Here is a 57671-nt window from a genome sequence, read left to right on the forward strand (position 1 = left end):
GACCAGAGTTACTTACACTCCGCCCTCTAATCGCCTTGCTTCACACTCTTACCATTTTCCTCCTTATTCAACGTCACCCCACCATCACTCACATCCGCAATCACATCAAATTTTGGATCATTTTCTAGCGGTCCCAAATTCAGCAACGTATTTTCACCATCGTGTGCGATTCGATTGACACGGGTGCTCACAAACATCCTAATGATGTCCACGTTGGCTAACCGTTCCTTCGCCATTTCTGCTGCCTTATTTAAAGTATAGCCATTATCCAGCATCATTTTCAGATACAGAATCGTTGAAATATTTTCGAGATTGTACCGTTTATTTTGACCCTTGCCATGGCTGACCGATTCGATCAACCCGCGCTTTTCCCAATACCGAATCTGGGTCGTACTGGCTTCAGTCACCCGGCTTGTTTCGCCGATTCCCATTGAAATATCAAGATTGCGCATCCGTTTCAAAAAACCGGGGTTATTTTCTTCACCAAACGCCAATTAAGTCACTCCTGTCTCTTTTTCTACAACGAGCATTATAGCATTCTGTTACACGCTGCGCCTATTTGAATACAATCCTTTACTGACAATTTAGTCTTTTTTACACAGTCTGTCAGGTTTTAGGCGTACACTTGACTTAATTTCAGAGAAGCGAGGTTTTGAACATGACAAGACATTCATTTGAAAAGAAACTCGTCCTGCTGGGTGCCGGTATCGTCGCTGCACACTTGATGTCGCGGCCAGTAAAGGCACTCGTGCTGGGGAACGCCCCACAATACCGGCCGGATAAGGTTAAACTAAATCCAGCCTCACCATTATTTGGCAAACGGGTCGGCTACCTTGGCTCGTCCATCACCTATGGCGCAGCAGCGCATGGCGTCTCTTTCGTCGATTATCTGCGGGCGCAGGATGGTGTGATCACCACAAAATCAGCCATCAGCGGCACCACCCTGGCTGGAAACAGCCCTAAAACCTATGTCAGTCGCCTCATTACAGACTTTCCTTTAACGACCGCCTACGACGCGTTTGTCATCCAATTATCAACCAACGACAGTCGCCAAAATTTGGGGTTGGGCATTCTCACCCCCGATGACCAGCGAACTGGCTTTAATCGTAGTACAACCCTTGGCGCAATTGAATTCATCTGCAGCTACATTCAGGACCACTTTGATGCACCGATTATTTTCTATACGTGTCTGCGAAAGACTGATGCAGATTACTCGGCGCTCGTGACCCAACTGTATCATCTACAAGCTAAGTGGCACTTCACCATTCTCGACCTCTGGGCTGATCCAGTGGTAAAGACCCTGACGGCAGCGAGTCCCCTGGCAATGGCGGATGACGCACATCCAACTCAACTGGGCTATCAAACCATTTGGACCCCACTCTTCGAACAGGTATTGACGCGTGTCCTAGCGCCCACAGACTAATTATCAGTCTGCGATGGTTGCTCACACGTAGTATAGCTTCTTTTAAATTGAATTGGAATAATTTATGCCTTTCATAAGCTGTGAAAAGTGTTTCTAAGCATTTCTTTTTTACAATACGTTTTAAACAGTATTTGCTGCTTTTTGTTCATATATCCTGTTTAATCTAAAATAACTTGAAAATTGGTATGTAAATTGGGCTATTTTGTCTTGTTTTTTTCAGAAAAGACTATACATTTTAATTTACTCTGCTATAATAGGCACATCATAATGCTTACCGATTATAGGGGGATTTAAAAATGACTTTAAAAGAGACCTTAACTTACGACGAACAAGTAGCAGTTGCTAAAAATTTGATCAACTAACCCGTTAGTGCTGACGATGCTGCCGCCCACTACGCCACGCTTCAAGCATTGAAGCAAGAATTAGACCAACAAGTTAGCAGTTTAGACATTCGCTTACACCCAGTATCATCAAAGAACCTTGTCAATGCACCCCACTACGAACAATTTGGTGAAGTGCACGAGGACGCTACCGATGACGATCACAGCAACGTCATGATGGGCTTCTTAACAAAATAATGAGTGATACGCAAAAACAGCCAAGAATCCAAATCGTGATTCTTAGCTGTTTTTTGTGCTTTAGTTGTGGGTGACCTATCCTGAAGGATCATGGATTGTCCAGTTTTATACGTCTCGCCCATATGCAGCAACTTTTTTAAAAAATGAGTGTTTTGGGTTTACTTACAGTCGCTCTAACAAACTATACTACCTCTCGTAATCAAAATTCAGGAGGTTTTTAATTATGACAAATGTATGGTTTATTACAGGAAGCGCCCGCGGTTCAGGTCGGGCCATCGCTGAGAAAGCACTGGCAACCGGTGCTAAAGTTGTTGCAACGGCACGGCATACTGATGCCCTAGCTGATCTAGTTAGCCAGTATGGTGACAACCTGTTGCCTTTGCAATTAGACGTGACCGATGAAGATGCTGTTAACAAAGCAATCAAGACTGCTCAGACACACTTTGGCAGCGTTGATGTCCTGGTGAACAACGCTGGTTACGCCCAAATGGCCGCCACCGAGGAAATGAGTACGGCGGACTTCAAAGCCCAGATGGATACTGATTTTTACGGCACCCTATTTACGATTCGTGCCGTACTGCCGATCATGCGGCTACAAAAAGCTGGCCGAATCATTAACATTAGTTCAATTGGTGGCCGGGTCGGCGGTCCTGGCTTGAGCGCTTACCAAAGTGCCAAGTTCGCGGTCAACGGCTTGACTGAAGTCGTTGCCTCGGAAGTGACCCCATTTAACATTCAGGTCACGACTGTTGAACCAGGCGGGATGCGGACTGATTGGGGTGGCAAGTCCATGTCAGCCGTTCAATCAGACGTTTACGCTGAAACAGTTGGCCAGTGGATCAAGCTCGTGCACGACGGCTGGGACGCTGAAAACGACCCAGATCATCCCCGTTATGTGAGTTAACCGGCCAAAGTTGCTGATGCCATTTACACTCTGAGTGAAATGCCAAAAGCACCGACTCACCTCCTCATTGGTAAGGATGCACAAGCCTCTGCCAAACAGCACGCTGAAGCCCTCGCCAAGAGTGATGCCGAAAATGCAGCCCTAACCGAATCAACAGGTAACATGTAAGCACAAAAAAGAAGTCGTCCTATACCCAATTCTGGTATGGAGCGGCTTCTTTTTGCTGTTCAGAAGCGGCTTTAAGTTTCGCCTTCGTCGCAGTGTAGTTATCAATTTTCCATTGAATCAATTGTTTTTTATCGTTTAAAGCAGCAATCTGAGCATCGATCTCCGTCTGCTGATCCGCCAACATCCCCAAACGCTCGTCCAGCGTGTCAGTGCCTTCTTCAGTCAGCGCAATATAGTGCTTAATTTCCTTGATTGACATCCCAATACTGCGAAAAGCCATAATGTAGCGCAACCAGCCCTGCGCATCCTCCGTGAAGACACGCCGGCCGCTGTCGTTTCGAATCACGCCGGGAATCAAGTGAATGTTGTCATAGTAGCGCAACGTATAAGCTGAAATATCAAACTGTTTACAAACGTCCGTCATCGTTAATTCAGGCATCGTTTCACCTCCAATTGTGCTAAGGGTAACACGCAATGGGGTCGAACGCTAGTCCTACCAATTAAATTCTTCATAGTAGTATTTGCTGGCGGCGATCCGCCGCTGCCGCAGCGCCCGAACCCAACTTTGTCCCAGCGCATATGGACCAGAGATCAAAAATGTTGTCCGGTGACCGGTAAATTTCTGAAGCTCCGTTGCCGGTGTAAACCGTCCCGTTTGGACATGAACGGTTAGTGTTGCCCGCGTCGCTGCCCAGTGTTCCAGTTGCGTGACGTAGATCTGATCCGCAGCGGTGTGCACCGTGTAGAACAACGTGATCAGTCGTTCTGGGTGCGCATCGATAATGGCGAGCATGGGCACGATACCAGTTCCACCAGTTGCGAGCACCAGCTGATCGCCATCATTTTGCGTAATAAGCGTGTTGAACCGGCCGTATCCGCCATCAAATTGGATCAATTCCCCCAGTTCAAGTGACTGGATCTGACGTGTGAAATCACCGTCACCGCGAATCGCTAATGTGATGACACCGTCTTCGCCAACCTTGTTGACCACTGAAAACGGGTGTAATTCGCGCAGGCCACGGACGTTAGGGACCTTAATAAAGACATAGTCGCCAGGCTGGATCTTGCGCCATTTCAAATGGCCAACCTTGATTTTAAACTTATAGAAATTATCCTTTAAGGCGCGTTTTTCCACCAAGTGCCCCACTGGTAAAAAGCGGTAATCACGCAATTTCTTAACCAGGTAAGCGACCAGCGTAAAGCCGCTATACAGGTAAAACAATGCCATGTAGCGTGAATACTTGTGATATAGCCGATCAATTCTACGTGAATAAACACAAGCACCACGGCCACGATGTTCAATCGGTGAATCCAAATCGTGAGTTCGTGGTGAAAAACGTGTTCAAGCACCTTCTTCAGCTGAGCGATCACCTTTAAATGTGCAGTGAACCACCCCGCCATAAAGACCAATGAATAGACCATTACACCAATAAAGAGGTCAAACGCCCAGTTACCAGTTAACTGAATCAACCGTGCGAGTGCAAATTTGTCTTATGGATAAAGGCAAGTCCAATCGCAAACAGGCTCAACACCCCGTGAATAAAGTAGATGTTTGGCAACCCGATCAATCGGTCCAGCCACTTTGGGCGAGTACTCAGATAGATTGCCGTCAGGAACCAGACATAGGCGACTGACCCCAGTTGAATGGCCAACGCGTCAGCAGCATTTCTACCGGGTAAGCCCGCAGCCAATGCTTGAATTAGCGGTAACGGGATTACAAAAAGAACGACGACCCAGACGAGGCCAAAAATATAGGGAAATTTCTTTAGCATGGTTATCGCCTTCCTTCTATCATAAGTGTGCCATGACGCGGCACCGTTTTGCTTGTACCTGTCATGATTGAGGAGCGGTCAGCGCTAAAAACGAGTGTCTTGTTTGTCCTGCCTGTTGCCCTTATCCGTGTCATACATACCATCTCTCTTCACTTAGCGACTAAGAGTCATCGCTTCGGTTTTGTTTTGAATACATCCAGCATAACCATTCAAAATTGTCGGTGAAAGAGATGGTAAATAAATTTAATCTGAGAAATTTTAATTGAAGTTGCGGCGTTGTTTGCGCACGTTAAAAATGGGCCTTTCCATTGTTAGGTGATAGTCCGTTGCATTCCGCAATTTGGCACTCCGTGTGGTGGCTCGCGACTGAGCTAACTCGATTTCTGCTGTGCAGCTCTCGAGTGGATCTCAGTCGTCTCGCACATTAGTAACCGACCAGCTTAGCTGACCTATTGTGGAAACGTGTTCCGCAAGCCTGGAACGCTACTGTGTAAGGGACTATTGACTCAAATCCAAGCCCGGGATTTCAGCCAATAGTCCCTTACACTCCGCATTCTGACCGGCTTGCTACACACTCTGGCATCTTCGACACCACAGCTCCGTGCCAAATTGCTGCATTCCACTGACATCGAGCCAACTTTCTATCACTAGTTAAGCATCACAATTGCGTTAAAACTGGTTCGCAGAGAATCCGCCTCGAGTGCAAATAAGGCGATTAACAGCAATGCTTCTCATGAAGTGTCAATCCCCAGTAACGTTTAGGACAACTTATGACGACTTCCTAGCTATGTCGACCACTGCCAGAATTGTAGCGTAGTGGAGCCGTTCGGCATTGCAGGCTCTGTGGTTGTCGGTGATCGTTAGCGGCGGGTCTTTAGTCGGTTACGATCACGGGAGACGTAGAAGATCCTTGAATTTCTGACAAGAAATTCAAGAATTCCGAAGCGTCATTAAAGCGCTACTTTGAATCACTTAACAGTGGAAAGAGCCTAAAAAATCCCCAACGCGTATTTTAGATGACAATTATTTGAATTCTGAGTTTTTTTCATTTTCAAAGGCGATGGTATTAGGGTTTTCACCTTCGCCACCGTTTCAGCATGAAAAATGTTCATTTACGGCTTAGACAACCGCCCTTTTTGGCTGCTTCCCACTGTTCTAGAATAAATGCATTATCAGCGCCGGTACTGTTTCAGTGCCAGCGAGCGACCCATTTAATCGAAATGACACTCTATAAAGAAGGCGCATTCCTCATGAAAAAAATTCGTAAAGCCATTATTCCAGCTGCCGGTCTTGGCACCCGATTTTTACCGGCTACAAAAGCATTAGCAAAAGAAATGTTACCCATCGTCGACAAACCAACCATTCAATTTATTGTTGAAGAAGCTCGGCAAGCGGGGATAGAAGACATTGTCATCGTCATTGGCAAAAATAAACGGTCGATTGAAGACCACTTTGACGCCAATCCAGAGCTTGAAGATGCCCTGTCTGCCAGTCACAAGGATGAGATGCTCGATCTCGTTCGGCAAACAACGGACATGAACCTCTACTTCATCCGCCAATCCCATCCACGTGGTCTGGGCGATGCCGTGCTGACCGCTAAGGATTTCATCGGTAATGAACCCTTTATGGTCATGCTGGGCGATGATTTGAATGAGGGGCAAACGTCACTCACGCAACAACTCATTAAGAGTTATCAAAAAACTGGCGCCTCGACCCTTGGCGTCATGCAGGTTCCTCACGAAGAGACCGCAAAATATGGCGTGATCGATCCGCTCACTAAAGTGGCATCCGATCTTTACCAAGTCAAACGCTTCGTTGAAAAGCCGCAACCCGAAAATGCCCCGTCGGATCTCGCCATTATTGGGCGCTACCTCTTCACACCGGAAATTTTTACCGCGTTAGAACGCACCCCAATTGGCAAGGGAAACGAACTGCAACTCACCGATGCGATCGACCGGTTGAACCAGACTCAGCGCGTGTTTGCCCACCGGTTTGAAGGGCAACGTTACGACGTGGGCAATAAGTTAGGCTGGCTGGAAACCAATATTGCTTATGGATTGCGGCATCCTGAAACACGCGATGGACTCCGCGCCTACCTCAAAACACTGACGCAGCTACTGGATGCAGAAGACGCTGCACGGCCTGACAAACACTCCACCCAGAATTAAAACGCCCAAAACTCAGTGTCAGCGTGCACCATTAATCTCAAAAAGGGACTTTACACTCCGTTAAACGGTTGGGCCCCTTCAAAACCCATTAAGGAGGTGGTGCCACGCCTGGAACCACTTGAAATCATGCTGATCGGCAGGTTTGGCATATAATTGCTAACCACAAACCACCACCCGCATACTGGTCACCGTCGCCGGCTCACTGATGTATGAGCCGAAATCCCAGTGCGTCCATCACTGGGAGCGATGATCACCTGGTTTTCCAAACACCGGTTAGTAACGCCGAACTAATCCGTGACCAGCCACCGGTTATCGACTAGCGGATGTCTCACACGTTTCCCAATTAAACGTGCATCGTCACATTGAGGTGGCCACTCATACAAACAACCTCGCACCACGAAATCGTTGACTACCATCCCATCTTGTTGATAACCTGTGACGCGTTCCGACATATTTTTTGCTCACTTTCCCCGTGTCGAAGCGCTGTTGGTTCCAATTGGTTTCACGGCACTCAAGAAGGTTCCGTTTAATAACACTTGTCAAAACAGCAAAAACCGCTGAGACTAAACGCTCAACGGTTTTTACTGCTCTTTATTTTTATGCTTAAAGCTGTTTCAATGCATCCTTAACCGCGTTCTTAATTGCCCGACTGGACGAGGATGCCCCAGAAACTGCATCCACATCCGCCGTATTCTCAGTCACGATCCGCTGTGGTAACGTACTGAGCGCTTCGGCTGCCACATCGTCACTTTCGTGTTCGCGCGCGATCTCAACGTTGGTGATCGTCCCCGCTTTGGCTGTAACGCGCACGACCACCTGCCCGCCGATACCTTCATTACTCTGACCAAGGTATTGATCTGGGCCAAGGGTGATGCTTGCAAGATCATCACTGGTGGTAATGTCGTTATGGCCGTACTTTGGCAGGGCCGCTTGTAAGGCCACTTTTTCTGTGGTTTTAGCGGTTGCAGCGTTCGTACCGGCAATCTTACCAAAGATCAAACATTCGGCGAGGTTCCCACCCGCTTGATACATATTGGCGTTGATACCGCCCAATTCACCGGCGCTATAGAGGTGCGGAATTGGCGTCCCATCCGCTGCCAGTACTTCTGCGCGCGCATTACGTTGTGGCCCACCTTGTGTATTAAGCACATCATGGTTAACAGCCACTGCATAGTACGGACCGTCTTCCGCAAATGCCCGCATGGTGTCACCCAAACGGCCAAACTTAAAGTCTTCACCTGCAGCGGCGAAGTGATTAAATTGCGCAACCGTTCGTGCCAGAATTGCTGGATCGGCACCGATCTTCGCTGCCAGTTCGGCAATCGTTGGCGCTGAAATCACCTGGTCGTACCAGTCCGTATAGGGGCTTTCATCGTCATGAAGAAGGGCTTCCCACTGTTTAGCATCAAACACAAGGTGTGGATGTTCGTTAGGCCGAACCACGTGCCATTGTCCCTGTTCGTAGACGTGGCCATGCCGATTTTGCTCATCTTCCTTTGTATATCGACTGCCGTCATCCCCAGCCAAGAAAATTGCCCCTGTAAACAGCTTGGTGTAAGTCGGATTAATATAGTGCCGCGTTCGCCTTCAGGGACGGCAAACACCATCCCGTTTAGAATTCCCAGCGCTTCGTAGTTACTCATATGCCAGAATTTGGCGCCAATCTCTTCACCCATCCGAATCCCGTCGCCCTGATTATAGAGGGATCCCAACGGTGTCAGATGAGTGGCACCAAGAAAGTTTTGAACCATATCGCGATTGTTTTCAAACCCGCCAACGGTCAAAACGACCCCGTTGACTGCCCGAATATTTAGCAGTTCGCCGTTTCGTTCAATCTGCGCACCCAGGATCATTTTTGTTTGTGGGTCCTGGATCAAATGCCGTGCTGGTGATGATAACCAAATATCAATACTATCTTTGCGGTCAAGCACTTTTTGCCGCAATAGTTTCCATAGTGAGGCATCGAAAATTCCTTTGTGGACTAAGGTAAAATCAACGGTTTCGTGACCCTTAAATTCTGGGTATTCTGGCAACGTATAGTTGACCAAATGAAGATCTTTTTTCGCAGACACTGGCGTGACACCCAGATCTTGCCTGAGGTATTCTGGCAATTTTGTCATTCCGTGAACGTAGGTTTCCAACATGGCTTCATCGTAATCTTTTGGTGCGTAAAGTGACTTGTAGTAGGCCAGCAATTGGTCATAGTCGGCTCCCGAATTCAACAATTGTGCCGCGTAACGGGTATTACCGCCTTCATGCCCCAATGGCGCAGCATCTACGAGAAGTACCTTTGCGCCAGCATCGGCTGCGAACCGGGCTGCTGTCGCACCAGCACCGCCAAACCCAATAACAAGATTATCGTAAACGGCATCCCATTTTATCGTATCGACGAGATCACCGCCCTGCTGGGTCATTGTTTTGACAAATGAGGTGAAGCTGTTCATGCAAGTCTTCATCCAGTCGACACAACTTGAATCTTTCAAATCGCCGTTTTGGTCAAACGCTTCATGACCATTGGACAACAGGAATTGATGACCAGGCATGACATAGGCATCCACCCCAGGCGCGTCGAGCACTTGTCGCAGGTTCACTTGGGCAAGGTCAGTCCCTTGTTTACCAAGTGAAACACCGACGATCATGACTGGTTTTTGAGCTAACGGATGGACGCTGTAAGACAACCATTCCAACGCACTCTTCAGGGCAGCAGTGACACCGTGATCGTATTCGGGCGCCGAGATAATCACCCCATCGGCTTCACTGATCGTTTTGGCCATATTTAAAACGGCGGCTGGCGTTTCGGTTGTCGATTCGTTAAATAACGGTAGGTCTTTTATTTCTAAAATATCAATGTCGATCTCAGCTGCAAAGTAGCGTTGCATATAGGTTAGTAAAGTTCGATTGTAGGATGTATCGGCATTGGTGCCGACAATGGCTGCAAGTTTCATCGGATTACCCTCTTTGTAATTATTTTCACTAGTCATTATCTAACCGAATGAAAGACTTGTAAAATACCATTTTAAAGATAATAATATTACTGATAAGTAATGGAATATACAAAAAAATTCAGAACTTAACTGTAATAAAAGTGAGGAATGCGTATGAACATCAACCTATTGCCTTTTTTACAAACGATCCAAGAAACGGGTAGTATTTCACAAGCAGCTCGGCAACTATACGTCACACAACCCTACGTCAGCCGACTAATCAAGGAGGCAGAAACCGAGTATCACGTCGCGTTATTGAACCGTGATCAGCACCCATTGACGCTCACCAATGCTGGTCGAACATTGCTGGACTATCTGCGTCAGCAACAACAGCTTCAAGAAAACATGCGTCATGAACTCGCCGATTTTGCTGATAAAAAAGTCGACGCATTAACCATCTGCACCAACTCCTCATTCGGTCACGACTGGTATGCGCAAATTCTCCAACACTTTATCCAAAAACAACCTCACGTCATTTTAAAAACCATTGAGTTGCCCTATCAAGAAGCGGAAAAACAATTTCGGGCGGGGTTGGTCGATCTCGTGATGGATAAACCAATCATTGACCGCAATGTCACCTACCAACACATTCTGGACTTTCCTATCCTGTTGCTTATTCCAGCGAGTTCGCCACTGTATCTGCCGGATATGACTTGGCGTGACTTTCAGACACTCGACTGGAAGGATCTGAATAACCAACCATTCATCAGTGTCAATTCAGGATCCTCGTTTCAACAGATGATCAACGCTAAACTACTGTCCTTAAATCTCACCACCCGGCGCTTTCTAGAGGTGACGAATCTGCAGACAGCAACATTATTGGCATTGAAACAAATCGGACTAACCTTTGCACCGGACCTGGTCATGCAAACATTACCGATGGCGGTTGATACACCTGTAAACATCATCCCTCTACCAAAGGATGTGCTGACTTTTGATTTTGGTATTAACGTGCCTGATCGATTAGTGGGCAGTCCTTTAGTGACTGATTTGATTGCATCGATTAAAACGACCATCGGAATTTAAAAATAATCATTTGACTCATTTGCGTAGTTATAGTTCGCGAGTGAAAAGGCTTGGATTGACCATCCGCTTTTTAATCGTGACGAACACGTATTGCACGTGTTATACTATAACTAAGGAGTGGCGACCATGCCGATGACGCAGAAACAAATGATTAAGCTATTGATGACACACGGATGGCAAAAAACAGTGGGCGGCAAGGGCTCACATGTTAAGATGCAAAAGTCTGGTCAGCGACCGATTATCGTGCCCCATGGTGAGTTAAACAAATATACCGAACATGGCATCAAAAAAGAAGCTGGTTTGTTATAAGCCGATTTTATCGAAAGGACTGATCACATGTTAATGACCTACCCCGCACTATTCTATTTTGACCCAGATGAAAGTGTCCCTTACTTTGTCCACTTCCCCGATTTTCCTAATTCGGCGACACAGGGTAAAACCATCTCTGATGCCATGATGATGGCATCAGACTATCTCGGCATCACCGCTGCGGATATGTTGCAACAAACACACCCTCTGCCAGCACCAACAGACATCAATCAACTCTCACTGATCAACAATAATCCGTTTAAAGATGACCCAGATTTTAAGAACCATTATGATATGACAAAATCATTTATTTCAATGGTAACTGTTGATTTATCTTCTTATTTAGCTGCCGACAAACCCATAAAAAAAACACTCACGATTCCAAACTGGGCTGACAAACTCGGTAAGAAACTTAAACTCAACTTTTCTCAAACATTGACCGATGCGATTACTGATATTTCATTGAAGTCAGGCAATCGATAACAGAAAAAACACCCCTTAGTCTGATGACTTTGGGGTGTTTTTTAATGATGTCATGTTTAATTGGCTTTACGATTTTATCGCCTATTTTGAGTTCAATGTTGGATAACGGTAGGATACAGGCAGGATAACCGCAAGGTACCTCATTATGAATGCCTATTTACCGCCATTATCTTCCTCATCTGTCTGCAAAACAGCCATGAACGCTTCCTGAGGGACGTCCACTGTTCCAACCGACTTCATCCGTTCCTTACCACGTCTCTGCTTGTCCAACAGCTTAGCACGCCGGTCCGGATCACCCGTATGAATCTTAGCAGTAACGTCCTTCCGGTAGGCTCGAATATTAGTCCGAACAATAATTTTCGCGCCAATCGCGGCTTGAATTGGAATCTCGAAGTTTTGTCGAGGAATGATACCCTTTAACTTGGTGACGATGTCACGCCCCCGCTTTTCAGCAAAAGTTCGGTGAGAAATAAAACTCAGCGCATCGACCTTGTCGCCATTTAACAGGATGTCAATTTTAACCAAGTCACTTTGTTGGTAGTCGTCTAGTTCGTAATCAAGAGAGGCGTACCCCTTAGTGCTAGATTTAAGCTTATCAAAGAAATCAAAGATAATTTCTGATAGCGGCATCTCGTATTCAACGTTGACCCGATAATCATCCAAGTATTCCATGGTGATAAACTGACCCCGGCGCCGCTGACACAGTTCCATGACTGGACCAACATAGTCGTTTGGCGTCATAATCGTTGCTTTAACGTATGGTTCTTCAATGTTCCTAATTTCCGAAACTTCTGGCATCTCAGATGGGTTTTCAACTTCTTTTTGCGTCCCATCCGTCAGGTTCGCATGGTAGGTAACCGATGGCGCCGTTGTGATCAGATCAAGATTAAACTCACGCTCCAACCGTTCCTGAACCACGTCCATGTGCAGCATGCCCAAGAAACCGGCCCGGAAACCAAATCCCAACGCCTGTGACGTTTCAGGTTCAAACTCCAGGGCAGCATCGTTCAACTTTAATTTTTCCAAGGCTTCCCGCAGGTCGCCGTACTTGGCATTATCCGTTGGGTAGAGTCCGGCATAAACCATGGGCGCCATTTCACGGTAACCTGGCAGAGCTTCCTTAGCAGGATCAGCCGCGCCGGTCACCGTATCACCAACACGGGTGTCGGTAATGTCCTTGATGCTGGCTGTAATGTACCCAACTTCGCCGGCCATCAGCATATCACGTTTGATGGGATCTGGTGAGTTCACGCCAACTTCAGTGACTTCATATTCAGACCCACTGTTCATCAATTTAATTTTATCGCCAGGTTTGACGGTGCCTTCAAACACCCGGACACTCAGCACAACACCACGATAGTCATCATAGATTGAGTCAAAAACCAACGCCCGCAACGGCGCGGTCAAATCGCCATCTGGGGCCGGCACCTTGTGCACGATCTGTTCCAGTAATTCTTGAATACCGATACCCTGCTTCGCACTTGCTAACACAGCATCCGACGCATCGATACCGATCACGTCTTCAACTTCTTTGCGCACCCGCTCCGGGTCGGCTGATGGCAAATCAATTTTATTGATCACGGGGAGAATTTCCAGGTCGTCATCCAGCGCCAAATAAACGTTCGCTAGTGTCTGGGCTTCAACCCCCTGGGCAGCATCGACAACCAAAACGGCACCTTCGCACGCCGCCAAACTCCGTGAAACTTCATAGGAAAAATCCACGTGCCCTGGGGTGTCGATCAAATGAAATTCATAGGTGTGGCCGTCCTCGGCCTTATACTGCAATTCCACGGCGTTCAGCTTGATCGTGATGCCACGTTCCCGTTCAAGATCCATGTTATCCAGCAATTGATCTTGCATGTCGCGCTTCGCAACAGTATCCGTCAGTTCCAAAATCCGGTCCGCAAGCGTTGATTTACCATGATCAATGTGCGCCACGATGGAAAAGTTCCGGATGTACTGTTGGTGCTCCTTCATTTGTTCAAGATCCATATTCGTTAAGTCCCTACTTTCTCAGTTAAGCTCGTTTCGTTAATCAGTCTATTATACCAAGTTACTAGGGCGTTAGACAAATGTTTTCCACTTGTTGTGTTTAATGTGTTTTTGGGTGGTTTGCGACCTGAACGAACCGATTTCATGATGGACGCTCTTGCCATTCTGCATTGTTCTTACGCCCTTTTCCTGTATCAATAAAGAGACCTCAGGCTAAAGTCCTAACGTGGATTTTGGTCTGGGGTCTCTTGTTGTGAGCTAGTTATTTTGGATCGTACGTCGAATTTTGGCTCGATTAGTCAAGACTTTTGATAGCTTTATTGGCTACCGTGCGGAAGCGCGTTTCGGAAAACTGAGGGCTCCTGCCTAAGCAACTCTGACAAAAATGCCAAAATCCAGGCATTTCTGTGGTTCTCTGTCCTCGAGCCTAAACGCGTTTCGGAAAACAGAAAGCTGCATGTAAGCCAACTCTGACAGAAATGCCAGGTTCGGGCATTTCTGTCAGAGTTGGCTTACACTCCGCTTCCTACCGTTTTCCTTCACGCTCTCTAATTATCAAACGCATCCCGCATCTTATCAAAGAAGCTGCCCTTCTTACCCGATACGGGCTTGTCGCCGCTAGCTTCACCGAAGGCCTGCAACGCGACCTTTTGGTTCTTGTTGAGGTTCTTTGGCGTTACGATACGGACGGTCACCCGCTCGTCACCGTTGCCGTTTCCGCGAAGACGTGGGGCACCCTTGCCCTTTAAGCGGAAGATCGAACCCGTTTGTGTTCCGGCTGGCACCTTCATTTTGACGTCGCCATGAACAGTCTGAACATTGATTTCGTCACCTAAAGCAGCCTGAACGAAGCTAATATCCTTGTTCAGGTAAATATCGGCGCCGTCACGTGTGTAGACCTTGCTTGGGGCCACTTCAAAGACAATGAACAAATCACCGTAAGGGCCGCCGTTTGAACCGGCTTCCCCTTGGCCTTGTAACCGCATTTGTTGGCCATCGTCAACGCCGGCTGGGACGTTGACTTCAACTTCGTGACGTTCTTCTTCACGACCAGAACCGCCACAGGTTGGGCATTTTTCTTTGATTTCTTTACCAGTCCCATGACATACGGGGCAGACCTGTTGACTGCGCATCCGGCCAAGTGGTGTATTTGTTTCACTGACCACGTAGCCTGAACCACCACAGTTATGACACGTTTCTGGGTGTGTACCAGGCTTTGCGCCGGTCCCGCCACAGGTGTGACATTGCGCCTCACGACTGTACTTGATCTTGGTCTTCTTGCCAAAGATGGCCTCTTCAAATTTAAGGTTCATCTGGTACTGCAGATCACGACCGGCTTGAGGCGCGTTCGGGTTTTGCGAACGACCGCCACCGCCGCCACCAAAGAATTGGCTGAAGATGTCTTCGAAACCGCCACCGGCACCGCCGCCGAAACCGCCGAAATCACCAAAGCCGCCGCCAGCACCACCAGCACCGCCGCCAAACCCGCTTGGGCCGTCAGCAGAACCGTATTGGTCATAGTTGGCTTTCTTCTGGTCGTTACTTAAGACTTCATAGGCCTCTGTAATTTTCTTAAACTTCTCTTCAGCACCAGGTTCCTTATTGATATCTGGATGGTACTTCTTTGAGAGTTTCCGGTAGGCTTTCTTGATCTCATCTTGGGAAGCATCCCTGCTGACCCCAAGCGTTTCATAATAATCCTTGTCAGCCATTAATTATCCTCCAATTACGCGTTTCATTTTTAAGGTATTGTTGTTCCCGTCCACGTTATTTCATAACACCTCAATATACCATATTCTGAGGGTGAGGCCAACTGGAACAACATCATTTGCAATGAAACAAAAAGCCAAAGCCCACTTTCGAGCCTTGGCTTTTTGCCAGCTTGTTTAAACGAGCCTACTTCTTGTCGTCATCATTAACTTATGAGAAGTCACCGTCAAAGGTCTTGCCATCACCCTTGTCATCTGACTTGGATGAATCAGCATCTGAGCCGGCGTTAGCGCCATCAGCACCTGCAGCTGCGCCATCAGCAGAACCCTGTTCTTGTTGGGCTTGTTGATACAGCTTGACTGAAAGGTCTTGAACGATCTTGTTCAAATCATCCTTCTTCATCTTCATTTCTTCGACGTTGTTATCTTCTTGGGCCTTCTTCAGGGCGTCACGAGCGTCCTTAGCCTTTTGAATTTCGTCGTCTGAAACTTTGCCCTTCACTTCGTCCAAGGTCTTATCAACCGTGAACAAGAGTTGGTCGACTTCGTTCTTTAAGTCAGCCTCTTCCTTACGAGCTTTATCAGCTTCTTCGTTTTCTTGAGCTTCCTTCATCATCTTATCGATTTCATCGTCTGATAAGCCGCCTGAACTCTTGATGGTGATCTTTTGTTCCTTACCAGTGCCCTTGTCCTTAGCGGAAACGTTAACGATCCCGTTACGGTCAATATCAAAGGTCACTTCGATTTGAGGCACCCCACGAGGTGCAGCTGGAATGTCAGTTAATTGGAAGTTACCCAGTGTCTTGTTGTCAGCAGCCATTGGCCGTTCACCTTGCAGCACGTGAATATCAACGGCTGGTTGGTTGTCGGCAGCAGTACTGAAGACTTGTGACTTGCTGGTAGGAATCGTGGTGTTCCGGTCGATCAGCTTAGTGAACACACCGCCCATGGTTTCGATACCCAGTGATAATGGGGTAACATCCAAAAGCACAACATCCTTAACGTCACCGGTTAAGACACCACCTTGAACAGCGGCCCCTAAAGCAACGGCTTCATCAGTTGATCGAGTGGCTTGGTTCCTTACCAGTCCACTTCTTAACAGCTTCCTGAACGGCTGGAATCCGAGTTGACCCACCGTTTAAGATGACAACGTCGATGTCGCTGGCTGATAAGTCAGCATCCTTCAAGGCGTTTTCAACTGGGATCCGCGTCTTTTCAACGAGGTCAGCAGTGAGCTCGTTAAACTTAGCACGGGTCAAAGTTTCTTCCAAATGCAATGGGCCGTTGTCGCCAGCAGAGATAAATGGCAGGCTGATTGAAGCTTCAGTAACACCTGACAAGTCCTTCTTAGCCTTTTCAGCAGCTTCTTTTAACCGTTGCATGGCCATCTTGTCCTGTGATAGATCGATGCCGTTTGCTTGTTTGAACTGGGCAATTAACCAGTCCATGATCTTCTTATCGAAGTCATCACCACCAAGGTGCGTATCACCGTTGGTAGAAAGCACATCGAACACACCGTCACCTAAGTCAAGGACGGAAACATCAAAGGTCCCACCACCAAGGTCATAAACCAAGATCTTTTCGTCAGCATCCTGCTTGTCCAAGCCGTATGCTAATGAAGAAGCAGTTGGTTCGTTGATGATCCGCTTAACATCTAAGCCAGCAATCTTACCAGCATCCTTAGTTGCTTGACGTTGTGAATCGTCAAAGTAAGCAGGCACCGTAATGACAGCCTGGGTCACCGTGTCGCCAATGTAGTCTTCAGCAAAGCCCTTGATGTATTGCAGGATGAATGCTGAGATTTCTTGTGGAGTGTAGTCCTTGCCGTCGATGCTGACCTTGTAGCCGGCTTCGCCCATGTGGCTCTTGATTGAAGAAACCGTGTTAGGGTTTGTGATTGCTTGCCGCTTGGCAACTTCACCAACCTGTGGCTTGCCGTCTTTAAAAGCAACAACTGAAGGTGTCGTCCGACCGCCTTCTGGGTTTGGAATGATTTTTGGTTCGTTACCTTCAAGAACAGCAACAGCTGAGTTCGTCGTCCCTAAATCGATACCGATAATTTTATTACTTGCCATTTATGCAATACCTTCTTATTTTAATTTAGTTCAAAATGTTATTGTGATACAACAACCATCGCTGGCCGTAAGACACGGTCCTTAAGCTGATAGCCCTTTTGCAGGACTTGAACAACGTGATCCTTATGATCATCGTCTTCAGCCGGCACCGTTTGAACGGCCTGATGAATGTTTGGATCAAATTTCTCGCCAGCTGCCTTGATCTCGGTGACACCGTTGTTGGTCAATGCATCCAGTAAGTGTTTTTGAACCATTTCAATGCCTTTTTTCAATGATTCGCCCTGTTCGCCGTCAACCTGCGTTTGCAAGGCACGTTCCAGGTTATCCAAGGCCGGTAGCACATCGTGTGCCAACTGCTGCCCATCATACTTGATGAGGGCAGCCTGGTCCTTCTTGTTACGGCTTTGAATATTTTGAATCTCGGCCTGTGAACGTAAATTACGATCGTTTAAATCAGCAACTTGCTTCTGCAGATCGGCAATTTTACGCTGGGCCTCTTGAAGCGGATCGTCAGCCTGAGCATCCTGATCAGTTGCCGCTTGGCCCTGGTCAGCTGCATTTGGTTCAGTTGCGTCAGTCTTTGAATCCTGTTGTGCGTCAGCCGCCGTGGTTTGGTCGGCCTTCGTTGCATCAGTCTCGTCAGCCTGAGCTGAATCTTCTGGCTTGTTTGCTTCATTTTTAGCCACTCATAACACCCCTTTACTACTTATCAAATTGATGACACAAATTACTGATCAAAGTAACGATAATAGTCCGTCAGCCGCTTGGCAAGCTCCTGTCTAAACGTGCCGACTAACCCGATCATCCGTGAGTAAGGCATCCGGGTCGGCCCCAGCAGAGCTATCACACCCTTGCCGTGGTCGCCCACCTCATAGGTTGCTGTGATCAGACTGTAATCTCTCAGGATCGCATTCGTCATCTCACTACCGATCTTCACTTGAATATGATCGCTTGGTCGGCCTAAGACGGTCGCCATGTCATCGGTCCGGTCCATTAACGTGTACAGCGACTTCAACTCGTCAACGTCGCTACTATCCGAGAAGTTAAGCAAATTCAGCCGGCCACCAACGTAGTAACGTTCTTGCGCCGCCTGAGTTAACACATCACCGAATATCTTAAGGAACCCTTCCGGACTCTGGAGGTACTTGGTGACTTCTTGGGGGATCTTGGTCTGTCGTGCCTGCAAGACTTCTCGCAGGGACTTGCCAACCAGCTGGTCGTTGATCAACCGAACCACAGCTTCAAGCTGGTCACCAGTGACGCCGGGTGCGAGGTTAAACGTCTGGGTCTCAGCATCGCCATTATCAGTCACAAGGACCGCCATGACCTGACGTTTACCCAGCGGTACGAGCCGAAAACCGCTTAACTTACTATCCTGCAGCTCTGGTTTCAACGTAAAGGCCGTATACGAGGTCAGGTTTGAAAGGATCTGGGCCGAGGTCTCAATGAGCTCGTCGATCTTTAAAAACTGACCATCCAGTGAAGACTTGATGATATCAATATCATTCGCCTTCACCGGGTCAGGTTGAACCAAATGATCCACGTAGTAGCGATAACCCTTAACAGATGGAATTCGACCGGACGAGGAGTGCGTCTTATTGATCAGACCCAACTCTTCCAGCGCAGCCATCTCGTTTCGCACGGTCGCTGAGCTCACATGCATGGGCAGCTGTGCCGCCAAGGTTTTTGACCCAACTGGGACACCGCTGCTCGTATAGTCGCGAACGATCGCCTTTAAAATCATCTTCTGTCTGTCCGTTAACGTGATCATCACCTCTTTTTAGCACTCATCTAACCTAAGTGCTAAGACACATATATAATGTATCAAATGGCGTTTTTTTAAGTCAAGCATTACACCGTGATTTTTAGCAATTAATTTAGTCGAGTGCTAATTCATGAAAATCATGCGCTAAATACTGACGCGCATGATCAGTATCCGCGGTCATTTGAGTGACCAACGCGTCAACTGATGCAAATTTTTCTTCACCGCGCAACCGGTAGCACCATTCCACCGTCGCCACTTCACCGTAAACCGCTTCGTTAAAGTCGATGATATAGACCTCGACCGTCACGGGACGACCTTCACCAAACGTGACGTTGTGGCCAACAGAAGTAACGGAAGGATACCAGGTGTCGCCGATCTTGATTCGGGTCACGTACACCCCAACTGCGGGCAGCCAATAGTGGACGTCATGACTGACATTCGCGGTTGGAAAACCAATCGTGCGACCGCGCGCTTCACCGTGAACAACGGTGCCAATCGTTTGATAATGGTAGCCCAGCAGCTCATTGACCGTTTTGATGTCGCCATCGGTAATATTGCGCCGAATCCGACTGGAACTGATTTTTTGATGATCAATTTCCTGCTCACCCACGGTCACGATCTCAAATCGCTCCTGTGCATATTCTGGTAAACGCGCCATAGTCGCAATATCCTTTGGTCCATAGGTGTGATCGAACCCCGCAACAACCACCTGCGCGTGAAAGCCCATCAGATACTCGTCCACAAATTCCTGCGGCTTCAGGGCTGAAAACTGACTCGTGAAGTTCACCATGTAAACGATATCCACCCCTAATTTTTCAAATAGGTCCAGCTTACGTTGTCTCGTGGTGAGATACTTGTTTTCATCTGCGCTTAATTTCGCGTATACCAGCTTTGGATGGTGGTCATACGTCAATACGGCTAATGGCAGCCCGCGTTCCTCAGCAATGGTTTTGGCCCGTTTGATCACGGCCTGGTGTCCAAGATGCAGCCCGTCAAAAAACCCATAGCAAGAACAATGGGCTTGTTGATCGGCGTATCCGCTGACATTGGGTGATGAATCTGAATGACTTGCATGCTCGCTCATCTCGACTTTCTCTACTTCGTACTAAACATTTTTAACGGCTTGTACTTATCATCAACTAATTTGTACAACGCCTTAATTTCGTTATCATAACGCAATGCAACAATTGGCGCATCACTATTGACCTCTCGCTGTAACAACCAGACGCCGTTTTGCACGCCCCGCCAAAGCGCGGTCGTTAGTTCAATTTCAGGGTAGTTATCCAATGCCCGGTCTAGTGGCCGTAGAAAACTCAGGTCATCATCTTCAACCGCGGCCTTGACCTGTGCCAGAGAAATCGTCTCCTGCAGCGTAAAGCCCCCGCTTTCGACCCGGGTCAACGATGCCATCACTGACGGCACACCCAATGCTTCACCGGCTTGAACGGCAAGCGTCCGGACATAGGTGCCCTTTGAACATTCCACCTCAAACGTAAAGGTCTGGGTGCCGTTGTTTCATCAAACGTGCTTGGCGCTGTCCGGTCGAACCGGGCCACATGAATGGTGCGGACGGGGCGCTCAACAGTTTCGTGTTTTCGTGCGTATTCGTACAGTTTTCGGCCGTTGACCTTCACTGCTGAATACATTGGTGGCGTCTGTTGTAAATCACCCGTGAGTGTCTGTAAAACAGTATCAATTGCCTCATCCGTAAACGGGGCACTTAGCGGTTGCCGGTCGACTTCATCACCGTCTAGATCCTCAGTCTCAGTGGAAAAGCCAAGCGTAACGCTGCCACGATAAACCTTTCGATGATTCAGCAAATAGTCCACCACTTTAGTGGCACTGCCGACACAAACTGGCAGCACACCATCAACACTTGGGTCAAGCGTGCCCGAATGACCAACCTTTTTTTGGTGTAAGATTTTGCGAAGCTGACTCACACAGTCGTGACTGGTCATGCCGCGCTCTTTATACAGTGGGATAATTCCGTTCATCGCAACTTAATGCTCCATTCTAAAATTCGATTTAACAGTTCATTAAAACAACTGCTGTGCAATAAGCACACATACAGCATTATATCATAATCACTTGCTGATAGCGGTTTGGGGGTTAATTTCTCTTTTTACAATTAGCAATCTACACAGAAGTATGATGCCGTTTCTTTCCACCACTAGATAAACAGTCCGTTGCATTCCGCCATTTGACATTCCGCAGTGGTGGCTCGCGATGAAGCTAATTCGATTTCTGCTGCGCAGCTCTCGAATGGATCTCCATCGTCTCGCACATCAGTAACCGACCAAAGTACGGTCGCTAACTGATGTCGACACCACCGCTCCGTGCCAAATGGCTCCATTCCACTTTCGTTGAACTTACTTATTACTACTGGTTAAGCATCACAATGGCGTTAACCCTAGTTTGCGGAGAATTCGCCCTCGACTGCGAGTCAGATCATTGACAGCAATGCTTCTCACCATGTTCTACTTGCAGGTAACGATTAATTAACGGGTTTCATGACACTACCTATGAAGCCTTACCATCTACGATGAACTATTACAAGTATCGTAGCGTAGTGGAGTCGGTCGGCATTGCAGGCTGTGGTGTCGGTGTTTGTTAGCGACCGTTCCTTGGTCGGTTACAAACACGGGAGACGTAGGAGATCCTTGAATTTCTTTCAGAAATTCAATAGCTCCGGAGCGACCCACCTCAGCCTGCAGGGCCGACCGGCGCAACGCAGCGACATTAAAGCGCTACTTTGAATCACTCAACAGTGGAGAGTCTACAAAAAAACACTCTGTCAATCGCCCACTGAGGACGGTTTACAAAGTGTCTTTTTATCGTAACGTCGTCAAATCATTACAGATTCGGATCGTCGCGGTGGAGCTGATTCAGTAGTTGGTCAATATGACTCCCGTATTGAACGGATTCGTCGCGTTCGAAGAACAGTTCTGGGGTCTTGAAGATGTTTAACCGAGCGCCTAATTCACTACGAATCAGACCGGTAGCCTTCTTCAACCCAGCCTCTGCCTTTTCACCGTCAGATGCCAGATCAGATAAGATACTGTAGTAAATCGTTGCCTGTTGCAGGTCACCCGTCACAACGACGCCCGTGACAGTGATGCCCTGAACGCGAGGATCACGAACACGCTTCAATAAAATATCGTTAACTTCCCGTTGAATCTCTTGTTCAAGTCGACCAATTCGATAATGTGCCATATTCTTTCACCACCCTATTTTAATGTGCAATGCTGTTATTCGATTGGAATTTCCTTCATGACATAAGCTTCGACAACATCACCGACTTTAATGTCGTTGTAGTTTTCGATGGTCAACCCAAGTTCGTGACCCTGCTTAACGTCCTTCACGTCATCCTTAAAGCGTTTCAAACTGCCTAATTTGCCTTCGTAAATGACCACACCGTCACGGATCAAACGCACATCAGCGTCGCTTGAAACATGACCATCAGTGACCATCCCACCAGCAATGGTCCCAATCTTAGAAGCCTTGAAGATCTCACGGACCTCAACTTGGCCGATGATTTCTTCTTCATAGGTTGGTTCCAGCTTACCCTTCATGGCATGTTCAATTTCATCGATGGCATTGTAAATGACCCGGTGTAATCGAATGTCAACTTCGTCTTGGTCCGCTTGGGCCTTTGCCTGTGGCGTTGGTCGAACGTTGAACCCGATGATGATGGCGTTACTTGCTTCAGCCAAGGTCACATCACTTTCGTTAATGGCCCCAACAGAAGTATGGATGATGTTCACCCGAACACCCTCACTTCGATCTTGTTCAAACTGTTAGCCAATGCTTCAACAGACCCTTGAACGTCGGCCTTAATAATAACGTCGACTTCCTTCATTTCCCCTTCTTTCATGGTATCAAAGAGGTTATCAAGGGTCACACGGTTCTTCGACTTCCGTTCTTCCATCAAGCATTCTTAGCCCGTTCTTCACCAGCTGTCCGAGCAGTCTTTTCATCATCAAAGACGACGAAACGATCACCGGCCTCTGGCACATCGCTCAACCCAGTGATTTCAACTGGTGTTGATGGTGCGGCCTTCTTGATGTCCTTACCACGTTCATTTTGCATGGTCCGGACACGCCCAAAGGTGTTCCCAACAACAACTGGGTCACCAACGTGCATGGTCCTTGTTGTACCAGCAAAGTGGCAACGGAACCAAGCCTCTTATCCAACCGCGCTTCGATTACAGAACCGGCAGCGTTTTGTTGTGGGTTGGCTTGTAATTCCATCACTTCAGCCTGCAAGAGGATCATGTCCAGCAAGTCATCGATGTTGGTGCCAAACTTAGCTGAGATCTGAACAAAGATGGTGTCGCCACCCCAGTCTTCAGGAATCAAGCCGTATTCAGTCAACTGTTCGATAACGTGGTTCGGGTTAGCACCCGGCTTATCGATCTTGTTGACGGCCACAATAATTGGTGTTTCAGCAGCCTTCGCATGGTTAATGGCTTCGATCGTTTGCGGCATGACACCGTCATCAGCAGCAACCACCAAAACGGTGATATCAGTGATGTCAGCACCACGCGCCCGCATTTCGGTAAAGGCCGCATGTCCTGGGGTATCCAAGAAGGTAATGGTCTTGCCGTTATGCTTCAGTTGGTAAGCACCAATAGCCTGCGTGATCCCACCAGCTTCACCAGCTGTAATGTGAGAGTGACGCAAGTGATCCAACAGGGTTGTCTTCCCATGGTCAACGTGCCCCATGATCGTCACAACTGGTGGCCGGTTTTCAAGATGGTCAGTGTTTTGTTCTTCTTCTTCAAAGAACTTGTCGATATCAGAAACATCAACTTCGACCTTTTCTTGTGCTTCGATCCCGTATTCAGCAGCTAAAATTTCAATGGTGTCCTTATCAAGTGACTGGTTTTGGTTCACCATCACACCTAACATGAACAACTTCTTAACGATTTCAGCTGGTTCCCGGTGAAGGATCTTCCCAAGGTCTTGGGCGTTCATCCCGATGCTGTAGTTCAGTACTTCAGGTAAAGCTTTATCCTTCCGTTCTGGAGCACCCTTTGGATGGTTCACTTCTTTGATCCGTTGGTTCTTCTTGTTGTACTTTTTGTTATTGTTCCGGCGACGATTATTGTTGTTACGGTTGTTTCGACTGTTGCCGTTACGCCCGCCGCGAGAGTTGTTATTGTTTAAACTGCCGCCAAACCGCCCTGAACCGCTGCGGTTTTCTGATGACCCACCGTTTGACCGGTTGCTGCTACGGTTTTGGCTGTTGTTCGAACGGTTGCCGTTGTTACTATTGTTGCTACGTTGACCGTTGGTACTTCGTTGCCCGCCACCGTTATTGTTCGAGCGTTGGCCATTGTTGTTTGACCGTTGGCTGTTATTTGAACGGTTGCTGCTCGTGGTTGACCGTTGGCCGTTACCGTTGTTTGACCGGGTAGTATTGCTACGACCCTGACTATTGTTTGACCGTTGCGTGCTGGCATGTTGACTGCCGTTGTTGCTCCGTTGGCCATTCGTCGTACTGTGCTGAGTGTTAGAACTGTGATTGTTGTTCTGACGGTTTTGATGGGTTTCATCACGATGTTGACGGTTAGCACTGCTGCCGTTTCCACCGTTGTTTGAGGTGTTTCGATTATTATTAGTTGTCATATTATGATTATTATTACCATTATCCTTAGAATGAGCACTCGACTGGTTTGCACCAGCGTCTGTGTGCGAGTGACTTACGTTTTGTGCGGGTGACTTGGAGGCCGAAGTAGGTTTAGGTTTACTGAACGCCGCCCGTAGTTGCCGTTCCTCATTATCACCTAACGATGACATATGATTTTTGACGGCAAACCCCTTGTTCTGGGCGGTATCAACAATCGCCTTACTTGAGACATTAAGCTCTTTTGCTAATTCATAAATTCGCTTTTTGCCCATATCTTCACGCTCCTTTATTCGTTTACTAGGGTACTCAACTTTCTAGCAAAACCAGGATCTTTCACGCCGTAAGCCGTACGGGACATGCCCGTTGCTTGGCTAAGGTCACTTTTAGTATACCGGTCGATCAACGGAATGTGGTAGTAAGACGCCTTGTCCCGAATCTTTTTGGCACTTGCCTGACCAGTATCACTGGCAATGATCACAAGTTGGACACTGTTGTTGCGAATCGCTTTTAAAACAAACTCTTCGCCAGACTCCAGCTTGCTTGCCCGTCGTACCAATCCCAGTAATTGCAGAAAGGCATTAGGCTTTTCCATTGTCAAATAATTCTCTCCGTGCTTGTTGGTGATCAACGTACGCAATCAAATCGTCGTAGAAGGTATCGTCAACTTTCGTTTCAAACACCTTATCAAACGTCCGATCTTTTTTGGCTTTCTTGGCAACATCAACATTTAAGGTGATGTAGGCCCCGCGACCAGACATTTTCCCAGTTGGGTCAACTGCGACATTGTTTTCCTTGTCCCGAACGATCCGGACCAATTCCTTTTTGGGGGCCATTTCGCCGGTCACAATGTCTTTACGCATTGGGATCTTTCGTTTTTTCACAGTTCCACGCCTCCTTAAAGGGTTTCAGAATCGTCGGTACCGTTGTCAGTCTCAGCGTCGTCCGGTTCAGCATCCGTATCAGCCGTTGCGGTGTCATCTGTGTCAGCAGTGTCGTCATTGTCAGTCGTCTCATCGGAAACAACATCGGTTTCCTCAGTCACTTCTTCAGAATCAACTACGGTTTCATCGTCACTGTCATTTTCTGCAACGTCCTCGGCATCATCAGCGGGCTGGGCATCTGCGTCAGCCTGGTGTTGCGCATGAATTCTTCAGCTTCTGATTCAGACTTAATATCGATCTTGAAACCAGTCAGCTTGGCAGCTAACCGGGCGTTTTGCCCGCGCTTACCAATGGCTAATGACAACTGATAATCAGGCACGATCACAGTGCAGGCCCGTTCATTGTTTTCGTCAAAAATGACATCAATGACTTCTGCAGGGTTCAACGCGTTGGCGATAAAGGCTGCTTCGTCATCCGTCCATTCAACGATATCCATGTTTTCACCGCCGAGTTCAGACACGATGGCTTGAACCCGTTGCCCACGAGGACCAACGCTGGTTCCAACCGGGTCGACGTCGGGGTTGTTAGACCGAACGGCAACCTTAGCCCGGTCGCCGGCTTCTCGTGCAATTGACATAATTTCAACAGTGCCATCGTAGATTTCCGGAATTTCTTGTTCAAACAGACGCGTCAGTAACCCTGGCGCAGTTCGACTAACGAAGACCTGTGGGTCCTTAGCGGCGTTCTCAACACGCGTCACAAACACTTTAATGTGGTCGTGCATCGCGTAGGCTTCGTTTGGCATCTGTCTTGACGCCCCATAACCGCCTCAACGTTACCCAAGTTGACGTAGACAAAACGGCTGTCTTGACGTTCAACTTCACCAGTGATGACTTCGTTTTCGTACTGACTGTACTGGTCAAAGATCAATGACCGTTCAGCTTCCCGAACCCGTTGCATAATGACCTGTTTAGCCGTTTGAGCAGCGATCCGGCCAAAGTTCTTGGGGGTCACTTCAAACTTAATGTCATCACCCATTTCATAACCGCGGCTGATGGTCATCGCGTCATCCAAGCTCACTTCCAACCGTGAATCGTACACTTGATCAACGACTTCTTGACCGCGTAAACGTGAACGTCACCCTTTTTTTGGTCAAATTCAACGTCAACGTTTTGTGCTTGGCCGTAGTTTCGCTTGTAAGCCGAGGTCAAGGCAGCTTCTAACGCGTCGATCACGATTTCTTTTTTGATACCCTTTTCTGTCTCTAACGTATCTAGGGCACCTAATAATTCTTTACTCATTATTAGTAGTCTCCTTTAAAAACTTAGAACTTAATTGCCAGTCTGGCTTTCGCAATTTTGTCACGCGGAATCGTCAGGTCTTTTATGCGCCCTTTCAAATTCACCTTTAGCGTGAGCTCATCAGGTGTCAGGTCCGTCATGGTACCTTCATAGGCCTTCTCACCGTCAAGCTTTTGGTACAGGGACACGTGGATGTAATGGTTCAGTGCCCGTTCATAATCTTGTTCCTTCTTCAGGGGCCGTTCTGCACCCGGTGAAGATACTTCTAAAAAGTATGCTTGCGGGATTGGATCCGGATCGAGTTCATCCAGTTTTTCGCCCACCTCATCGCTAACCAGGGCACACTCGTTAATGGTGATACCACCAGTCTTGTCGATATAGAGCCGAAGATACCAACTCTTTGCTTCCTGTACAAATTCAACGTCAACCAGTTCAAACTTGTGCGCATCAACGATTGCGTTGCCAGGTTAGTGACAATGTCTACGACGTTATTATCCAATCTTTTACCTCCGTGTCCATTTTTCCATTAAAAAGAGTGAGCATTGCTGCTCACTCCTTTCCGAAATATCTACAATAAATAGTCTAGCACAAACTGTATAAAAACGCAATTGTTTGCTGTTATCTCGGCGATAACTCGCGATTTATGAATTTGTAGTCGGACGTTGTGTGTTGGGTTTACGCGTTGGGAATTTGGGAAATATAGTGTGATTTTTTTGATTGTTAGTGAATTTTTAATATTTTTTGGTGGGATTGGAGCAAAAAGGGCTCTCTGTGGTAGAGAGCCCTTTTTTCTAGGGTAGTTTGTTTGTAAGGCAAATCAGTTCTTCAGCTTTTTTGTTTGCGCAGCTTTTTTGTTTGCGCGTAGAAGCCAGTTCCACGAGTGAACCCATGTAACTGACTCTGACAAAAATGTCAAGATCAGGTTTTATGCCACATCGCTTTGTTGGCGACGCGCTTTCCTCTCACATTGCCGAAACCGTGTTCCGCAAAGTGAGAGGGCTCCTGTGTAAGCAACTCTGGTCAAAAAAGTCAGGACCGGACTTTTTTGCCTCATCGGTTTGTTGGCGACGCGCTTTTCTGTCACATTGCCGAAACGTGTTCCGGTCTCGGCACAGGGCTAACGTGTAACGGACTCTGACAGAAATGCCAGTTCGGGCATTTCGGCTGCAATGTCTTGTAGTCGACGCGCTTTTCTGCCACATTGCCGAAACGTGTTCCGCAAGGCACGGGGCTAACGTGTAACGGACTCTGACCAAAAAGTCAGGCCCGGACTTTTTGGTCAGAGTCCGTTACACACCGCCCCTAAACCGCCTTGCTCCACACTCTACATCATATCAAACAAACTCAACTGATTCTCATCCGGCAGTCCTTCAAGAACGCCATTTTCAGTCATAAAGTCGATCAAGGTCTTTGACACCTTGCCCCGTTTTGCTAAGTCTTCCTTTGACAAGAATGGCTTATCTTCACGGGCCGCAACGATCTGTTTCGCCACGTTCAACCCTAATCCTGGTGCCGCGTTGAACGGTGCTATCAACGTGTCGCCGTCGATCAGCCACTGGTTGGCTTCTGACTTTTCAATATCGATCATCTTGAACTTGAAGCCGCGCTCCAGCATTTCGTTGGCCAGTTCCAAAACAGTCAGCAAATTCTTTTCCTTTGTGCTGGCGTCCATTCCCTGATCATTAATTTCCTTCATCCGTGCCTTAACGGATTCCTTGCCCCGTGACATGGCCACGACGTCGAAATCTTCGGCTCGAACTGAGAAATATGCAGAATAGTAGACCAGTGGGAAGTAAACCTTAAAGTAAGCGACCCGCAGCGCCATCAAATCGTAGGCTGCCGCATGGGCCCGCGGGAACATGTACTTGATCTTTAAACAAGAATCAATGTACCAGTCCGGCACGTTTGCTTCCCTCATTTTATCCTGCCACTCGTCGGGAATCCCGCGGCCCTTCCGAACGTGCTCCATGATCTGGAACGCAATTTCAGAATCCATGCCCCAGTGAATCAAGTCGGTCATGATGTTATCACGACAACCGATCACATTGGCGATGGTCGCCGTCCCATTTTTGATCAATTCTTCTGCATTTCCTAACCACACATCCGTCCCATGTGACAGGCCGGAAATCTGGAGGAGATCTGAGAAGTTTTGCGGGTGGGTGGCTTCAAGCATCCCCCGAACGAAACGGGTCCCGAATTCAGGCACACCAAACGTCCCGGTCTTAGACTGAATCTGCTCCGGCGTGACACCAAGTGCTTCTGTCCCTGAGAACAGTGACATGACACCTGGATCATCCATTGGGATCGTGTACGGATCAACGCCGCTTAGATCTTGCAGCATCCGCACCATCGTCGGATCATCATGTCCCAGAATATCAATTTTTAAAATGTTGTCATGGATCGAATGGAAATCAAAATGGGTCGTTTGCCAAGCCGCGTCCTGATCATCGGCTGGATACTGGATCGGCGTAAAGTCGTAAATGTCCATGTAATCTGGCACAACAATGATCCCAGCGGGATGTTGCCCCGTGGTCCGCTTTACACCGGTCGCGCCCTTAGCCAATCGGTCAATTTCAGCACCGCGCAAATGCTGTTCCGTATCCCGTTCATAAGCCTTCACATAACCGTAAGCCGTTTTATCGGCAACGGTCCCAATTGTGCCGGCCCGGTACACGTTCTTTTCCCCGAACAACACTTTAGTGTAGTTATGGGCAATTGGCTGGTAGTCCCCCGAGAAATTCAAATCAATATCAGGGACCTTGTTCCCGGTAAATCCCAAGAACGTTTCGAAAGGAATATCATGACCGTCGCCGATCATGAGCGTCCCACATTCAGGACAATTCTTTTCAGGCAAATCAAATCCGGAACTGTACTCACCCTTCGTAAAGAACTCAGAATGCTGACAGTTAGGACAGCGGTAGTGTGGCGGCAACGGATTGATTTCAGTGATTCCGGTCAGGGTCGCCACTAAACTAGACCCGACAGACCCACGAGACCCAACCAGGTACCCATCCTTGTTACTCTTGGCCACCAGTCGTTGCGCAATCAGATAAATAACGGAGAACCCGTTACCAATGATACTCTTCAACTCACGGTCAAGACGGTGTTGAACCAGTTCTGGCAAGTCCTTACTGTACCATTCGTGAGCTGTATTCATCGTCCGTTTCTGAATCTCGTCTTCAGCGCCTTCCATCCGCGGCGTGTACAGTTTATCTTTCAACGGGTGGACGTCCTGAATCTCATCGGCAATCTTATTGGAATTCGTAATGACAACTTCCTTGGCTTTTTCCTCGCCCAGGAACTTATAGTCTTCCAGCATTTCGTTGGTTGTCCGGAAATGCACATCCGGCAACTTCTGCCTGTTTAGTGGGTTGGCACCACCCTGAGAATTGATCAAAATGTGCCGATAAATGCCATCTTCTGGATTTAAGTAGTGCACATCACCGGTGACAACAACGGGTTTACCAAGTTCATCACCAAGTTTGACCATGTTCCCCAGGATTTCTTCTAGGTTGGTCCGATTTTGAATCAGGCCGCTGTCGATCAGTGGTTGATATGCCGCTTTAGGCTGCACTTCCAGGTAATCATAGAACTTGGCTTTTTCCTTTGCTTCGGCGTACCCCTTTTGCATCATGGCGGTAAACACTTCACCAGAATCACAAGCTGAGCCGATCAGCAGGCCTTCGCGGTACTTTTCAAGTTGGCTGCGGGGAATCCGCGGGACCCGATAAAAGTACTCAACGTTAGACATGGAGACCAACCGGAACATGTTCTTTAAGCCGGCCTGTGTTTGGGCCAGCACAATGGCGTGTGACGGCCGTGCATGTTTATAGGCGTCGTTTTCACTCATGTGTTCATTCAACTGGTCGTGATACTGGATCCCGTAGCGGTCTTCAGCATCAGTCAAGAAAAGATAATTCAAGTGACCAGTTGATTCCGCATCATCAACAGCCCGGTGATGGTGTTCCAAAACAACATGGAACTTTTTAGCCAGCGTGTTTAACCGGTACCCCTTCAAATTCGGGTATAAGAACCGCGCCAACGTCAAGGTATCGATAATGGGATTCGTGACTGGCGGCATATCGTACCGTGCATAGCCAGCGTTCATAAACCCGATATCGAAAGTGACGTTATGGCCAACGATAATTGCGTCGCCATAAAACTCACGGAATAGTTCGAAGACTTCTTTTTCAGACTTCGACCCGTGCACCATGTCATCGGTAATACTCGTTAGATCAGTGGTGAAATCAGACAGATGGAACCCAGGATCAATGAATTCCTCAAACTGGTCAATGACTTCCTTTCCCTGCATCTTCACGGCAGAGAGTTCAATGACCTTGTCATAAATGGCTGACAGCCCAGTGGTTTCCACGTCAAAGACAACGTAGGTCGCACCCTTCAACTCGCGGTGGTCGCTATTGTACCCAATCGGCACGCCATCATCCACAAGGTTAGCTTCAACACCGTAAATCATTTTGACGCCGGCTGATTCACTAGCATGATAGGCTTCTGGAAAGCCCTGGACGCCAGAGTGGTCAGTAATGGCGATTGCTTTTTGACCCCATTTTTTTGCCTGGTTCACATAGTCGGTAATGGAATTGGTTGCATCCATCGTGCTCATCGCCGTATGGAGGTGCAATTCGACCCGTTTTTCACCCTCCGGCGCCGTGTCTTGGCGACTTGGCACCTTCACTTGGTTGATATCATAGGCGTTCATAACCAGGTCGCGCATGAAGTTGTCTTCTTGAACACCCCCGCGAACCTTGATCCAATCGCCTTCATTTAAGCCGTTAAACTGAGCCTCGTCACTCTCGTCTCGCGAAAATTTCTTGATGGCGATCGATGACGTGTAGTCGGTGATTTCTAGAATCATCAATTTTCGGCCAGAGCGCAGGTCACGCACTTCCTTATTGAACACGTACCCTTGCACAATAACCGACTTTTCTTCTTCTTGAATATCGATCAGTTTGGTTGGGTCTTCATCAGGCTTGATCTTTCGGCCAATAACCGTTGGCCCCTCAGCGATATTCTCACTGGCGTTCTTTTCACGTTTTTCATTCGCTTTTTTAATCGCAGCAACCGCTTTTTGAGCCAGTTCAGCATCCGACTGAGCGCGTTGCTGCTTAAATTCTTGAATCTTTTGTTGAGAAGCAGTTTCGTCCACCATCGTGTGGATGGAAAACTGTGGAAAACCGTATTGCTGGTACTGCGTTTCGATTGGCCCCAGCGCCTGATTCACGAGGAAGTTTTTGACGACTTCATTTTCGGACATAAAAATAGCCCGACCATCATCCATCGTCGGCACTTGTTTGTGACACAGCTCCTGAACCAGTGGGGAATGCAGGTCACTATGCTGAACGACCCATTCCCAGTAATCGCCGAGCAAGCGATCATTGAGGTCTTGCTGGTCTGTTTGAATACTAAAATCTACCCGCGCGATTTGCTTAAACGCGGTATTTAATTGAGATTGAAACGTCAAGAATGTTTCAAAGGGTAAAATTTGGGGCAGCTTGAAGTCAAAGTGCCACCGTTTTGATTTTTCGTGAATCGTTAATTTTTCGAGTTGAGCCCCCGCAAAATATGGCTGATCCGCTTCATCACTTAACTGCAGCTGTTGCAGTAACTTTGCAAACAACTGCTGATGATCCAACGCCATATTAATTCCTCCTTCTCACTTGCCAATTAGTGGTAAAGAAAGCCCGGAGACAAAACACGGTGTTTTGTTTTCGGGCTATTTTTTACCGTCATAAACGATTATTAGTTTAACACATTTTTGAGGTTGGTAACGCAATTTGACTGTCGCTTAACATGAAGCACGATTTAATTGACACACTATTCTGCTTCAGTATTGTCTGTTTCCTTCAACAGGATGCCAACTGAGTTTTCAACTTCTTCAGTCTTCACTTCAATCGTTTCGCCAGTCTTCCGGATCTTAATTTCAACGATGCCATCAGCGGCTTTTTTACCAACCGTGATTCGAACGGGTAAGCCCATCAAATCAGAATCAGCAAATTTAACACCGGCACGTTCCTTACGGTCATCTAACAGAACACGGTAACCGGCCTTTTGAAGCCGTTCTTCCAAGTCAGTAGCGACTGTCATTTGTTCGTCATTCTTTGCATTTACTGGGATGATGTGCAAATCGTAAGGTGAGATGGCACGTGGCCATACCAGCCCATTTTCATCAGCCGTTTGTTCTGCGATTGCAGATAACAACCGGCTGACACCGATCCCATATGACCCCATGATCACCGGCACGTTGCGGCCATTTTCATCAAGCACATTAGCGCCCAGTGATTCAGAATAACGGGTGCCTAACTTAAAGATGTGCCCAATTTCAATTCCACGAGTGAACTTCAGCACGCCGGAACCATCTGGTGACACATCGCCCTCTTGAACTGTTCGCAGATCAACGAACTTGTCGACCCGGAAATCACGTTCGAGGTTGGCATTCTTAAAGTGGAAACCAGTCTCATTTGCGCCGACGACAGCGTTGACCATGTCCTGAACGTACTGGTCAGCCAAAATGGTCACATCATCACTCACGCCAACCGGACCAACGTTGCCAAAGGAAGCGCCGAGATACTTTTGGGCATCTTCGTTTGTTGCCGGTGCCAAGAAATCAGCTGACAGATAGTTCTTCAACTTGGTCTCATTCAACTCATGGTCGCCACGAATCAACGCTAAAACAGGCTTTTCGTCAGCAATGTATAACAGACTCTTGATGAGTTGTGAGGCCTCAATATCAAGTTGTTCAGCAACTTGATCGATGGTCTTCGCGTCACCCGTATCAATCTTTTCCAAGTCTTGTTGAGCGGCGTGAGATTTCTTAGGAATGTACAAGCTGGTTGCCATTTCAAGGTTGGCAGCATAATCAGATGAGTCTGAGTAAACGATGGTGTCCTCACCAATTGGGGCAATGGCAGAGAATTCCTTAGAATCCTTACCACCCATGGCACCGGCGTCCCCGATGATGGTCCGATAGTTCAGACCGATCCGGTCAAACACGTTACGGTAAGCCGTCTCCATTTGCCGGTAAACGGTATCCAGATCATCGTAGTTTGTTGAGAACGAGTACGCATCCTTCATAATGAATTCACGACCACGTAGCAAGCCATAGCGAGGACGTTCTTCATCACGGTACTTGGCCTGAATTTGGTAAAGGACCAAGGGCAACTTCTTGTAGGATTTAATGTTATCCCGGATCAACGTCGTAAACGTTTCTTCGTGGGTTGGTCCCAAAATAAAGTCGGTGTCGTGACGGTTCTTGAATTTGAACAGGGTTGGTCCGTATGTGTCGTAACGACCAGATTCCTTCCAGAGGGACGCTGGCAAGACTGATGGCACCACCATTTCAACCGCATCAATTTTTTCCATTTCTTCACGAATGATTGTTTCAATGTTGGTCAAGACCCGAAAGGCCAGTGGCAGATACGCATACATACCGGCCGTTACCTGACGGACGTAGCCAGCCCGAAGCATCATTTGATGGCTTAAGGCCTCAGCATCGCTAGGCACCTCTTTCAAGGTCGGAATAAGCATTTTTGACTGTTTCATATCAGAGAAAACCCCTTTAATTTAGTTATTTACCTAATAAAGTAACGTTCAATATCGTTCCAGGTGACAAGCACCATTAAAATCACGAGAAAGACGACCCCCACCAGTGTAATGCCTGTTTCAACACTTTCTGGCAATGGTTTACGCCGAATTCCTTCGATGACATTCAATAGTATTTTACCACCATCCAGCGCTGGAATTGGCAGTAAATTCACAATTCCAAGGTTAAGCGACAGGAAGGCTAGGAAGTTTAACACCCCTGCAATACCCTCAGACGCTGCTGTTGACGTCGTCGCAAAGATGGCAACCGGCCCACCCAAATCGTTTAGACTGAAGTGACCCGAAACCATTGACCAGATTGCCCCGATCAACCGCTTGGTCATATCCCAAGTCTGGGTAAATCCGGAGAGCAGCATTGCGCCGATTGCATGGTTATGATACTGCGTAATGCCGATCTGGCCCACGGTCTTCTTTTGCACCGTTTCGGCCTTTGGCGTTAACGTCACTTGTTTAGTGGCATCGTCGCGTTTGATGGTCAGCGTGGTCTTCTTATTGGCCCGCTTTTGAATCTGTGTTGCCAGGCCGTCCCAAGTTTTAACCTTGGTCCCGTTAACTGCTGTGATGTAATCGCCGTTTTTGATGCCAGCATCACGGGCGATCGTAACCCCCGATGACGTCGGATCGATTCGGTTATTATTACTGGTCACGCCACCCACAACAAAGGTCAAAATGGTGTAGACAATGATGGCCAGAATAAAGTTGTTCATTGGGCCCGCAAAGTTGGTCATCAACCGGTGACCAAGCTGTCAGACTGAAATTGCACATCCGTTGGCGCAATGCGGACTTCGGTCCCGTCCGATTCAATGATCGTGGCATCGTGCGCCACCGCGTACCGTTTTGTTTCAGACTCGTCGCCATTTTCGTACCCTTCGATCCAGAGGTCGTGCTCTAGATCCGTTGCAGTGACCTGCATTGGGATCCCATTGAACAGGGTCGTCTTCTTACTAGTATTGATCCGGGTCACCTTATCCTGGTCGCCCACAAATAGGCTAACCGGCGTCCCCGGTTTTAATTCATCTTCGTCATCCTCACCACCGGCCATCCGAACGTACCCGCCGACTGGTAAAAGTCGAATGGTGTACGTTGTTTCGGCAGTCCGGTAGTTAAACAATTTCGGGCCCATCCCAATGGAAAATTCGCGCACCAGAATGCCCGCCCGTTTTGCAAAGTAAAAATGACCAAACTCATGGATGAACACAATGACCCCAAAGACGATAATAAATGTAATGATGGTCGTTAGCACAAGCGTCGATCCTTCCGTGTTAGTTTTGGGTGCCTACTCTTAAATAAACGCCAGCAGATGTAGTGCTGGTAAGACAAGTAATAAACTGTCGAACCGGTCGAGGATCCCACCATGTCCAGGTAGGATCTTTCCGGAATCTTTCACACCGTAATACCGTTTCAAAGCAGATTCAACAAGGTCACCAATTTGGCCGATGATCGACAGTACCAGAATCAGTAACAGCGTCACTGGGAAGCTAAAGTTGCCGACTGGGTAAAAGTAACAGTAAATGCCAACGATAATGACCGCAACAACGGTTCCGCCGATCGACCCTTCCCAAGTCTTGTTCGGACTGATATTAGGTGCCAGTTTATGACGGCCCAATTTCCGCCCGATCATGTATGCCCCGGAATCGGTGATCCAAACGATCAGCAACGCAAACAGCAGCATGGTAAAGCTGACCGCCCGAGCTTCAATAAAGAAGTGAAACCCATAACCGATGTAAAGCACACCCAGGGTTAAAACCGCTGCATCGTCAAATGAAAACCGGTTGCGTGAAAAGACCGTGTACATCAGCATTAATACGACCAGAAAATAGACGATAAATGACGTTTCAATATTTTTTGAAATCAATTGCCGCCAAAAGTCTGGCAGAATAACAACTAATATCGCTAATCCTGACAGAACCGCTTCCCAGGACACAATTAACTTATTCCGCATTACTAACAGCTCAGATAGCGCGATCAATCCCAATACTGCGGCGGCAATATCCACCCAAATACCGCCCGCAATAATGATTGGGATAAATATGATCAACGCAACCACGGCTGTGATCACCCGTTGTCTCATAACTACTAACCCCTTTTTCAAAATTACTTATTTTTTAACCCACCAAACCGGCGTTTCCGATGTTGGTACGTGTAGACTGCCTCTTGCAGCAGTTCTGGTGTGAATTCTGGCCAGTGCGGCGTCATAAAGACAAATTCACTGTACGCCATCTGCCACAACAAAAAGTTCGATATCCGCTCTTCACCTGATGTCCGAATGATCAGGTCAGGATCGGCATACTCGCCTAAACTGGCAGTCATCAAATGTTGACTGATCATGTCATCAGTAATGTCGTCTGGCTTAAGCTGTCCAGCCGCCACTTCCTTAGCAATGTCAGTCATCGCCGTGGTGATTTCAGCGCGACTGCCATAGTTCAACGCAAAGTTCAGCACCATTCCAGTACAGTCCTTCGTATCAGCCATGGCGTCATAGACCGCCTTTTGCGTTTGTTTCGGCAATTGATCGAGATAGCCCATCACATTGACCCGGACATTGTTCTTGATCAGATCCGGCACAAACGTATCGAAAAAGTCGACTGGGAACTTCATGAGATAGTTGACCTCATCTTCAGGCCGCTTCCAGTTCTCTGTCGAAAAGGCGTACAGTGTCAGGACCTTAACACCGAGATCACTCGCCGCAATGGTGATGGTCTTGACCGTGTCCATGCCCTGTTTATGCCCAGCAACTCGCGGTAAATGTCGCTTTTGCGCCCACCGACCGTTACCATCCATAATGATGGCAATGTGTGCCGGAATATTATTGGGATCAAGTACCAGCTCGTCAGGCGAACTCGGCACCGCATCTTTTTTTAACCATGAAAACACAATGGCACCTCCATAATCGTTATCCAAAATCTTATCATACCAAAAAACAGAGTTGGCGACTATTCCAACTCTGTCTGAACGATGATATTTAACAGAATTTAAAACAAGCTTACTGAAGTAATCGCCATTCACCACGGTTGGCATCCGATAATGTGTTGAAGTATTGCAGTAACTTGTTTGCATCATCAGGAGATTGGTTACCCAACATGTTTAACCCTTTCCCAGTTGGAATGGGTTCGCTTAGATCCGTAATATCACTCTCATTTTCAATGGTTGCTTGAGAAAAGGCAACGATCCAGTCGTCTTCAATCAATTGGGTGACGATAAAGAATAGATTAAAGTCATCGGCAACATAGGCGGGCTGTGCATAAACGCCCTCTTCGATCTGTTGTAATTCGTTACCGTCGTAGTTCAAAATAGCCAGGTTTTCAGCATTAACTTCTTGGTTCAGCTTAAAGACCATTTTTTCAAACTCGGGGGTGCCAGGCGTTAATTCAACGGTTTCATCGTCTTGTGCCATTTAATAATCCCTTCCTTTTTAACTTCCAGACTAGCCGGAAATGATTTCAGTTTCTTTTTCATCGGTCAACTTATCAATGCCCTTAATGGCATCGTCAGTCACCTTTTGAACTTGTTTTTCAAGGTCATGCTGGTCGTCATCAGTGAAATCGCCATTCTTGTGACCCTTCTTGACGGCGTCCATAGCTTCACGCCGAACGTTACGAACCGCAACCTTACCCGTTTCAGCCACCGCACGAACCTGCTTTGCAAGTTCTTGACGGCGTTCTTCAGTGAGTTGTGGGACAACGAGCCGAATGGCAGTTCCGTCATTGGCAGGCGTAATGCCCAAGTCAGATTCCATGATGCCCTTTTCAACATCTTGTAAGGACGACTTATCAAACGGCGTGACCATGATGACCCGTGGTTCCGGCGTCGTAATCGAAGCCACCTGGTTGATTGGTGTATCGACACCATAATACTGCACAGTGACCCGGCTCAATAAACTGGCGTTAGCGCGACCGGCACGAATTGTCCCGAATTCACGACTCAACGCTTGTTCAGCCTTTTGCATTTTTTCTTTTGCTTCATCAATAATTGGTTGTGCCAAAACTATTTCCCCCTTACAGTCGTTCCGATTTGTTCACCTAAAACGACCTTCTTTATGTTACCTGGTTGGTTTAAGTTAAAGACTTCCAGCGGAATATCGTTGTCCATTGACAGCGTGCTGGCAGTTGAATCCATGACGTGCAGGCCCTTGTTGATGATATCCATCTGGGTCAGATGATCATACTTCACCGCGTTGACATCAACGTTCGGATCAGCTGAGTAGACGCCATCAACACCGTTTTTCGCCATTAAAATAGCATCGGCATTGATTTCAGCAGCCCGCAAGGCAGCCGTTGTATCCGTCGAGAAGTATGGACTTCCAGTGCCACCGGCAAAGATGACGACCCGATTCTTTTCAAGGTGCCGAATTGCCTTACGACGAATGTAAGGTTCAGCAATCTCCCGCATCTCAATTGACGTCTGGACACGAGTAGGAACATCCAATGACTCCAGATTATCCTGTAAGGCCAGGGCGTTCATGATGGTCGCTAGCATCCCAATGTAGTCCGCCTGGGCACGTTCCATTCCCATTTGGGCACCGGATTCGCCGCGCCACATGTTTCCGCCGCCGACAACGATCCCAATCTGAAGACTGAGTTCGTAGACATCCTTCACTTCTTTGGCAACCGTTTTGATGACCGGTGGGTGAATGCCAAACCCTTGATCACCTGCTAAGGCTTCACCGCTAAGTTTCAGGATAATTCGCTTATATTTTAAGTCCGTCATGATGGTCCTCCTATTAGCTTGTCTGTGTTTGATTTTATCATAATTAGCAATAATTCGATACCGGTAATCCGGTTAAACTACAATAAAGCTTGACCTTTTTCGAATTAAGTCGGATCCCAATTAGATTTGTTTAGTTATCTAATGCCGTTCCGTTCCACTAGTCGGCCCTGCAGGCTGAAGTGGGGTCGCTCCGGAGCTAACTTTTGCATGCAAAGTGGATCTCCTACGTCTCCCGCTAGCGTAACCGACCTAAGAACGGTCGCTAACGCTAGCCGACACTACAGCCTGCAATGCCGACTAGTTCCACTGCACTACTTTGTGGTATCTCCCTGGATTGCGGCATTGTATTTCTAGTGACATCCTATTTTAAAATTAATCACATTACTCAATCACAAGTGAGTCAACATTATTCCAAAACTGTCATCCTAAGCATTTTGCAAATTCAGCCACGCAATCATTCTCTACACACGAAAAGAGACTGGGAAATCTACATTCCCCAGTCCCCCGTAATCATGATTAAAATTAACCGTTAATTTGGCTGTTCACTTCGTCTTCGAAGTTTTCAACCTTCTTTTCGATTCCTTCGCCAACTTCGTAACGGACAAACTTCTTGAGCTTGCCACCCTTTGAAGCAACGTATTGGCTAACAGTTTGGTCAGAATCCATAACGAATTCTTGGTCAGCTAAACTAATTTCTGACAAGAACTTACGTAACCGACCTTCGACCATCTTTTCAACGATCTTTTCAGGCTTACCTTCGTTCAAGGCTTCCTTCTTCAAAACTTCGCGTTCGTGGTCCAAACGTTCTGCAGGAATCTCGTCGCGTGAAACGAATTCAGGGTTAACGGCTGCAACGTGCATTGCAACGTTCTTAGCAACTGATTCGTCAGCTCCTTCGAGTTCAACCAAGGCAGCGATTTGGCCGCCGTTATGCAGGTAGGCACCAAAGACATCGCCATCGGCCTTTTCCAAAACAGTGAACCGACGTAACGTGGTCTTTTCAGAAGTAACTTGGGTCTGTTCAACGATCAAATCGTTGATTGATTGACCCTTGTCGTTGGTCAATGCCATTGCGGCATCCAAGTCAGCTGGCTTGTTAGCAGCAATCAAATCAGTGATCGTGTTAACCAAGTTCTTGAAACGGTCGTTGGTTGCCACGAAGTCAGTTTCTGAGTTAATTTCAGTAATGGCAGCAACGTTGCCATCAACGGTAATGTGAGCTAAACCGTTAGCAGCCACGTTACCACTCTTCTTTTCAGCCTTGGCAATCCCCTTTTCACGCAGGAAGTCGACAGCCTTGTCCATGTCACCATCAGTCGCTACCAAGGCCTTCTTAGCGTCCATCATACCAACGCTGGTCTTGTCACGAAGTTCTTTAACTAATTTTGCAGTAATGCTTGCCATTTAATTGGCCTCCTTATAAATACTGGATCATTTCAACACAATAAAAGGCTGACAGAAAATATCAGGCCGCGTGGGTCCACATTTTTCAGCCAGCCTAGTACTGATATTGTTTTTAACTTAATGGTAAGTGTAACAAATTATTCAGCGGTGTTTTCGCTTGAAGCGTTGTCGCCTTCAACAGCATCAACAACATCTTGCATGTCGGTGTCGCCTGCTTGAGCTGCTTCGTCTTCGCCTTGACGACCTTCAATGATAGCGTCAGCCATCTTGCTGGTAATCAAACGAACGGCACGAATAGCGTCATCGTTAGAAGGAATGATCACATCGATATCGTCAGGGTCAGTGTTGGTATCAACCATGGCAACGATTGGGATGTTCAACTTTTGAGCTTCCTTAACGGCAATTTGTTCCTTGCGAGGATCAACAACAAACATCACGTCAGGCAACTTAGGCATATCTTCGATACCGCCTAAGAAACGTTCCAACTTGTCAGTTTGCTTTCTCAGTAAGGAAACTTCCTTCTTAGGAAGACGATCAAAGGTCCCGTCTTCAGCCATCTTCTTCAGATCTTTAAGACGCTTGATCCGAGTTTGGATGGTGTTCCAGTTAGTCAAAGTCCCACCTAACCAACGATGGTTAACGTAGTATTGACCAGCACGGGTAGCTTCTTCAGCGATTGAGTCTTGCGCTTGCTTCTTAGTCCCAACGAACAGAACGACAGCACCCTTAGATGATTCGTCCTTAACGAAGTTGTAAGCAGCATCGATCAACTTAACCGTCTTTTGTAAGTCAATGATGTAGATCCCGTTACGTTCAGTGAAGATGTATTCCTTCATCTTTGGGTTCCAACGACGCGTCTGGTGACCAAAGTGGACCCCAGCTTCAAGCAATTGTTTCATTGTGATAACAGCCATGAAATATAGCCTCCATTAAATTAGTTTAACTCCTCCCCCACGTTCATTTACACCGGGAACTCCGAAGAGCACCGCCCAGCGTATTGCGTGAGGTGTGAATTGTGGCAATTAGCCGACAATTAGTATACCTGTTTTCAGGCGCTACCGCAAGCTCAAAAATTGCAATTCTCAAAAAAGTTTTGTAAAGTGTTACGGTTATGTTACAATGTATCTCGCAGAACTGCGTGAGGAGGAACCAACCATGATCAAAGCCGTTGTTTTTGATCTTGATGATACCCTGTATGACCAGTTAAAGCCCTTTAAAAAAGCCGTTGAGGCAACGCATAAGGACCTCCACCTAACTGAGGTGATGGTTCAGCGCCTATACCGTGCTTTTAAAGTCGCCACTGACCAAGCAATTCAGGCAACTGACACGTCGACCATGGCCCGCCAAGTTGACCCAGTCTTAGAAGAACTAGGGCTGCCACCATTCACTGGCGAACACAGTGAGACTTTTCGGGAACATTACCGACAAGAATTGACCCACATCGATTTATTTGCCGATATTCGGCGCTGTCTATCATCATTGAAAGAACACTATCAGCTCGGCGTGATTACAAACGGCGAGACTGATCTACAATCAAAAAAGGCACTCCAGTTAGACCTGCACCACTGGATCGACCGGGACAACATGCTGATCTCTGACGAAGTTGGGTTACAAAAACCTGATGCGCGGATCTTTACCTACTTTAACCGAATGTTGGACCTGCAGGCGAACGAAGCTGTCTATATTGGTGATAACTACAATACGGATATGATTGGGGCCAAGCAAGCCGGCTGGCAAGCCTTTTGGTTTAACCACCGCCACGCCGAGTTACCTGGCGCGAACTTTATCCCCGACCAGACCGTCGAAACAACAGAAGAATTAGCTGACTTATTGGAAGCTATGTCTGTCGCGTCTTATCAGATAACGTGAGCACCACCATTTTAAGCACGGACAAAAAAGCCCTTAATGCCCAGTCTCTAATCGAGATGATGCATTAAGGGCTTTTTGCAGCGTAACAAGTATTTCACGTTCATTTTTAGTCGTGATTCTGAACGGGTAGCATCCAGAGTACCCCCTACTTATCACTAACTATAAAAACGAGATCCGACAATTATCGGACCTCGTTTTTTAGTTAGTGTACGTTTAACATTGAAAGTAAATTAGAATTTAACTTCGCTGTCGTCAGTACCCTTAGTAATTAAGTTAACGTTGCTTGTCAAGGCGAACTGTGTCATGTTCTTAGCAGCAGTCTTGGTGTAGAAAGCAATATGTGGGGTAACCAAAACGTTTTCGCGCTTCAGTAAGTTCTTCAGGCGTTCGTCTGGAATAGCATCGAATGAACCAAAGTCAGTGTTGAAAATACCAACTTCGTCTTCGTAAACATCCAAGGCAGCAGCGCCGACCTTGCCAGAATCAAGGGCACGAATCAATGCATCTGTATCGATCAGGGCACCACGAGCAGGGTTCAAGATGTAAACGCCATCCTTCATCTTGCTGAATGCTTCGTCGTTCAACATATGTTCGTTTTCCTTAGTTGCTGGTGAGTGTAAGGAAATGACGTCAGCCTTAGCATATAATTCGTCCAAGGTGTCAACGTAGATACCTTCCTTTTCCAATTCCGGATTGTGGTAGATATCGTAAGCGATGATCTTGGCACCAAAGCCCTTGTAAATGTTGATTGCTTTACGGCCGATACGACCAGTAGCAATAACACCAACGGTCATTTGATCCAATTCGTCGGCAATGTCTGGTGCCCAACGAAGGTCACCATTAGCAATTTTACGATCAAACGTGTTGGTCCGACGAATCAAACGCATCAATTGAGTTGCTGTCAATTCAGCAATGGCGTTTGGTGAGTATGCTGGCACGTTAGTAACCTTGATACCGTTACGCTTGATAGCGTCTGCATCAATGTTATCAACACCAACGTTACGCAATGATAGTGACTTGATACCGAAGCTAGCCAACTTGTCCAATACTTCAGCGGTGTAAGGCTTTTGTTGATAAACAACCGCACCATCGTAGCCGTTAGCTAAATCAACAGTGTTTTCGTCCAACAATTCTTTAACGGCCTTAACCTCGATGTTGTTGTCTTTTGACCATTGTTTCAAGTAAGGCATTTCATCGTCACGCATACCATATGCAATAATTTTCACAATTGTTTCCTCCATTCAAAGAATCTGTCATTATTTTACCATGTTTTAAAGCCTTTGATAATCGTTTTTAGTGAATTATATGAATTTCTTCACAAGTAAGCGTTTTCACTCAACAACCACCCCGTGTTGTGCCAAAAAGACAATTTTTTGCGACCGGGGCTGGTGCTTAAACGCGTGCTCCGCCTTAAGAGCAGCTGACTTTGTGTCAAAGGCTTGTGAATAAATCAGTTTCAGTGGGTGGCGACTCTTGACCCGCGTATACTTTGCGCCCTTTCCAATCTCATGCTGGTGAAACCGGTGGGCAACGTCGTTTGTGAATCCACCGTACAGTGTGTGGTCAGCGCACAATAGTACGTAGAAAAAGTAGTGATCACTCATTCGTCTGACACTTCCCCATATAACATCTTGTGAATCGCCGGCGAATAAGCACCATCATCACCGTACGTCATGATCGGCGGCAACACTTTCAACCCAGTTGCCTTGCCATCCTTGATTGCCTCAACTAAAACAATGTTCGCATCACGACCAGCCTTGGGGTAAACGAATTGGAGCCGTTTGGCCGCTAACCGGTTGGCTGACATTAGCGCCAATAATTCCACTAACCTGTCGGGACGGTGAACAAAATAGGCTTTGCCGTTCATTTTTAACAAGTCACTCGTCGTTGCAAGCACCGTATTCAGCGTGGTCGTGATCTCGTGACGCGCAATTGCAAGATAGTTGTTCGGATTTTTTTTACTCGTCGGCAAGTCGGAAAAATACGGCGGATTGCAGGTGACCACATCAACGCTATCCTTTGGAATCTGATCCGTGATCGTTGCTAAATCTTGATGGTAGACTGTGACTTGTTCTGAAAGGTCGTTTAAAACAACTGAGCGTTCTGCCATATCGGCCAATCTCGCCTGCAATTCCACCATCGCAATTTTTCCCCGAGTACGAGGCGCCATAAACAGACCAACGGCGCGTTACCGGCACAAAGGTCTACTAACCGCCCCTTTGCAGAGGTTGGCGCCTTCGCAAAGTTCGCCAGCAAAACAGCATCCAGCGAGAATGAAAAGACTTGGCTGCTCTGAATAATTTGTATATCTTGACTGTAGAGCTGATCAATACGTTCCCCAGCAAGAAGTTTGACGTCCCCCAAATAATCACCCATTTCATTGATGTTTGTCGTTATTATCATTATAATATAGGATATCATTATACAACATTAAAGTAAGTGAGGTTTCACAATGTTCTACTCGTTTTTACGTGTTCTCGTTAGAATCATCCTTTTTGTGGTCAACGGTCATAACCGTTTCATTAACAAGGACCGCTTACCTGAGGGCAACTACATTCTGGTTGGCCCCCATCGGACCTGGTTTGATCCAATTTACTACGCACTGGCAGCCAGTCCAAAAAAATTTAGTTTTATGGCAAAAATTGAACTGTTCAAGAATCCAATTCTCAGTTTTATCCTGCGCCACGCCAATGCGTTCCCAGTTGACCGGAACCATCCAGGCCCTTCCGCCATTAAAACGCCGGTAAAGACGCTTCGCGATAAGGACCTCTCCTTGGTCATGTTTCCCTCTGGTACGCGCCACTCTCAAGAATTGAAAGGTGGCGTGGCCGTCATCGCAAAAATGGCTAAAGTGCCGATCGTGCCAACCGTGTACCAAGGCCCCTTGACGTTCAAGGAACTATTCAGCCGCCACCCAGTAACAGTGTCCTTCGGAGATCCCTTCTATGTGGATCCAAAGCTGAAGTTAAACGAAGAAGGCTTAGCCAAGGTGGAACATCAGATGCAGTCAGCCTTTGATGCCCTGGATAAGGAGATTGATCCGAATTTTCGGTATGTGGATGTGACGAAGTAGAGTGTGGAGCAAGGCGGTTTAGGGGCAGAATGTAACGGACTCTGGCAGAAAATCCCGGGTTTGGATTTTTTGCCAGAGTCCGTTACATGGCCGCCCCGTGCCTTGCGGAACACGTTTCGGCAAAATAAAGAGAGAGCGCAGAGGCCCGCACCACTCAGTTACTAAAAACCAGAAAAGTCCGGGCCTGACTTTTTGGTCAGAGGCCCTTAAACGTTAGCCCCGTGCTGAGACCGGAACACGTTTCGGCAATATACCCGAAAAACCACGTCGCAAGTACTACTCAGCGGTAAAAGAGCTCATTAAAGTTGCAAACTATCACCCTGATATAAAAAAGCTCAGCATATTTTTTTAGATATGCTGAGCTTTTTGTCTAGAAACTGATCAAGTAACGATGAGTTTGTCTGCTACTTCAATTTTTAAAGTCTATTTTTTTCAGTTTCAGTGCTCCCCTGTTTTATAGCCCTTCCGGTTTTCGGAAAAATGAGGGATCCTGCACAAGGGACCCTGGCTTTCTATGCTGCATAGCCTAAACGCGCTCCGGAAAACTGAGGCTCCTGCGTAAGGGACTCTGGCAAAATGCCAAACCCAGGCATTTCTGCCAGAGTCCCTTACGCTCCGCCCTCACCCGTTTTCCTCCGCGCTCTCTAATCCAAATGCGCCGTATTCTGCAACCGAATCATATCATAATAGACACCATGCTGCTGCATCAGCTCATCGTTGGTGCCACGCTCCACGATTCTGCCGCGAGATAATACAAGAATCAGATCTGCGTTTTGAATCGTTGATAATCGGTGCGCAATGGCGATCGTTGTTCGGCCTTCACGCATCTGGTTCAGGCTTCGCTGAATCGTTTGCTCCGTTTCGGTGTCAATGTTGGCCGTTGCTTCATCCAAGATTAAGATCTTGGGATCCGTTACCACCGTTCCGGCAAACGAAATGAGTTGTCGCTGGCCGCTCGAATACCCGCTCCCACGTTCAATAACCCGCGAGTCGTACCCCTTTGGCAAGTCCTCAATAAAGTTATCCGCATTGACAAACCGAGCGGCGGCCCGCACTTGCTGGTCGGATAAGGTCTCGTCAAACATACGAATGTTCGAGCCACCGTGCCATAAAACAAAAACGGTTCCTGGAGAACTAACCCCATCTTTTGCCGCAGTTCTTTCATATCATACTCGCGAATCGAATGGCCATCGATCAACACTTCGCCAGACTGGTACTCATAAAACCGCATTAAAACGTTGATTGTCGATGTTTTGCCGCTCCCCGTTTCACCAACCAGTGCCACCGTCTGTCCCGGTTCAGCCGTGAAAGAGACATCGTTTAGAACCGGATGCTCGCCGTCATAGGCAAACGTCACGTGCTTAAATTCAATTTTGCCATCCGTGATCTGCCGATTTGCGCGGACATTCTGGTTGGTGCCGCAGTTGGATCGTTTAAAAGCCTGATGACCCGTGACCCCGATACTACCCCGTCTTGGAAGTCACTCAAATTGTCCATCATGGACGTCATTGGGTTATAAAAATTGTCCACGTAAGTAATAAACGCGTAGATCATCCCAGCCGGAACGTAACCGTTCAGACCCTTCACCCCAAATAATCCCAGCACGACCACAACGCCGAGTGCATAGAACAGGTTAATGATGGGACTCAACAGCAGCGCATTGATGCTAATCATTGCCTTTCGTGTGTCAAAATAGGCATTATTTGTGTGGCTGAATTCGTCACTCATCCGTCTTCCCTGACGAAATTGCTGAATCGTACTGACACCCGTAATTGCTTCAGCCAACCGGGAGTTCAGCTCACTTAACCGTTCTCGCATCCGCCGGTATACCCGCGAACTATACCGCTGGTAGTACCAGATAACGATCATCAGCAACGGCATGAAGGTCAGCAGCAACAGGGCCACCGTTTTGTTTAACATAAACATCGCTATCGCACACGAAACGACTGAAAAAAGGGCAACGATCAGGCTGCTGAATAATTGCCAAAACGTGGAAAACGACATCGTATCGTTCGTTAATCGTGAGACTATCGATCCGCTTGGCACCTGGTCAAAATACCGCATGCCTAAGCGATGCAATTTTGCAAAGATCCGTCGCCGCACGTTTTCTAGCATGTACTCAGCACCCATGCTGTACAGAAAGTCCTGACCAAATTGCATGACCGCTTTAACGATCATCGTAAATAAATACAGTCCCGCAAAGAACCACATGATCTGATAGTTTGCCTTCCCAACTTTAAGGTAGGTGTCCATATAGATTCGGATAATCGTGGGTAAATAAATGTTCACGACACTGACAGCCGCGGACAGAACAATGGCGCTGATAAAGTGGCGCCAATAGGGTTTCGCAAATCCGATCAGTTTGCCGACGATTCGAAACTGTTCCTTAATGGGCAGTGAGGTCGCCCACGCCGACTTGCGTTTTGTTTTCTTCATCACTCTTCCCCCCTAACCTTTAACTGCAAGGCTTGCCGGTCAAACATTTGCCGGTACCAGCCGTTGCTTGCCATCAAGGACTCATGATCACCACGTTCAACAACGCGGCCGCCATCCATCACAATGATCTCATCAGCATGCATCACCGAACTCAACCGGTGTGCCGCAATAATGGTGGTCTTATGTTGTCGTTCCTGCGCAGTTGGCCCAGAATTTGGCTTTCCGTCTCGGCATCAACAGCTGACAGGGCATCATCTAAAATCAGGAGTTCCGGATCGATCATCAACGCGCGGGCAATCGCCAATCGCTGACGCTGACCACCAGAAAGCGAAATCCCATCTTCACCGACCTGCGTGTCATAGCCGTCCGGAAACTGGCTGATCTGGTGCGCCAGGTCGCTCTTTTCAGCAGCGGTTTCAACTTCTGCCATCGACGCGTCAGGGCGCGCAAAGGCAATGTTTTCTCGAACTGAATCAGAAAACATAAAACTGTCTTGCGGCACGTACCCAATCGCTGGCAAGTACGCATCTAACTGGTAATCGCGAACATCGTCACCGGCCATGATGATCCGGCCCTGGTAGTGTTCAAACTGTCGCAAGATCAACCGCATAATGGTGGACTTTCCAGAGCCGACCCGGCCAACGATTCCAAGTGTCTGCCCCTCTTTTACCGTAAAGGCTACATCGGTTAAACTCGGATGGTCATCACCTGGATATTGAAACTGTTGAATATCAAACGTTAAATCGCCCTGAGGCGCAGTTTGCCGCCCACTTTCACCGTCGCTCACTGCCGGGACTTCGTTCAATAAATGCATCACACGGTCATAACTGGCATTCCCACGTTCAAGTGTGTTAAACAGCATTCCAACTGCAAAAATCGGCCAGACCATCATGCCAGATAGGTGATAAACGTCACGAGATTTCCAATCGTAATCGTCCCGTGAACGACAAGTGACCCGCCAATCACAATGGTTGCAACGTATGCCAGCGCAATGATCAGTGTTGTCAATGGATCAAACATGGCGTCTAATCGGTTCACCCGCCGATTCACGTTGATGGTTTCATCCACCTGATGATTAAAGTCAGCCATATCTTCTCGCTCTTGGCCTAAACTTTTAATAACCTTGATACCCGTAATACTTTCCTGGGCTTTGTTGTTGAGTCGTGAAAACGCAGCTTGTGACTCCCGAAAGGCAATGTTCATCTTTTGGCCAAGATAAAATGCCATGACTGCCAATAGCGGAAATGGCAGGACCGCAATTAAGGTCAAGCGCCAATTAACCAGTGTCATCATTGCAATTAGCGTTGTGACACCAGTAATGATGGAATCCGCAAACTGTAAAATCCCACCACCAGCAACCCGTTGAATTGCCTGCAAGTCGTTGGTTGCACGGGCCATCAGATCTCCCGTACGGTATTTTTGATAAAATGTTTGGTCCATCACCATGTAATGTTTAAATAGCCGCGTCCGCAGCAAGCGTTCAAGTTCAGCCGCAGCACCCCAGATAGCGGTCCGCCACATGTAGCGGGTCACGTACTGGCCAATGGCTGCCACTACAAGAATAGCTAAATAGATGAGTAATCGCCGCACCGTCAGCCGATGGTCGTTGATGGCGTCGACCACCATCCGATCAATCGTGGCGGAATAATCGCAAATAAAGCGGTCAACAGTAACCCTAAAACGCCAATTAAGTATGTCCGACGCTCCCGCTTAAAATACCACCCTAGTTTTCGAAAAATACCCATGGTGTTCTTTCTTACCTCTCATTTCCAATAATCACTTGACTCACATAGAACTAGCGTATCACAGTCTTTAAAAATATACTTAAACAACATCTTGACCCTATCCTGTTAAAAAATAGCAGCCTTTTAAACGCAAACAACTTTAAAACTGTTAATTCTGGAAACTACTAGCCCTTGATAACCTAGGCATGAAACAAAGACGCAATCGGCAATATAAGGCACCTAACACCAAAATCCAACTTGGGTCGGGATTTCAATCTTAGGTGCCATAGACGCTGCGCGAAAATTTTTCCCGCGTTCAAAATAAAGAGTCAGGACCCGAATACCGGTCCTGACTCAATTATCGACTTATTTTTTACTTGTGTCTTGTTGTTTCATGCTGTTCATCATCTGACGCAGCTTCTTTTCAGACGGGCGTTGTCCCATCTGCATCATCATCGTCCGAAGTTGATCTTCGTTAAATGGCGGGTTTTCTTTGATGTACTTTTCCATGTAGCGCCGTGCGCCAAATAACCCACCGGCAAGACCAACGATCAGTGCGACTGCAACGATCAATATCCAAATACCAGTTGACAAGCGGATGTGCCTCCTTTTTTAAAACTTCCTTAAACAATATTACACAATTCCGCCTGAAATGAAAAGCGGTTCTGGAAAGTTCTCAAAATTTAGTCACGTAAGCCCTTTTTGCGTTGGATTTTTTGGACCTTTTCCGGTGTGACTTCTTTACCCGCCTTATCGAAAACCCGAACCATTTCGATCTGACTCTTAAAGGATTCACGGAACTTCTCTAAATAGCGTTTTCGTAGTTTTTTGCGTTCGATTTCTTCAACTTCAGTAAGCTCGTCTTCCTTGGCCTTCTTAGCAACTCATTGATCCGAGCAATTAATTTTTTCATTTCATCATCTGCCATATGATCACTCCTTACACGCAGTTTCATATTCTACCAGCATTTGACCGATTTAACAATTGAAATGCCCCCCGATTCTGCCAGAAGTTAACCGTATTTGCCATAACCGAACGTTTGTTTGAAGTTGAATGGGTTTCATGGTACAATAAACACAATAAAACAACGAACTTCGAGGTAAACTCATGACAAAATCTTCAGAGACAAAACAACTCTCCATTTTGCAATATATTTATGACCAAACACAGGAACACGGATACCCGCCGACCGTTAGAGAAATCGGGGAAGCTGTTGGCCTTAGCTCAACATCGACCGTCCACGGCCACATTGCCCGCCTCACCAAAAAGGGGTACCTCATTAAAGACCCGACCAAGCCCCGGGCACTAGAAGTCACCGATATGGGGATCGACGCACTAGGTATCCAACTGACCCCAACAAAGATTCCAGTGCTTGGTACCGTTACTGCTGGACAGCCAATCTTGGCCGTCCAAGAAGCAGTGGACTACTTCCCCATTCCTGACGAACTTGAAGACGAGGCCAGTGACCTCTTTATGCTGACGATTCGCGGGGAGTCAATGATCAACGATGCTATTTTAAATGGCGATAAGGTCATCGTTAAAAAACAATCAGGCGCAGATAATGGCGACATTGTCATCGCCATGACTGAGGATAATGAAGCGACCTGCAAGCGGTTCTACAAAGAAAAGAATTACTACCGTCTGCAACCGGCAAACGACACCATGGCGCCCATTATTTTGGACAGTGTCACCATTTTGGGTAAGGTCATTGGCGTTTATCGTGACCACATTCAATAAATTGACTTACACCTTAAAAAGACCCTAGCCATCGTTTGACGGCTAGAGTCTTTTTACTGTCTTAATTATGCTTGCCGATCAACGTACTGGCGCTGGTCATGCCTGATGCCGGTCAACACGAATCTGGCATCATCAGCTCGGGTATCTAACAACACGTCATGCGCGGGCAACTGCTGCTGAAATTGTTGTTCGTATGCTGCCACGGAACATTCACGACGCTGTTTAAAGTAGGCGTCAAACCAATTCCGCAAGTTTAACTGTGGCGTATCCTGAACCAACGTACCGCTATAGAACTCACCCTCAGCACCGGAACCATAGCTGAATAACCCGATCCGGTCGCCCGCCGTTAATTCAGCATTAGCGAGTAACGAGATTAAACTTAAATATAATGACCCTGTGTAGAGATTACCGACCCGCCGGTTATAGGCACGACTCGCTTCAAAGTTTGCCTTTAATATTGCTTGTTGTTGCTCACTAGCCTCAGGCAAGACTGCTCGTAACCCCTTCAATCCCATCTTTGTAAATGGCAAATGATAGGTCAGTGCTGTAAAGTCCGCAATCGTTCGGCCAGTTTGTGCACAGTAGTCGTGGAAGACCGCCTTGAAAAAATCGACATAAATGTTTTCCGAATAACGTCCATCTACTAGGGCTTCCGTCCGGTATAATGGCCGCCAAAAGTCCATGACGTCTTCAGAACGAAAACTAGTCGCATCATCAAGCGCCAAAATTTGTGGGTCAGCCGCAATCGTCATGGCCACTGCCCCACCACCCTGGGTCACTTCACCAGGCGTATTTAAACCGTAACGCGCAATGTCGGCGCCAATAACGAGCACTTGTTTATCCGGATTGGCCCGGACGAAATCCTTGGCTGTTTGCACACCAAAGGTCGCCCCATAACAAGCCTGCTTGACCTCAATCGCTCTGATCTGGTCTGGCAGCTGTAACAACCGTTTCACATACATCGCTGCCGATTTTGAATGGTCAATACCCGACTCCGTGCCAAAAATCACCATTGCGATCTTATCGCGATTATCGTCTGTTATGATCTGGCTGGCTGCACTCGCCGCCATAGTCACAACATCTTGGGTAACTGGAATCACAACCTGCTCACTCTGGCCGATCCCAATGAGATACTTATTGGGATCTTCATTGCGGGCCTGCGCCAACGCTGTCAGGTCTAAATACTGGTTTGGGGCATAAAAGCCAATCTGATCAATTCCTACTTGCATGTTCTGTGCTCCTTTAATCTAATTGTCCATATCCTAAATAATGATAATTATAATCCATTCCGTGCGTATAAAGCGCAAATGCTGCCTCTCGTTCATCCGCAAATGTCACAACTATGGCTGGGGTCGCCCATGACGAATACCCCCAAAACACGGTGTCATCATAATCGTAGCTGTCATTGGGCCGCCGATGAAAGCCCTGGGTGACATCCCAAACGGTCCCGTGGGTGCGCACCCAGTCTTCAGCCAGACCAGCCTTAACTTCTAATAATTGCTCTGAATTATCATTGACCAGCGTGTATAACCGACGCCAATCAATTTGCCAGTCATGCAAGTGCGGCCTATCCTGTGAGTTGCTATATACAGATGACTGTGAGATTAAGTTTAATTGAATTGGTGTTAACTCTGAAAACCGCATTCGTTTTCCTCCCGAATCGCGACTTGTAATGTCAGCTCACCATGCTAGAATAACTTTAACACTTAATGTGAGGATGTGTCCTGTGAGACTTCTAACTTCAAACACTTATAATATTTTAATTGCTGTTTTAATCATCGTCTGCGGGCTAGTTGGTGCGCACTATGCAGAACAGTCTTCACTGCGGCACTGGTTGCGCGCGTTATCGCTTGTAGCTGCCGTCTTCCTTGTTTTTATTCGGAGCGGTTTGGCTTGGATTAGTTGTGACCTACAACGGGTTTAACCCCATCGTCAATTAAACAAGTGTCAGACTTTAATCCAAATCACTTGTTAATGAAAGCGTCATTATATTAAATTTAGAGTGTGTGTAGCGATTACACAACCAATTTGAGAATGTTGAGGTGTTCAATTTGAAAAGTACAAAAGTACGTGTCATTGCTAACGGTGGCCTAACTGGCGACACTGTTAACCAACTTACCAATGAATTATCAAAGTTTACCTTTAAGATTATGCTCAAGTATAACGGTACCACCACTATCGCTAACAGCAGTTTGGGTGTCATGAGTCTGGGTGTTCCAGCTGATGCCGAAGTTGAGATCAGCGTTGAAGGTGACGATGCGCAGCTACAAGAAGTCATCACGGCATTAACTGACAAGCAATTCGTCAAGACACTTTAAGCACTCGCATTCGCTAACCGTATTGGAGGGATCACGTTGAATCAATACACTATTAACTTTAGTAATCGTGTGACGCACGAAACGGTCACCATTTCGTACAAGATTATTTTGGCCGATCCCGAAGAACACAAAAGTATCACCCAAGTCGGCAGCGTCTCCTACCAACGGTTCGCCTCACAGCATATTTTCTTTCAGTCTGGCCAACCAGCGCTCAACCTCATCCGTGATATTGACGACGCGATGGACGCGGACAAATACCGTCTCGCTACGATCAATTTTGCTTCCAGCGAAGATGAACACGTTCTAAAAGTCCCCTCGAAGGAAGCAATCGTTCAAGTTGTCGCTGAACATCAGGGTGACTCACCACAGATCAAGGTCGCGCACCAACTGCTCCTTGGCTAATTCAAATAGGAGGCTGTAACTTATGGCAGATGCCAGCTTTGAAACAACGTACAGTACCTTTATCGATGCCTTTACAAAGCTCGATTATGATCAACAGCAACAGGTTCTTCAAGCCCTTAATGAGTTGTCGGCAGCAAGAAAGAACCGTCATTAAATTAATTGTATATAGCAATAGTGAAAAAGGCTGGTATTCCTGATACCAGCCTTTTTCCTTTTATTAGCAATACTCACCGCAATAACCATCAAGCAATTATTATCGTTATCTTGCGTTGAAGCGTATACTGAACATAAAGGGAGGTCCTCATTACCATGACCGAAGAACCAAAGAAATCGACCTTTAAAAAAATCGCACGAGGCGTTCGTGGCACCTGTCCACAATGTCGCCGTCCAATGACAATCTATCACGGCATCAACCACTGTCCTTCATGTGGCTATATTTTTAAATCTAATTTTGACCCTAAATAACCACCTAAAAATGATCCAGCTGACACCCCTTTTGGCCGTCGAGCTGGATCATTTTTGAGTCTTATTTTTTAGCTTTAGTCACGACTACACGGTATCCTGGTGGGCAATGTGAAAAGCTGCTTATTGGTTGTCCCTGCTGTTGGTTACGCCTCCGGATCTTCTTGCGCATTGACCACCAGCACCCGAACAGTGGCGTGGCGCACCACATAGGCAGTGGTCGATCCAATGAGTAACCGATTGATTGCATCCGCCCCCGATTTACCAATCACGATCAGATCAATGTCTTCACTCTGACAATAATCCACAATGACATTTTTCGGGATACCCGTTTTGATCACACTCGTTGTCTGAATACCGGCCTTATCAGTGATTGCCCGCCTTGAGCGAGTAATCTTTCTGCCCGCTCACGATAATCTTTTGTAATATCTGTTGCAATGCTCCCTGACGCTGCAATCCAGTTACTATTGTTCACCACTGTCAGTAACGTTAGTTTCGCGCCAAAAACACGACTTAGTTCAATAGCTTCTTGAAGCGCCTGATTTGAATTTGCACTGCCATCTAAGGGGACTAAAATGTGTTGATACATTATCATGACTCCTTTCGGTAGGTACTGCCGCCGGGTGTCTGTTCTCGCTGTTTCATCCTATAGTGTTATTATCACCAAATAATGCCAGAATAGCAATGTAAATGCCCACGTTTTCATCCCATTATTTTCCCAATTTGGAACACTATCGCCAACGAGAAAAACAGACAGTTATTAGTAAACTGTCTCGTTTATGAAATTTTCATCATCTCGAGTCATTAACGCTAGCAATTCCGCTCAGAATCAGTTACATTAGAGCATGTGATTTCTTTGCAAAGGAGTGTTTACAAATGCAATTAACAAAAGCAACCATCGCCGATTTAGACAATATCATGGCGATTTTAAGTGACGGGCGTGATCAGCTCGCGGAAAAAGGTGTCGACCAGTGGCAGGGGGACTACCCTTCCGCTGACCAAATCACTGACGACATCAATCACGGCTTTGCATATCTTGCCCATGCCGACGATAACCAAACAGTTGGGGCGATCGCAATCGTCACAGCACCAGACCATTCATACGATACCATGACGGGCGACTGGCTGAATCATAACGACAACTACCTGGTGATTCACCGGGTCGCTATCCATTCAAACCACGGTGGCAAAGGCTATGCAACGCAACTATTTGAAAGTGTGATCAGTCACGTTGAGGCCAACCACCCTGAAATCGATAGTATTCGCATTGATACCCACGCCGATAATAAGGCCATGCAACACCTGATCGATAAAATGAACTTCACTAAAGTCGGTGAAATTTACGGCGTCTATCACAAGGATGATATTAGTTACGTATATGAACGACTGACGTCTAATCCAAAAACGATGCCCCATGCCAGCTAAATTCACCACCAACGTCTGAGAGATGATCTCAGACGTTTTTTATGCACATATTCTTTTGATGACACAAAAAAAGCCCATTCCTCACGGGAATCGACATCTTTTGGTAGTTGAGAATAAGTACGTTCGTACTGGAAAGTATGTTGACAAGAATACACCCAATAAATTTATTTGTAAACAATTTGTACGATAATTTTCGACTTTTAAAGCGCTATCATCTTGTTTTTTGGCAATATTAACTTTTGTGTTGGCAAAACAACTCGCCGAATCCCTTTTTTCAACCCATGCTAAATAAAAAGCGCGCCCACCACACCGGTGAACACGCTTAACCATTTATTTACCTAACATGAGTCCCATTGTACTCAAGTTATTATGTCATTTTATGCCGGTTTCTACTAAATTTCAAGAGGTGTTTTGTACTGGTATTGCCAGTTGAGACAGTATTTCAATCAAGCCGTACTTTGCCTAATAGAATGCTGATTTAAGCTTGTTTTAAGGCCATCGAAGTTATTATAATAGTGACAATCACTAATCACTAAACTGAACTTAAATATCGCTATAGGTGTGTTCACTTCAACAATATCGCTATCAACAGTGCTATTCTTGAACCGCATCTAGGCAAAAGGATGCGTAATATGACCGAAAAAATAATTATGCCTGCCGTGGCAGACGACCTCACCGACCATTACCTGACAAAGCAGGGCTTTGAAGTCTTGACCGTTGACAATCCAGACGCAGAAAATATCCTAGCGACTGCTCCGGACGCTGCCGCCGTCATGATGATCAGCAATAAAATTCCCAATTCGTTGTACGATAAAATGCCCAACTTAAAAATTATCGCTCGGCGCGGTGTTGGGTACGACAATATTGACGTCGCATTTGCTGCGAAAAAAGGGGTTTGGGTAACGAATACGCCCGGTGCCAACGCTGTCAGTGTTGCTGAGGCTGCTGTTCTGGATATCATGCTGATGGCCCGGCAATTCGATGCCATTTCAAAAAAAACTGCGCGCCGGCGACTGGACTGGTGGTTACCACATCATGGGGCATGATTTAATTGGGGCAACAGTTGGTATTGTTGGTTACGGCCATATCGGTCAAGCAGTCGCCAAAATTTTAAGCAGTTTTGGCGTTACCGTTTTGATCTATAACCGGACCCACTACGAGACCGCCTATGGCGAATATGTCGACTGGGACACCCTCTTTAAGACAGCCGACTTTGTAACCCTTCACCTCGCAGCTGTCCCAGAAACGACGAAAATCATCAACGCGGAAACACTCGCTCTAATGAAGCCCACCGCCTCGCTAATTAATTTGGCCCGTGGTGCGATTGT

The 57671-nt window shown here is 47.1% G+C and carries 44 protein-coding genes and 15 pseudogenes (1 of these 59 running past the window's edge); 18 read left to right on the forward strand and 41 right to left on the reverse strand.

Translation table 11 applies throughout. The features are described 5' to 3' along the window. Window positions 1–26: 26 nt before the first annotated feature. Window positions 27–452, reverse strand: a complete 426-nt coding sequence (locus tag JCM11969_RS16915) for a MerR family transcriptional regulator (protein WP_420864772.1) — start codon at window positions 450–452, stop codon at window positions 27–29. A gap of 206 nt (window positions 453–658) precedes the next feature. Here JCM11969_RS16915 and JCM11969_RS02065 point away from each other — a divergent pair, with 206 nt between their 5' ends. The 4 genes from JCM11969_RS02065 (at window position 659) to JCM11969_RS19545 (ending at window position 3073) form a co-directional block, all read left to right on the forward strand. Beyond that, a complete protein-coding gene (locus tag JCM11969_RS02065) occupies window positions 659–1423 on the forward strand; it encodes an SGNH/GDSL hydrolase family protein (RefSeq protein WP_054707645.1) in 765 nt (254 codons plus the stop codon). 410 nt (window positions 1424–1833) lie between these two features. Then, window positions 1834–2001 carry a hypothetical protein gene (locus JCM11969_RS17515; RefSeq protein ID WP_156319230.1) on the forward strand — a complete coding sequence of 56 codons (168 nt, stop codon included), beginning with the start codon at window positions 1834–1836 and terminating at the stop codon, window positions 1999–2001. 223 nt (window positions 2002–2224) lie between these two features. After that, complete coding sequence (locus JCM11969_RS02070) at window positions 2225–2905, forward strand: SDR family NAD(P)-dependent oxidoreductase (protein WP_225353091.1); 681 nt, start codon at window positions 2225–2227, stop codon at window positions 2903–2905. A gap of 39 nt (window positions 2906–2944) precedes the next feature. Beyond that, the gene (locus JCM11969_RS19545) at window positions 2945–3073 is read left to right on the forward strand and encodes a hypothetical protein (protein WP_263849984.1); all 129 of its coding nucleotides are present in this window, start codon (window positions 2945–2947) and stop codon (window positions 3071–3073) included. Window positions 3074–3092: 19 nt separating this feature from the next. Here the strand turns inward: JCM11969_RS19545 and JCM11969_RS02075 are convergent, their stop codons facing one another. From JCM11969_RS02075 to JCM11969_RS18495, 3 genes are all read right to left on the reverse strand, one after another. Beyond that, window positions 3093–3512, reverse strand: a complete 420-nt coding sequence (locus JCM11969_RS02075) for a MerR family transcriptional regulator (protein ID WP_054707649.1) — start codon at window positions 3510–3512, stop codon at window positions 3093–3095. A gap of 54 nt (window positions 3513–3566) precedes the next feature. After that, window positions 3567–4388 (reverse strand): FAD-binding oxidoreductase, encoded by an 822-nt coding sequence (locus JCM11969_RS18490; protein ID WP_225353092.1) that lies wholly within the window; start codon window positions 4386–4388, stop codon window positions 3567–3569. Window positions 4389–4539: 151 nt separating this feature from the next. Continuing rightward, window positions 4540–4845 carry a hypothetical protein gene (locus JCM11969_RS18495; protein ID WP_225353093.1) on the reverse strand — a complete coding sequence of 102 codons (306 nt, stop codon included), beginning with the start codon at window positions 4843–4845 and terminating at the stop codon, window positions 4540–4542. A gap of 1250 nt (window positions 4846–6095) precedes the next feature. On the opposite strand from JCM11969_RS18495, the gene galU reads away from it, so the two are divergent. Beyond that, a complete protein-coding gene (gene galU, locus JCM11969_RS02085) occupies window positions 6096–7013 on the forward strand; it encodes a UTP--glucose-1-phosphate uridylyltransferase GalU (RefSeq protein WP_054707652.1) in 918 nt (305 codons plus the stop codon). Window positions 7014–7616: 603 nt separating this feature from the next. On the opposite strand, the pseudogene JCM11969_RS02090 reads toward galU, so the two are convergent. Next, window positions 7617–9427: pseudogene (locus tag JCM11969_RS02090) on the reverse strand (FAD-binding protein). A 153-nt stretch (window positions 9428–9580) separates the two neighbouring features. Then, window positions 9581–9994, reverse strand: a pseudogene (locus JCM11969_RS18500) (NADPH-dependent FMN reductase); the annotation flags it as partial. Between the two features lie 117 nt (window positions 9995–10111). Between JCM11969_RS18500 and JCM11969_RS02095 the strand changes: the two are divergent. The 3 genes from JCM11969_RS02095 to JCM11969_RS02105 all read left to right on the forward strand — a co-directional run bounded on the left by JCM11969_RS02095 (window position 10112) and on the right by JCM11969_RS02105 (window position 11815). Continuing rightward, on the forward strand, window positions 10112–11023 hold the full coding sequence (locus JCM11969_RS02095) for a LysR family transcriptional regulator (protein ID WP_054707655.1): 912 nt from the start codon (window positions 10112–10114) through the stop codon (window positions 11021–11023). Between the two features lie 126 nt (window positions 11024–11149). Beyond that, window positions 11150–11332, forward strand: a complete 183-nt coding sequence (locus JCM11969_RS02100) for a type II toxin-antitoxin system HicA family toxin (protein WP_054707657.1) — start codon at window positions 11150–11152, stop codon at window positions 11330–11332. Window positions 11333–11359: 27 nt separating this feature from the next. Next, window positions 11360–11815, forward strand: coding sequence for a type II toxin-antitoxin system HicB family antitoxin (locus JCM11969_RS02105; protein WP_054707660.1), 456 nt, complete (start codon window positions 11360–11362; stop codon window positions 11813–11815). 153 nt (window positions 11816–11968) lie between these two features. Here JCM11969_RS02105 and lepA read toward each other — a convergent pair whose 3' ends face one another. The 25 genes and pseudogenes from lepA to rpsB form a co-directional block, all read right to left on the reverse strand. Continuing rightward, window positions 11969–13807: a translation elongation factor 4 gene (gene lepA / locus JCM11969_RS02110; protein WP_054707664.1), complete on the reverse strand. Its 1839-nt coding sequence runs from the start codon at window positions 13805–13807 to the stop codon at window positions 11969–11971. 548 nt (window positions 13808–14355) lie between these two features. After that, entirely contained in the window at window positions 14356–15519 is a 1164-nt protein-coding gene (dnaJ, locus tag JCM11969_RS02115) for a molecular chaperone DnaJ (RefSeq protein ID WP_054707667.1), read from the reverse strand. Between the two features lie 208 nt (window positions 15520–15727). Continuing rightward, window positions 15728–17591: pseudogene (dnaK, locus tag JCM11969_RS02120) on the reverse strand (molecular chaperone DnaK). A gap of 38 nt (window positions 17592–17629) precedes the next feature. Continuing rightward, entirely contained in the window at window positions 17630–18277 is a 648-nt protein-coding gene (gene grpE, locus JCM11969_RS02125; protein WP_054707669.1) for a nucleotide exchange factor GrpE, read from the reverse strand. A 41-nt stretch (window positions 18278–18318) separates the two neighbouring features. Further along, window positions 18319–19362 carry a heat-inducible transcriptional repressor HrcA gene (hrcA, locus tag JCM11969_RS02130; RefSeq protein WP_054707673.1) on the reverse strand — a complete coding sequence of 348 codons (1044 nt, stop codon included), beginning with the start codon at window positions 19360–19362 and terminating at the stop codon, window positions 18319–18321. Between the two features lie 106 nt (window positions 19363–19468). Further along, a pseudogene (gene ribF / locus JCM11969_RS02135) lies at window positions 19469–20430 on the reverse strand (riboflavin biosynthesis protein RibF). A gap of 21 nt (window positions 20431–20451) precedes the next feature. After that, window positions 20452–21350, reverse strand: a pseudogene (truB, locus tag JCM11969_RS02140) (tRNA pseudouridine(55) synthase TruB). 859 nt (window positions 21351–22209) lie between these two features. After that, window positions 22210–22569, reverse strand: a complete 360-nt coding sequence (rbfA, locus tag JCM11969_RS02145) for a 30S ribosome-binding factor RbfA (RefSeq protein ID WP_054707679.1) — start codon at window positions 22567–22569, stop codon at window positions 22210–22212. A 35-nt stretch (window positions 22570–22604) separates the two neighbouring features. Then, window positions 22605–24986 (reverse strand): annotated as a pseudogene (gene infB / locus JCM11969_RS02150) (translation initiation factor IF-2). Between the two features lie 183 nt (window positions 24987–25169). Beyond that, window positions 25170–25259, reverse strand: a pseudogene (locus JCM11969_RS20190) (translation initiation factor IF-2 N-terminal domain-containing protein); the annotation flags it as partial. A 14-nt stretch (window positions 25260–25273) separates the two neighbouring features. After that, the gene (locus tag JCM11969_RS02155; protein ID WP_054707682.1) at window positions 25274–25579 is read right to left on the reverse strand and encodes a L7Ae/L30e/S12e/Gadd45 family ribosomal protein; all 306 of its coding nucleotides are present in this window, start codon (window positions 25577–25579) and stop codon (window positions 25274–25276) included. Next, window positions 25566–25868: an RNase P modulator RnpM gene (rnpM, locus tag JCM11969_RS02160; RefSeq protein ID WP_054707685.1), complete on the reverse strand. Its 303-nt coding sequence runs from the start codon at window positions 25866–25868 to the stop codon at window positions 25566–25568. The genes JCM11969_RS02155 and rnpM overlap by 14 nt, the downstream gene beginning before the upstream one ends. Before the next feature lie 14 nt (window positions 25869–25882). Then, window positions 25883–26029 (reverse strand): hypothetical protein, encoded by a 147-nt coding sequence (locus JCM11969_RS18505; RefSeq protein ID WP_225353102.1) that lies wholly within the window; start codon window positions 26027–26029, stop codon window positions 25883–25885. Between the two features lie 107 nt (window positions 26030–26136). Then, window positions 26137–27169: pseudogene (gene nusA / locus JCM11969_RS02165) on the reverse strand (transcription termination factor NusA); the annotation flags it as partial. Window positions 27170–27192: 23 nt separating this feature from the next. Continuing rightward, a pseudogene (rimP, locus tag JCM11969_RS02170) lies at window positions 27193–27668 on the reverse strand (ribosome maturation factor RimP). Window positions 27669–28493: 825 nt separating this feature from the next. Then, window positions 28494–32825: a PolC-type DNA polymerase III gene (locus JCM11969_RS02175; protein ID WP_054707690.1), complete on the reverse strand. Its 4332-nt coding sequence runs from the start codon at window positions 32823–32825 to the stop codon at window positions 28494–28496. 176 nt (window positions 32826–33001) lie between these two features. Continuing rightward, a complete protein-coding gene (locus tag JCM11969_RS02180) occupies window positions 33002–34726 on the reverse strand; it encodes a proline--tRNA ligase (protein ID WP_054707692.1) in 1725 nt (574 codons plus the stop codon). 29 nt (window positions 34727–34755) lie between these two features. Further along, a pseudogene (rseP, locus tag JCM11969_RS02185) lies at window positions 34756–36029 on the reverse strand (RIP metalloprotease RseP). A 39-nt stretch (window positions 36030–36068) separates the two neighbouring features. Continuing rightward, window positions 36069–36857 (reverse strand): phosphatidate cytidylyltransferase, encoded by a 789-nt coding sequence (locus JCM11969_RS02190; protein WP_054707695.1) that lies wholly within the window; start codon window positions 36855–36857, stop codon window positions 36069–36071. 23 nt (window positions 36858–36880) lie between these two features. Beyond that, window positions 36881–37660 carry an undecaprenyl pyrophosphate synthase gene (gene uppS / locus JCM11969_RS02195; protein ID WP_054707698.1) on the reverse strand — a complete coding sequence of 260 codons (780 nt, stop codon included), beginning with the start codon at window positions 37658–37660 and terminating at the stop codon, window positions 36881–36883. A 109-nt stretch (window positions 37661–37769) separates the two neighbouring features. Continuing rightward, on the reverse strand, window positions 37770–38180 hold the full coding sequence (locus JCM11969_RS02200) for a hypothetical protein (RefSeq protein WP_054707701.1): 411 nt from the start codon (window positions 38178–38180) through the stop codon (window positions 37770–37772). A 30-nt stretch (window positions 38181–38210) separates the two neighbouring features. Next, window positions 38211–38732 (reverse strand): ribosome recycling factor, encoded by a 522-nt coding sequence (frr, locus tag JCM11969_RS02205; protein WP_054707890.1) that lies wholly within the window; start codon window positions 38730–38732, stop codon window positions 38211–38213. 38 nt (window positions 38733–38770) lie between these two features. Then, entirely contained in the window at window positions 38771–39493 is a 723-nt protein-coding gene (gene pyrH, locus JCM11969_RS02210) for a UMP kinase (protein WP_054707704.1), read from the reverse strand. A 522-nt stretch (window positions 39494–40015) separates the two neighbouring features. Next, a complete protein-coding gene (tsf, locus tag JCM11969_RS02215) occupies window positions 40016–40897 on the reverse strand; it encodes a translation elongation factor Ts (RefSeq protein WP_054707706.1) in 882 nt (293 codons plus the stop codon). A gap of 137 nt (window positions 40898–41034) precedes the next feature. Continuing rightward, window positions 41035–41811: a 30S ribosomal protein S2 gene (gene rpsB, locus JCM11969_RS02220; RefSeq protein ID WP_054707708.1), complete on the reverse strand. Its 777-nt coding sequence runs from the start codon at window positions 41809–41811 to the stop codon at window positions 41035–41037. Window positions 41812–42052: 241 nt separating this feature from the next. Between rpsB and JCM11969_RS02225 the strand changes: the two genes are divergently transcribed. Next, window positions 42053–42766 (forward strand): HAD family hydrolase, encoded by a 714-nt coding sequence (locus JCM11969_RS02225; protein WP_054707710.1) that lies wholly within the window; start codon window positions 42053–42055, stop codon window positions 42764–42766. Window positions 42767–42996: 230 nt separating this feature from the next. On the opposite strand, the gene JCM11969_RS02230 is transcribed toward JCM11969_RS02225, so the two are convergent. From JCM11969_RS02230 to JCM11969_RS02240, 3 genes and pseudogenes are all read right to left on the reverse strand, one after another. Continuing rightward, on the reverse strand, window positions 42997–43992 hold the full coding sequence (locus JCM11969_RS02230) for a D-2-hydroxyacid dehydrogenase (RefSeq protein WP_054707712.1): 996 nt from the start codon (window positions 43990–43992) through the stop codon (window positions 42997–42999). 105 nt (window positions 43993–44097) lie between these two features. Next, window positions 44098–44370 carry a GIY-YIG nuclease family protein gene (locus tag JCM11969_RS02235; protein WP_054707718.1) on the reverse strand — a complete coding sequence of 91 codons (273 nt, stop codon included), beginning with the start codon at window positions 44368–44370 and terminating at the stop codon, window positions 44098–44100. Next, window positions 44367–45142 (reverse strand): annotated as a pseudogene (locus JCM11969_RS02240) (tRNA1(Val) (adenine(37)-N6)-methyltransferase). The gene JCM11969_RS02235 and the pseudogene JCM11969_RS02240 overlap by 4 nt, the downstream one beginning before the upstream one ends. A gap of 76 nt (window positions 45143–45218) precedes the next feature. Between JCM11969_RS02240 and JCM11969_RS02245 the strand changes: the two are divergent. Beyond that, complete coding sequence (locus JCM11969_RS02245; RefSeq protein ID WP_054707721.1) at window positions 45219–45839, forward strand: lysophospholipid acyltransferase family protein; 621 nt, start codon at window positions 45219–45221, stop codon at window positions 45837–45839. Between the two features lie 644 nt (window positions 45840–46483). On the opposite strand, the pseudogene JCM11969_RS02250 reads toward JCM11969_RS02245, so the two are convergent. From JCM11969_RS02250 to JCM11969_RS02265, 4 genes and pseudogenes are all read right to left on the reverse strand, one after another. Continuing rightward, window positions 46484–48275 (reverse strand): annotated as a pseudogene (locus JCM11969_RS02250) (ABC transporter ATP-binding protein). Further along, a pseudogene (locus JCM11969_RS02255) lies at window positions 48275–50020 on the reverse strand (ABC transporter ATP-binding protein). Before JCM11969_RS02255 ends, JCM11969_RS02250 begins: the two co-directional pseudogenes overlap by 1 nt. Window positions 50021–50365: 345 nt before the next feature. After that, a complete protein-coding gene (locus JCM11969_RS02260; RefSeq protein ID WP_173585410.1) occupies window positions 50366–50599 on the reverse strand; it encodes a YneF family protein in 234 nt (77 codons plus the stop codon). Between the two features lie 83 nt (window positions 50600–50682). Beyond that, window positions 50683–50927, reverse strand: a pseudogene (locus JCM11969_RS02265) (DUF896 domain-containing protein). A gap of 179 nt (window positions 50928–51106) precedes the next feature. Between JCM11969_RS02265 and lexA the strand changes: the two are divergent. After that, window positions 51107–51736 carry a transcriptional repressor LexA gene (gene lexA / locus JCM11969_RS02270; RefSeq protein WP_054707729.1) on the forward strand — a complete coding sequence of 210 codons (630 nt, stop codon included), beginning with the start codon at window positions 51107–51109 and terminating at the stop codon, window positions 51734–51736. A gap of 65 nt (window positions 51737–51801) precedes the next feature. On the opposite strand, the gene JCM11969_RS02275 is transcribed toward lexA, so the two are convergent. Beyond that, window positions 51802–52965, reverse strand: coding sequence for a hydroxymethylglutaryl-CoA synthase (locus tag JCM11969_RS02275; RefSeq protein WP_054707732.1), 1164 nt, complete (start codon window positions 52963–52965; stop codon window positions 51802–51804). Window positions 52966–52978: 13 nt separating this feature from the next. After that, window positions 52979–53380, reverse strand: a complete 402-nt coding sequence (locus tag JCM11969_RS02280) for a hypothetical protein (protein WP_054707735.1) — start codon at window positions 53378–53380, stop codon at window positions 52979–52981. Window positions 53381–53787: 407 nt separating this feature from the next. Between JCM11969_RS02280 and JCM11969_RS02285 the strand changes: the two genes are divergently transcribed. From JCM11969_RS02285 to JCM11969_RS16920, 4 genes are all read left to right on the forward strand, one after another. Continuing rightward, entirely contained in the window at window positions 53788–54054 is a 267-nt protein-coding gene (locus tag JCM11969_RS02285) for an HPr family phosphocarrier protein (RefSeq protein ID WP_054707738.1), read from the forward strand. A gap of 36 nt (window positions 54055–54090) precedes the next feature. After that, the gene (locus JCM11969_RS02290) at window positions 54091–54456 is read left to right on the forward strand and encodes a hypothetical protein (protein ID WP_054707741.1); all 366 of its coding nucleotides are present in this window, start codon (window positions 54091–54093) and stop codon (window positions 54454–54456) included. Window positions 54457–54478: 22 nt separating this feature from the next. After that, on the forward strand, window positions 54479–54610 hold the full coding sequence (locus tag JCM11969_RS19550) for a hypothetical protein (RefSeq protein WP_263849985.1): 132 nt from the start codon (window positions 54479–54481) through the stop codon (window positions 54608–54610). Window positions 54611–54765: 155 nt separating this feature from the next. Further along, window positions 54766–54921 carry a 50S ribosomal protein L4 gene (locus JCM11969_RS16920; RefSeq protein ID WP_082409133.1) on the forward strand — a complete coding sequence of 52 codons (156 nt, stop codon included), beginning with the start codon at window positions 54766–54768 and terminating at the stop codon, window positions 54919–54921. 143 nt (window positions 54922–55064) lie between these two features. Here the strand turns inward: JCM11969_RS16920 and JCM11969_RS20650 are convergent. Further along, window positions 55065–55507 (reverse strand): annotated as a pseudogene (locus JCM11969_RS20650) (universal stress protein). A gap of 287 nt (window positions 55508–55794) precedes the next feature. Here JCM11969_RS20650 and JCM11969_RS02300 point away from each other — a divergent pair. From JCM11969_RS02300 to JCM11969_RS19565, 3 genes are all read left to right on the forward strand, one after another. Then, on the forward strand, window positions 55795–56343 hold the full coding sequence (locus JCM11969_RS02300; protein WP_054707745.1) for a GNAT family N-acetyltransferase: 549 nt from the start codon (window positions 55795–55797) through the stop codon (window positions 56341–56343). Between the two features lie 632 nt (window positions 56344–56975). Continuing rightward, on the forward strand, window positions 56976–57389 hold the full coding sequence (locus tag JCM11969_RS02305; RefSeq protein WP_054707747.1) for a Rossmann-fold NAD(P)-binding domain-containing protein: 414 nt from the start codon (window positions 56976–56978) through the stop codon (window positions 57387–57389). Next, window positions 57379–57671, forward strand: partial view of an NAD(P)-dependent oxidoreductase gene (locus JCM11969_RS19565; protein WP_054707749.1) — the 5' portion only. It continues 22 nt past the right edge of the window; only the first 293 of its 315 coding nucleotides appear in the window; its start codon is at window positions 57379–57381; the stop codon falls past the right edge of the window. Before JCM11969_RS02305 ends, JCM11969_RS19565 begins: the two co-directional genes overlap by 11 nt.

The sequence above is a fragment of the Secundilactobacillus paracollinoides DSM 15502 = JCM 11969 genome (genome assembly GCF_001311135.1).
Taxonomy (GTDB): Bacteria; Bacillota; Bacilli; order Lactobacillales; family Lactobacillaceae; genus Secundilactobacillus; species Secundilactobacillus paracollinoides.

Excerpts from the sequence above, each read along its gene's own strand:
- JCM11969_RS02245 (WP_054707721.1), top strand. The coding sequence starts at position 45,219 with ATGTTCTACTCGTTTTTACGTGTTCTCGTTAGAATCATCCTTTTTGTG.
- JCM11969_RS02075 (WP_054707649.1), bottom strand. The coding sequence starts at position 3,512 with ATGCCTGAATTAACGATGACGGACGTTTGTAAACAGTTTGATATTTCA.
- JCM11969_RS02180 (WP_054707692.1), bottom strand. The coding sequence starts at position 34,726 with ATGAAACAGTCAAAAATGCTTATTCCGACCTTGAAAGAGGTGCCTAGC.
- JCM11969_RS02175 (WP_054707690.1), bottom strand. The coding sequence starts at position 32,825 with ATGGCGTTGGATCATCAGCAGTTGTTTGCAAAGTTACTGCAACAGCTG.
- JCM11969_RS02235 (WP_054707718.1), bottom strand. The coding sequence starts at position 44,370 with ATGAGTGATCACTACTTTTTCTACGTACTATTGTGCGCTGACCACACA.
- JCM11969_RS02300 (WP_054707745.1), top strand. The coding sequence starts at position 55,795 with ATGCAATTAACAAAAGCAACCATCGCCGATTTAGACAATATCATGGCG.
- pyrH (WP_054707704.1), bottom strand. The coding sequence starts at position 39,493 with ATGACGGACTTAAAATATAAGCGAATTATCCTGAAACTTAGCGGTGAA.
- rpsB (WP_054707708.1), bottom strand. The coding sequence starts at position 41,811 with ATGGCTGTTATCACAATGAAACAATTGCTTGAAGCTGGGGTCCACTTT.
- JCM11969_RS19545 (WP_263849984.1), top strand. The coding sequence starts at position 2,945 with ATGCCAAAAGCACCGACTCACCTCCTCATTGGTAAGGATGCACAAGCC.
- lexA (WP_054707729.1), top strand. The coding sequence starts at position 51,107 with ATGACAAAATCTTCAGAGACAAAACAACTCTCCATTTTGCAATATATT.
- galU (WP_054707652.1), top strand. The coding sequence starts at position 6,096 with ATGAAAAAAATTCGTAAAGCCATTATTCCAGCTGCCGGTCTTGGCACC.
- frr (WP_054707890.1), bottom strand. The coding sequence starts at position 38,732 with ATGCAAAAGGCTGAACAAGCGTTGAGTCGTGAATTCGGGACAATTCGT.
- JCM11969_RS02065 (WP_054707645.1), top strand. The coding sequence starts at position 659 with ATGACAAGACATTCATTTGAAAAGAAACTCGTCCTGCTGGGTGCCGGT.
- tsf (WP_054707706.1), bottom strand. The coding sequence starts at position 40,897 with ATGGCAAGCATTACTGCAAAATTAGTTAAAGAACTTCGTGACAAGACC.
- JCM11969_RS02070 (WP_225353091.1), top strand. The coding sequence starts at position 2,225 with ATGACAAATGTATGGTTTATTACAGGAAGCGCCCGCGGTTCAGGTCGG.
- JCM11969_RS02275 (WP_054707732.1), bottom strand. The coding sequence starts at position 52,965 with ATGCAAGTAGGAATTGATCAGATTGGCTTTTATGCCCCAAACCAGTAT.
- JCM11969_RS02305 (WP_054707747.1), top strand. The coding sequence starts at position 56,976 with ATGACCGAAAAAATAATTATGCCTGCCGTGGCAGACGACCTCACCGAC.
- JCM11969_RS02105 (WP_054707660.1), top strand. The coding sequence starts at position 11,360 with ATGTTAATGACCTACCCCGCACTATTCTATTTTGACCCAGATGAAAGT.
- hrcA (WP_054707673.1), bottom strand. The coding sequence starts at position 19,362 with ATGATCACGTTAACGGACAGACAGAAGATGATTTTAAAGGCGATCGTT.
- JCM11969_RS16920 (WP_082409133.1), top strand. The coding sequence starts at position 54,766 with ATGACCGAAGAACCAAAGAAATCGACCTTTAAAAAAATCGCACGAGGC.
- JCM11969_RS02095 (WP_054707655.1), top strand. The coding sequence starts at position 10,112 with ATGAACATCAACCTATTGCCTTTTTTACAAACGATCCAAGAAACGGGT.
- JCM11969_RS19550 (WP_263849985.1), top strand. The coding sequence starts at position 54,479 with ATGGCAGATGCCAGCTTTGAAACAACGTACAGTACCTTTATCGATGCC.
- JCM11969_RS02225 (WP_054707710.1), top strand. The coding sequence starts at position 42,053 with ATGATCAAAGCCGTTGTTTTTGATCTTGATGATACCCTGTATGACCAG.
- JCM11969_RS02200 (WP_054707701.1), bottom strand. The coding sequence starts at position 38,180 with ATGGCACAAGACGATGAAACCGTTGAATTAACGCCTGGCACCCCCGAG.
- lepA (WP_054707664.1), bottom strand. The coding sequence starts at position 13,807 with ATGGATCTTGAACAAATGAAGGAGCACCAACAGTACATCCGGAACTTT.
- rbfA (WP_054707679.1), bottom strand. The coding sequence starts at position 22,569 with ATGGCACATTATCGAATTGGTCGACTTGAACAAGAGATTCAACGGGAA.
- JCM11969_RS02155 (WP_054707682.1), bottom strand. The coding sequence starts at position 25,579 with ATGGAAAAGCCTAATGCCTTTCTGCAATTACTGGGATTGGTACGACGG.
- JCM11969_RS02100 (WP_054707657.1), top strand. The coding sequence starts at position 11,150 with ATGCCGATGACGCAGAAACAAATGATTAAGCTATTGATGACACACGGA.
- JCM11969_RS18495 (WP_225353093.1), bottom strand. The coding sequence starts at position 4,845 with ATGCTAAAGAAATTTCCCTATATTTTTGGCCTCGTCTGGGTCGTCGTT.
- dnaJ (WP_054707667.1), bottom strand. The coding sequence starts at position 15,519 with ATGGCTGACAAGGATTATTATGAAACGCTTGGGGTCAGCAGGGATGCT.
- JCM11969_RS02280 (WP_054707735.1), bottom strand. The coding sequence starts at position 53,380 with ATGCGGTTTTCAGAGTTAACACCAATTCAATTAAACTTAATCTCACAG.
- JCM11969_RS16915 (WP_420864772.1), bottom strand. The coding sequence starts at position 452 with ATGCGCAATCTTGATATTTCAATGGGAATCGGCGAAACAAGCCGGGTG.
- JCM11969_RS02190 (WP_054707695.1), bottom strand. The coding sequence starts at position 36,857 with ATGAGACAACGGGTGATCACAGCCGTGGTTGCGTTGATCATATTTATC.